The 57,671-nt window shown below is 42.7% G+C and carries 58 protein-coding genes and 7 pseudogenes (1 of these 65 running past the window's edge); 58 read left to right on the top strand and 7 right to left on the bottom strand.

Annotation, left to right across the window (positions count from 1 at the left end; translation table 11 throughout):
- Window positions 1-395 precede the first annotated feature (395 nt).
- Both M44_RS16975 and M44_RS16980 read right to left on the bottom strand, forming a co-directional pair.
- On the bottom strand, window positions 396-1,013 hold the full coding sequence (locus M44_RS16975; RefSeq protein ID WP_237705328.1) for a DUF2812 domain-containing protein: 618 nt from the start codon (window positions 1,011-1,013) through the stop codon (window positions 396-398).
- 8 nt (window positions 1,014-1,021) lie between these two features.
- Window positions 1,022-1,336, bottom strand: a complete 315-nt coding sequence (locus M44_RS16980; protein WP_010175552.1) for a PadR family transcriptional regulator — start codon at window positions 1,334-1,336, stop codon at window positions 1,022-1,024.
- Window positions 1,337-1,635: 299 nt separating this feature from the next.
- On the opposite strand from M44_RS16980, the pseudogene M44_RS23980 reads away from it, so the two are divergent.
- The 8 genes and pseudogenes from M44_RS23980 (at window position 1,636) to M44_RS17030 (ending at window position 13,526) form a co-directional block, all read left to right on the top strand.
- Window positions 1,636-2,822: pseudogene (locus M44_RS23980) on the top strand (acetyl-CoA C-acetyltransferase).
- Between the two features lie 24 nt (window positions 2,823-2,846).
- Window positions 2,847-3,699 (top strand): annotated as a pseudogene (locus M44_RS23985) (3-hydroxybutyryl-CoA dehydrogenase).
- A 13-nt stretch (window positions 3,700-3,712) separates the two neighbouring features.
- Window positions 3,713-4,849, top strand: coding sequence for an acyl-CoA dehydrogenase (locus M44_RS16995; RefSeq protein ID WP_010175557.1), 1,137 nt, complete (start codon window positions 3,713-3,715; stop codon window positions 4,847-4,849).
- Between the two features lie 20 nt (window positions 4,850-4,869).
- On the top strand, window positions 4,870-6,012 hold the full coding sequence (locus tag M44_RS17000) for an acyl-CoA dehydrogenase (RefSeq protein WP_010175558.1): 1,143 nt from the start codon (window positions 4,870-4,872) through the stop codon (window positions 6,010-6,012).
- A 771-nt stretch (window positions 6,013-6,783) separates the two neighbouring features.
- Complete coding sequence (locus tag M44_RS17010; protein WP_010175560.1) at window positions 6,784-7,440, top strand: TetR/AcrR family transcriptional regulator; 657 nt, start codon at window positions 6,784-6,786, stop codon at window positions 7,438-7,440.
- Window positions 7,415-10,654 (top strand): fused isobutyryl-CoA mutase/GTPase IcmF, encoded by a 3,240-nt coding sequence (gene icmF, locus M44_RS17015; RefSeq protein ID WP_010175561.1) that lies wholly within the window; start codon window positions 7,415-7,417, stop codon window positions 10,652-10,654. The genes M44_RS17010 and icmF overlap by 26 nt, the downstream gene beginning before the upstream one ends.
- Window positions 10,655-11,209: 555 nt before the next feature.
- Window positions 11,210-11,743 (top strand): DNA-directed RNA polymerase subunit delta, encoded by a 534-nt coding sequence (rpoE, locus tag M44_RS17025; protein ID WP_010175563.1) that lies wholly within the window; start codon window positions 11,210-11,212, stop codon window positions 11,741-11,743.
- Window positions 11,744-11,921: 178 nt separating this feature from the next.
- Window positions 11,922-13,526 (top strand): CTP synthase, encoded by a 1,605-nt coding sequence (locus M44_RS17030; protein WP_010175564.1) that lies wholly within the window; start codon window positions 11,922-11,924, stop codon window positions 13,524-13,526.
- A gap of 539 nt (window positions 13,527-14,065) precedes the next feature.
- Here M44_RS17030 and M44_RS17035 read toward each other — a convergent pair.
- The gene (locus tag M44_RS17035) at window positions 14,066-14,611 is read right to left on the bottom strand and encodes a DUF2529 family protein (RefSeq protein ID WP_010175565.1); all 546 of its coding nucleotides are present in this window, start codon (window positions 14,609-14,611) and stop codon (window positions 14,066-14,068) included.
- Between the two features lie 164 nt (window positions 14,612-14,775).
- Between M44_RS17035 and M44_RS17040 the strand changes: the two genes are divergently transcribed.
- The 15 genes and pseudogenes from M44_RS17040 (at window position 14,776) to spoIIR (ending at window position 27,999) form a co-directional block, all read left to right on the top strand.
- Window positions 14,776-15,144, top strand: a complete 369-nt coding sequence (locus M44_RS17040) for a response regulator (RefSeq protein WP_010175566.1) — start codon at window positions 14,776-14,778, stop codon at window positions 15,142-15,144.
- 192 nt (window positions 15,145-15,336) lie between these two features.
- Window positions 15,337-16,193, top strand: a pseudogene (locus tag M44_RS23990) (class II fructose-bisphosphate aldolase).
- 288 nt (window positions 16,194-16,481) lie between these two features.
- Window positions 16,482-17,127 (top strand): annotated as a pseudogene (gene fsa, locus M44_RS23995) (fructose-6-phosphate aldolase).
- 93 nt (window positions 17,128-17,220) lie between these two features.
- Entirely contained in the window at window positions 17,221-18,507 is a 1,287-nt protein-coding gene (locus M44_RS17055) for a UDP-N-acetylglucosamine 1-carboxyvinyltransferase (protein ID WP_010175567.1), read from the top strand.
- A 93-nt stretch (window positions 18,508-18,600) separates the two neighbouring features.
- Window positions 18,601-19,563: a class II fructose-bisphosphatase gene (gene glpX / locus M44_RS17060; RefSeq protein ID WP_010175568.1), complete on the top strand. Its 963-nt coding sequence runs from the start codon at window positions 18,601-18,603 to the stop codon at window positions 19,561-19,563.
- Window positions 19,564-19,807: 244 nt separating this feature from the next.
- Window positions 19,808-21,082 (top strand): transcription termination factor Rho, encoded by a 1,275-nt coding sequence (gene rho / locus M44_RS17065; RefSeq protein WP_010175569.1) that lies wholly within the window; start codon window positions 19,808-19,810, stop codon window positions 21,080-21,082.
- Between the two features lie 163 nt (window positions 21,083-21,245).
- Window positions 21,246-21,446 carry a 50S ribosomal protein L31 gene (rpmE, locus tag M44_RS17070; RefSeq protein ID WP_010175570.1) on the top strand — a complete coding sequence of 67 codons (201 nt, stop codon included), beginning with the start codon at window positions 21,246-21,248 and terminating at the stop codon, window positions 21,444-21,446.
- A gap of 246 nt (window positions 21,447-21,692) precedes the next feature.
- The gene (locus M44_RS17075) at window positions 21,693-22,313 is read left to right on the top strand and encodes a thymidine kinase (RefSeq protein WP_010175571.1); all 621 of its coding nucleotides are present in this window, start codon (window positions 21,693-21,695) and stop codon (window positions 22,311-22,313) included.
- A 493-nt stretch (window positions 22,314-22,806) separates the two neighbouring features.
- Complete coding sequence (locus tag M44_RS24000; protein ID WP_010175573.1) at window positions 22,807-23,241, top strand: hypothetical protein; 435 nt, start codon at window positions 22,807-22,809, stop codon at window positions 23,239-23,241.
- A gap of 179 nt (window positions 23,242-23,420) precedes the next feature.
- A complete protein-coding gene (locus tag M44_RS17090; RefSeq protein ID WP_010175574.1) occupies window positions 23,421-24,314 on the top strand; it encodes a DMT family transporter in 894 nt (297 codons plus the stop codon).
- 72 nt (window positions 24,315-24,386) lie between these two features.
- Complete coding sequence (gene prfA / locus M44_RS17095) at window positions 24,387-25,457, top strand: peptide chain release factor 1 (RefSeq protein ID WP_010175575.1); 1,071 nt, start codon at window positions 24,387-24,389, stop codon at window positions 25,455-25,457.
- 2 nt (window positions 25,458-25,459) lie between these two features.
- Window positions 25,460-26,317, top strand: a complete 858-nt coding sequence (prmC, locus tag M44_RS17100) for a peptide chain release factor N(5)-glutamine methyltransferase (RefSeq protein ID WP_010175576.1) — start codon at window positions 25,460-25,462, stop codon at window positions 26,315-26,317.
- Between the two features lie 85 nt (window positions 26,318-26,402).
- Entirely contained in the window at window positions 26,403-27,077 is a 675-nt protein-coding gene (locus tag M44_RS17105) for a hypothetical protein (RefSeq protein ID WP_010175577.1), read from the top strand.
- Between the two features lie 13 nt (window positions 27,078-27,090).
- Window positions 27,091-27,282 carry a hypothetical protein gene (locus M44_RS17110; protein ID WP_010175578.1) on the top strand — a complete coding sequence of 64 codons (192 nt, stop codon included), beginning with the start codon at window positions 27,091-27,093 and terminating at the stop codon, window positions 27,280-27,282.
- 120 nt (window positions 27,283-27,402) lie between these two features.
- On the top strand, window positions 27,403-27,999 hold the full coding sequence (gene spoIIR, locus M44_RS17115; protein ID WP_010175579.1) for a stage II sporulation protein R: 597 nt from the start codon (window positions 27,403-27,405) through the stop codon (window positions 27,997-27,999).
- Window positions 28,000-28,226: 227 nt separating this feature from the next.
- On the opposite strand, the gene M44_RS27170 is transcribed toward spoIIR, so the two are convergent.
- The 3 genes from M44_RS27170 to M44_RS17135 all read right to left on the bottom strand — a co-directional run bounded on the left by M44_RS27170 (window position 28,227) and on the right by M44_RS17135 (window position 29,874).
- Entirely contained in the window at window positions 28,227-28,403 is a 177-nt protein-coding gene (locus M44_RS27170) for a hypothetical protein (protein ID WP_010175581.1), read from the bottom strand.
- Window positions 28,404-28,536: 133 nt separating this feature from the next.
- A complete protein-coding gene (locus M44_RS17130; RefSeq protein WP_010175582.1) occupies window positions 28,537-29,304 on the bottom strand; it encodes a MerR family transcriptional regulator in 768 nt (255 codons plus the stop codon).
- Between the two features lie 105 nt (window positions 29,305-29,409).
- Entirely contained in the window at window positions 29,410-29,874 is a 465-nt protein-coding gene (locus M44_RS17135; protein WP_010175583.1) for a GNAT family N-acetyltransferase, read from the bottom strand.
- A 124-nt stretch (window positions 29,875-29,998) separates the two neighbouring features.
- Here M44_RS17135 and M44_RS17140 point away from each other — a divergent pair, with 124 nt between their 5' ends.
- The 28 genes and pseudogenes from M44_RS17140 to M44_RS17275 all read left to right on the top strand — a co-directional run bounded on the left by M44_RS17140 (window position 29,999) and on the right by M44_RS17275 (window position 51,685).
- On the top strand, window positions 29,999-30,430 hold the full coding sequence (locus M44_RS17140) for a hypothetical protein (protein WP_010175584.1): 432 nt from the start codon (window positions 29,999-30,001) through the stop codon (window positions 30,428-30,430).
- Between the two features lie 209 nt (window positions 30,431-30,639).
- A pseudogene (locus tag M44_RS24005) lies at window positions 30,640-31,678 on the top strand (L-threonylcarbamoyladenylate synthase).
- Between the two features lie 383 nt (window positions 31,679-32,061).
- Entirely contained in the window at window positions 32,062-32,613 is a 552-nt protein-coding gene (locus M44_RS17155; protein ID WP_010175587.1) for a manganese efflux pump MntP, read from the top strand.
- Between the two features lie 326 nt (window positions 32,614-32,939).
- Window positions 32,940-33,071: a hypothetical protein gene (locus M44_RS29110; RefSeq protein WP_272941203.1), complete on the top strand. Its 132-nt coding sequence runs from the start codon at window positions 32,940-32,942 to the stop codon at window positions 33,069-33,071.
- Window positions 33,072-33,205: 134 nt separating this feature from the next.
- Window positions 33,206-33,649, top strand: a complete 444-nt coding sequence (locus M44_RS17160) for a low molecular weight protein arginine phosphatase (protein WP_010175588.1) — start codon at window positions 33,206-33,208, stop codon at window positions 33,647-33,649.
- 154 nt (window positions 33,650-33,803) lie between these two features.
- Window positions 33,804-34,001 (top strand): annotated as a pseudogene (locus M44_RS30100) (HAMP domain-containing protein); the annotation flags it as partial.
- A gap of 123 nt (window positions 34,002-34,124) precedes the next feature.
- Window positions 34,125-34,943 (top strand): methyl-accepting chemotaxis protein, encoded by an 819-nt coding sequence (locus M44_RS30105; RefSeq protein ID WP_420167125.1) that lies wholly within the window; start codon window positions 34,125-34,127, stop codon window positions 34,941-34,943.
- A gap of 375 nt (window positions 34,944-35,318) precedes the next feature.
- The gene (gene rpiB, locus M44_RS17170) at window positions 35,319-35,759 is read left to right on the top strand and encodes a ribose 5-phosphate isomerase B (RefSeq protein WP_010175590.1); all 441 of its coding nucleotides are present in this window, start codon (window positions 35,319-35,321) and stop codon (window positions 35,757-35,759) included.
- A gap of 9 nt (window positions 35,760-35,768) precedes the next feature.
- A complete protein-coding gene (locus M44_RS17175; protein WP_010175591.1) occupies window positions 35,769-36,344 on the top strand; it encodes a TIGR01440 family protein in 576 nt (191 codons plus the stop codon).
- Between the two features lie 7 nt (window positions 36,345-36,351).
- A complete protein-coding gene (locus M44_RS17180) occupies window positions 36,352-36,873 on the top strand; it encodes a GNAT family N-acetyltransferase (RefSeq protein WP_153007741.1) in 522 nt (173 codons plus the stop codon).
- Between the two features lie 116 nt (window positions 36,874-36,989).
- Window positions 36,990-38,231: a serine hydroxymethyltransferase gene (gene glyA / locus M44_RS17185; RefSeq protein ID WP_010175593.1), complete on the top strand. Its 1,242-nt coding sequence runs from the start codon at window positions 36,990-36,992 to the stop codon at window positions 38,229-38,231.
- 182 nt (window positions 38,232-38,413) lie between these two features.
- A complete protein-coding gene (gene upp / locus M44_RS17190; RefSeq protein ID WP_010175594.1) occupies window positions 38,414-39,043 on the top strand; it encodes a uracil phosphoribosyltransferase in 630 nt (209 codons plus the stop codon).
- Between the two features lie 131 nt (window positions 39,044-39,174).
- On the top strand, window positions 39,175-39,426 hold the full coding sequence (locus M44_RS24010; protein WP_010175595.1) for a hypothetical protein: 252 nt from the start codon (window positions 39,175-39,177) through the stop codon (window positions 39,424-39,426).
- The gene (locus M44_RS17200; protein WP_010175596.1) at window positions 39,407-39,652 is read left to right on the top strand and encodes a hypothetical protein; all 246 of its coding nucleotides are present in this window, start codon (window positions 39,407-39,409) and stop codon (window positions 39,650-39,652) included. Before M44_RS24010 ends, M44_RS17200 begins: the two co-directional genes overlap by 20 nt.
- 310 nt (window positions 39,653-39,962) lie before the next feature.
- Window positions 39,963-42,170 (top strand): S8 family serine peptidase, encoded by a 2,208-nt coding sequence (locus M44_RS29115; RefSeq protein WP_010175597.1) that lies wholly within the window; start codon window positions 39,963-39,965, stop codon window positions 42,168-42,170.
- Window positions 42,171-42,488: 318 nt separating this feature from the next.
- Window positions 42,489-42,680 carry an AtpZ/AtpI family protein gene (locus M44_RS17210; RefSeq protein ID WP_010175598.1) on the top strand — a complete coding sequence of 64 codons (192 nt, stop codon included), beginning with the start codon at window positions 42,489-42,491 and terminating at the stop codon, window positions 42,678-42,680.
- Window positions 42,681-42,813: 133 nt separating this feature from the next.
- Window positions 42,814-43,065 (top strand): ATP synthase subunit I, encoded by a 252-nt coding sequence (locus M44_RS24015; RefSeq protein ID WP_420167126.1) that lies wholly within the window; start codon window positions 42,814-42,816, stop codon window positions 43,063-43,065.
- Between the two features lie 21 nt (window positions 43,066-43,086).
- A pseudogene (gene atpB, locus M44_RS24020) lies at window positions 43,087-43,820 on the top strand (F0F1 ATP synthase subunit A).
- Between the two features lie 70 nt (window positions 43,821-43,890).
- Window positions 43,891-44,106 (top strand): F0F1 ATP synthase subunit C, encoded by a 216-nt coding sequence (atpE, locus tag M44_RS17225; RefSeq protein ID WP_010175602.1) that lies wholly within the window; start codon window positions 43,891-43,893, stop codon window positions 44,104-44,106.
- Window positions 44,107-44,245: 139 nt separating this feature from the next.
- Window positions 44,246-44,770, top strand: a complete 525-nt coding sequence (gene atpF, locus M44_RS17230; protein WP_010175603.1) for a F0F1 ATP synthase subunit B — start codon at window positions 44,246-44,248, stop codon at window positions 44,768-44,770.
- Window positions 44,767-45,312, top strand: coding sequence for a F0F1 ATP synthase subunit delta (locus M44_RS17235; RefSeq protein WP_010175604.1), 546 nt, complete (start codon window positions 44,767-44,769; stop codon window positions 45,310-45,312). Before atpF ends, M44_RS17235 begins: the two co-directional genes overlap by 4 nt.
- Before the next feature lie 18 nt (window positions 45,313-45,330).
- Window positions 45,331-46,839 carry a F0F1 ATP synthase subunit alpha gene (gene atpA / locus M44_RS17240; RefSeq protein ID WP_010175605.1) on the top strand — a complete coding sequence of 503 codons (1,509 nt, stop codon included), beginning with the start codon at window positions 45,331-45,333 and terminating at the stop codon, window positions 46,837-46,839.
- Window positions 46,840-46,930: 91 nt separating this feature from the next.
- A complete protein-coding gene (locus tag M44_RS17245; RefSeq protein ID WP_010175606.1) occupies window positions 46,931-47,791 on the top strand; it encodes a F0F1 ATP synthase subunit gamma in 861 nt (286 codons plus the stop codon).
- Window positions 47,792-47,865: 74 nt separating this feature from the next.
- The gene (atpD, locus tag M44_RS17250; RefSeq protein ID WP_010175607.1) at window positions 47,866-49,278 is read left to right on the top strand and encodes a F0F1 ATP synthase subunit beta; all 1,413 of its coding nucleotides are present in this window, start codon (window positions 47,866-47,868) and stop codon (window positions 49,276-49,278) included.
- A gap of 22 nt (window positions 49,279-49,300) precedes the next feature.
- Window positions 49,301-49,705: a F0F1 ATP synthase subunit epsilon gene (locus tag M44_RS17255; RefSeq protein WP_010175608.1), complete on the top strand. Its 405-nt coding sequence runs from the start codon at window positions 49,301-49,303 to the stop codon at window positions 49,703-49,705.
- Between the two features lie 684 nt (window positions 49,706-50,389).
- Complete coding sequence (locus M44_RS17265) at window positions 50,390-50,959, top strand: RNA polymerase sigma factor (RefSeq protein ID WP_010175610.1); 570 nt, start codon at window positions 50,390-50,392, stop codon at window positions 50,957-50,959.
- Window positions 50,946-51,155, top strand: a complete 210-nt coding sequence (locus M44_RS17270) for a zf-HC2 domain-containing protein (RefSeq protein ID WP_029326955.1) — start codon at window positions 50,946-50,948, stop codon at window positions 51,153-51,155. Before M44_RS17265 ends, M44_RS17270 begins: the two co-directional genes overlap by 14 nt.
- 32 nt (window positions 51,156-51,187) lie before the next feature.
- Window positions 51,188-51,685 carry an anti-sigma factor gene (locus M44_RS17275; protein ID WP_081447569.1) on the top strand — a complete coding sequence of 166 codons (498 nt, stop codon included), beginning with the start codon at window positions 51,188-51,190 and terminating at the stop codon, window positions 51,683-51,685.
- A gap of 154 nt (window positions 51,686-51,839) precedes the next feature.
- Here the strand turns inward: M44_RS17275 and M44_RS17280 are convergent, their stop codons facing one another.
- The gene (locus M44_RS17280) at window positions 51,840-52,184 is read right to left on the bottom strand and encodes a DoxX family protein (protein WP_010175611.1); all 345 of its coding nucleotides are present in this window, start codon (window positions 52,182-52,184) and stop codon (window positions 51,840-51,842) included.
- 323 nt (window positions 52,185-52,507) lie between these two features.
- Here M44_RS17280 and M44_RS17285 point away from each other — a divergent pair, with 323 nt between their 5' ends.
- The 7 genes from M44_RS17285 to M44_RS17320 all read left to right on the top strand — a co-directional run.
- Window positions 52,508-52,747 carry a DUF1146 family protein gene (locus tag M44_RS17285; RefSeq protein WP_010175612.1) on the top strand — a complete coding sequence of 80 codons (240 nt, stop codon included), beginning with the start codon at window positions 52,508-52,510 and terminating at the stop codon, window positions 52,745-52,747.
- Window positions 52,748-52,902: 155 nt separating this feature from the next.
- Window positions 52,903-53,244 (top strand): hypothetical protein, encoded by a 342-nt coding sequence (locus M44_RS28495; RefSeq protein ID WP_010175613.1) that lies wholly within the window; start codon window positions 52,903-52,905, stop codon window positions 53,242-53,244.
- Window positions 53,138-53,641: a YwmB family TATA-box binding protein gene (locus tag M44_RS26485; RefSeq protein WP_237705329.1), complete on the top strand. Its 504-nt coding sequence runs from the start codon at window positions 53,138-53,140 to the stop codon at window positions 53,639-53,641. Before M44_RS28495 ends, M44_RS26485 begins: the two co-directional genes overlap by 107 nt.
- A gap of 32 nt (window positions 53,642-53,673) precedes the next feature.
- Window positions 53,674-54,984 (top strand): UDP-N-acetylglucosamine 1-carboxyvinyltransferase, encoded by a 1,311-nt coding sequence (murA, locus tag M44_RS17300; RefSeq protein ID WP_010175615.1) that lies wholly within the window; start codon window positions 53,674-53,676, stop codon window positions 54,982-54,984.
- A gap of 345 nt (window positions 54,985-55,329) precedes the next feature.
- The gene (gene spoIID / locus M44_RS17310) at window positions 55,330-56,340 is read left to right on the top strand and encodes a stage II sporulation protein D (RefSeq protein WP_010175617.1); all 1,011 of its coding nucleotides are present in this window, start codon (window positions 55,330-55,332) and stop codon (window positions 56,338-56,340) included.
- A gap of 175 nt (window positions 56,341-56,515) precedes the next feature.
- Window positions 56,516-57,490 (top strand): arsenic resistance protein, encoded by a 975-nt coding sequence (locus M44_RS17315; protein ID WP_010175618.1) that lies wholly within the window; start codon window positions 56,516-56,518, stop codon window positions 57,488-57,490.
- A gap of 30 nt (window positions 57,491-57,520) precedes the next feature.
- Window positions 57,521-57,671: the 5' end (the start) of an OsmC family protein gene (locus M44_RS17320; protein ID WP_010175619.1), read on the top strand. 287 nt of this gene lie beyond the right edge of the window; the window shows 151 of its 438 coding nt (coding positions 1-151); it begins with the start codon at window positions 57,521-57,523; its stop codon lies off the right edge, out of view.

Below are 57,671 nucleotides of genomic sequence, written 5' to 3' on the forward strand. Positions count from 1 at the left end.
TCCCGCCTTATGATTAAAACCTAATCCATCATTAAATAAAGGTAAAGAACACACATTTTCCAAGGAGTTAAATATGTTTAGATAGCCAAATAATTAACATTGAGCGACCGTAGCAGTCGAGCCCCTTGCTAAATCCAACGTGGTCAAAACATTTAAAGCCAAATCAATTAAGGGTGTTAAGGCTAAAAAGATTAATCCGAGCGATTTCTTACCCAAAGAATACCGAATATAAAATCCGAGCAAAATGACAATCTAGAAACTAAATTCACAGGTAACAATGAACCAGGCAATCGTATTCAAATAATCACCCATCTTCATAATATTACCATCCATTTAACTGGAAGAGGATTATTTTAGGGAGAGGCTCATCGTAAACATACTAAAAAATTATATTACTACTGATTTACTAATTTTTCATATTTTATATAAGAAATCGTAGCGGACAAGAAAAAGATCACAATGGCAATAGGGAAGAGCAACCAAGCGAAACCTCTGAAAAATGCGTATGGCGTTTCAAATAAAAATGCTCTCCAAAAATCAGCACCCTCCTTCTCCCACAATCCAGGTGTATAATACAATGACTTTGGCTGGAGCATTTCTTGCAGATGAAGGACGTCTGCGCTCATTAACCCAATTAATAAAATAAAATATGTGAATAGTAAACTTGCGGACGTTTGCGCATACCTCTTATAGCGTTCAGCCTTTGAATGAGAGTCGGAGAAAATATCCCCTGTTGCCTCGTTAGAAACACGCTGAAAATATTGGACTCCAGAACGTTTACTCCCTGCTATGTGCTTCCAACCAGAATCTTCAAAAAGGGCTATATAGTCTTCGAAATCTTCTCTATGCTTGAACGTTCGGTAATCGAGTTTCACAGTGGGATCTTTCTCTGTCGTGGCCTTAAAGTGATAGAAGAATGATTTTTGATAGAGTACATTGCCTTCTTTTGCCTTTTCATTCAACCACTCTTCTTCTTTATCTAAATCCATAAAATAACGTAACCGTTGCATCATGATCACTCCTATTGTTTTAATGCGTTCTCTGCCAATAAAACCATGTGTGACATTCTTTGTTGATCTGCTTTTAAAACCTCTAAACCTAAATGGGTAATAACATACACCTTTCTTCTCTTGTCTCCTGATTCAACCGGCTCGATGAACCCTAACTTTACTAAATTCTCAATAGCACCATAAAGCGTGCCAGCTGCCATCCGTACGCTGCCTTCGCTTAACTCTTCTACTTTCTGAAGAATAAGATAGCCATGACTTGGTTCAAGTAGGGACAATAAAACGTAGAACACCGTCTCGGTTAATGGTAAATGCTTAGTTCTTTTCATATTAATCTCCTTTATACAGTTGAACTATATAGTTGAAGTTTATACAGTTCAACTGAGTAAGTCAATCCTAAATTAAGAAAAAAGTAGTAAAAAGAAAATAGGATTCCACAACGTGTGATCCAAAGAGTGAAATAGTATTATAAAATAATTTCTTAAAATTCTGTAAAAACCCAAGAACTTTCCTTATAATGGAGGTGGGAAGGTTTTTTCTTTTTTTTATTTTGCTACAAAAATGAGCGAGCGTTCAGTCAACGTCATTTTTGAAAGCGTTTACGAACAAAAGAGAGGGGAGAAACAGTATGACAAAAACTGTGATTATTGCGGGGGCAAGAACTCCATTTGGGAAGCTTGGAGGAGCTCTTAGTAGCTTTACTGCATCCGAATTAGGGGTAAAGCAATTAGCGCAGCACTCGAAAGAGCAGGGGTTGCAAAAGATCAAATTGACGAAGTAATAATGGGGAATGTGTTACAAAGTGGTCAAGGCCAAATACCTTCTCGCCAAGCAGCAAGACATGCAGGTATTCCGTGGGAAGTAAAGACAGAAACCATTAATAAAGTATGTGCTTCGGGCATGCGAAGTATATCTCTAGGAGACCAGATCATTCGTGCTGGAGATGAGAGCATCATTGTAGCCGGTGGAATGGAGAGTATGTCAAATGCTCCGTATGCTATTCCGAAAGCAAGATGGGGTCTAAAGATGGGCGATCATCAAGTAAAGGATTTGATGCTTCACGATGGATTAATGTGTTGCTTTAACGATGTGCACATGGGGACATACGGAAACAGAACAGCAACCAAATTTGAAATCACACGAGAAGAGCAGGATCGCTGGTCCTTCAGAAGCCATGAGCGTGCTGTCATCGCCATGGACAACGGAACATTTGCTGAGGAAATTGTTTCAGTCGAAGTGCCACAGCGAAGAGGCGAGCCGGTGGTCGTGGATCATGATGAAGCTCCTCGAAAAGATACGTCGTATGAAAAGCTATCAGCCCTTCGCCCAGTGTTCGATCACGATGGCACCATTACGGCAGGTAACGCACCTGGAGTGAACGACGGAGCGTGTGCCCTTGTTTTAATGAGTGATGAAAAGGCAGAAGAGTTAGGAAAGACACCGCTTGCGACCATTTTAGCTCATGCAGAGATTGGGGTGCCAGCAGAAGAGTTTCCAGAAACGCCTGGTTTAGTGATCAATAAACTTTTACAAAAAACAGGAAAGTCCTTAGACGACATTGACCTGTTTGAGATAAATGAAGCCTTTGCAGCTGTGGCGTTAACGAGCGGGAGAATTGCAGAGTTGGATCATGACAAAGTGAACGTGAACGGCGGAGCAGTAGCACTTGGTCATCCCATCGGAGCAAGTGGGGCGAGAATTGTCTTAACTCTCGCGCTAGAACTGAAGCGTCGAGGTGGAGGAATAGGAGTGGCAGCGATCTGTAGTGGTACCGGTCAAGGGGATGCCATTATGATTGAGGTTCCAAAAGCGTAAGAGAAAAGCAAAGGGGGAGAAGGTATGGCAATCAAACGTGTAATGGTCATAGGAGCAGGACAAATGGGCTCGGGGATAGCCCAGGTTTGTGCTCGAGGGGGATATGACGTCGTTTTAAACGACGTTAAACAAGAGTTTGCGGAAAAAGGGTTAGCAAGTATTACAAAGAACATAGCGCGCTCAGTGGATAAAAGGAAAAATGACAGAGGAGGAGAAAGAAGGGGTTCTCTCCCGTCTCACGTTATCAACAAATCTTGAGGACGCGAAAAACGTAGATATCGTCATTGAAGCAGCTGTAGAAAATATGACGATTAAAAAAGATATATTTTCAAAGCTTGATAGCATTGCGCCAGAGCACACGATTTTAGCGACCAACACCTCTTCACTCCCCATCACGGAGATTGCGGCTGTGACAAAGCGTCCTGAAAAGGTAATTGGGATGCATTTTATGAATCCCGTGCCAGTGATGAAGCTAGTTGAGATTATTCGTGGATTAGCGACGGCAGATGAGGTGTATCAAGCCGTTGAAGATATGAGTAAGTCTCTTTCAAAAGTGCCAGTTGAAGTGAATGACTTCCCTGGGTTCGTGTCAAATCGTGTGCTTATGCCCATGATTAACGAGGCGATTTACACCTTATACGAAGGGGTGGCATCAAAAGAAGCGATTGATGACGTCATGAAGCTTGGGATGAATCATCCGATGGGACCACTTACGCTTGCGGATTTTATTGGACTTGATACATGTCTCTATATTATGGAAACGCTGCATGAGGGCTTTGGTGACGATAAGTACCGCCCATGTCCTCTACTTAGAAAATATGTGAAGGCAGGCTGGTTGGGAAAGAAAACGGGCCGTGGTTTTTACGAATACAGCTAAGGGGGATTAGGGGATGAACTTTTTATTCACTGAAGAGCAAGAAATGGTCCGTAATATGGTGCGAGACTTCGCACGCGAAGAAGTAGCACCGTTTGTAGAAAGGATGGAAGCAGGAGAGTTTCCACGCCTTATTTTATCGAAAATGGCGGAGCTTGGCTTAATGGGAATGACCATTCCAGAAGAATACGGCGGGGCAGGAATGGACTTCACGTCCTATATTATCGCAATTCACGAGCTATCAAAGGTCAGTGCAACCCTTGGTGTCGTCCTATCGGTTCATACATCGGTTGGCACCAACCCGATCCTTTATTTCGGTTCAGAGGAGCAAAAGCAAAAGTACGTGACGAAGCTTGCGAGTGGACAGTACTTAGGGGCGTTCTGTTTAACGGAACCAAGCTCAGGATCTGACGCAGGAAGTCTACGAACTCGTGCCGTGCTAGAAGGAGATCAGTACCGACTGAATGGTAGTAAAATCTTTATCACTAACGGCGGAGAAGCTGATACGTATGTGGTCTTTGCTTCAACGGACCCTGAAAAGGGAACACGCGGCATTTCAGCGTTTATCGTGGAAAAGGATACGCCTGGCCTTGTCATTGGGAAAGACGAAGAAAAAATGGGTCTTCACGGCTCTCGCACCGTTCAATTAACCTTTGAGGATATGTTGGTTCCAGCTTCCAATCTTTTAGGTGCGGAAGGGGAAGGGTTTAAAATAGCGATGGCAAACCTTGATGTAGGACGAATCGGAATCGCTGCCCAAGCTCTAGGGATAGCAGAAGCAGCATTTGATGAGGCGGTTGAGTATGCGAAGGAGCGCGTTCAGTTTGGAAAGCCAATCGCTGCCCAACAAGGCCTAGCCTTCAAGTTAGCCGATATGGGAACTGCTATTGAAGCATCGAAGCTACTAGTCTATCAAGGAGCAAACCTCCGTACAGAAGGGCGCCCATGTGGAAAAGAAGCCTCCATGGCGAAGCTGTTTGCGTCTAAAACAGCCGTTCATGTCACAACAGAAGCCATCCAAGTATTCGGAGGCTATGGCTACACAGAAGACTATCCAGTAGAACGCTACTTCCGCGATGCGAAGGTAACCGAAATCTACGAAGGCACAAGCGAAATTCAACGCGTCGTATTAGGAAAGCATTTATTAAAATAGAGGAAAAAGAGGGATGGGACATGAATTTCAAATTAAGTGAAGAGCATGAAATGATTCGTAAAATGGTCCGCGATTTTGCGGTCAACGAAGTAGCGCCAACCGCTGCAGAGCGAGATGAAGAAGAACGCTTCGACCGAGACATTTTCGATAAAATGGCAGAGTTAGGCTTAACAGGAATTCCGTGGCCAGAGGAGTACGGTGGAATTGGCAGCGACTACTTAGCCTACTGTATCGCAGTGGAGGAGCTATCACGCGTGTGTGCCTCAACTGGGGTAACGCTATCTGCCCATACGTCACTTGCGGGCTGGCCAGTCTATAAATTTGGTACAGAAGAGCAAAAGCAAAAATACCTTCGTCCAATGGCACAAGGAGAGAAAATCGGTGCTTACGGGTTAACGGAGCCAGGCTCTGGTTCTGATGCAGGGGGAATGCGAACAACGGCTCGCCTCGAGGGAGATCATTATATTTTAAATGGAAGTAAAATCTTTATCACAAACGGTGGCATTGCAGACATCTATGTAGTATTTGCGTTAACAGATTCAGAAAAGAAACAACGTGGTGGCACAACTGCTTTTATCGTAGAGAGCGGATTTGAAGGCTTCTCGGTTGGAAAGAAAGAGAAAAAACTAGGCATTCGTTCCTCTCCAACCACGGAAATTATTTTTGAAGAGTGTAAAGTACCAAAAGAAAATATGCTAGGAAACCTTGGAGAAGGATTCAAAATCGCCATGATGACGCTAGACGGCGGACGAAACGGAATCGCTGCGCAAGCAGTGGGAATCGCCCAAGGTGCACTGGATGAAAGTATTCGCTATGCAAAAGAACGGGAACAATTCGGGAAGCCGATTGCGAGCCAGCAAGGCATTTCGTTTAAAATCGCCGATATGGCAACAAGCATCGAAGCGTCAAGACTATTAACCTATCAAGCAGCTTGGTTAGAATCTGAAGGACTGCCATACGGCAAAGAGTCCGCGATGTCGAAGCTCATGGCAGGAGACACAGCCATGAACGTCACAACGGATGCCGTCCAAATCTTTGGTGGATATGGTTACACAAAAGACTATCCAGTCGAACGCTTTATGCGTGATGCAAAGATTACTCAAATCTACGAAGGAACGCAGGAAATCCAACGTTTAGTTATTTCTAGGATGTTGACGAAGTAAGACTATTTGGTAGGGGTGGATTGGGAGGAAGTTAGGGTAATGGATGGAATGGATGGGGAGTTGGTGAGGGCGTGTTAAATAGCAGCCGCGGAAAAAGAGCGGGTGCACGCAAAAGGCTTAAACCTGCACGCAAGCGGCGGAAATCCGCACGCAAGTGGCAGAAAAGTGCACGCAAAGAGCCGTAGCCGCACGGAAAAAGAGCAGGTGCACGCAAAAGTCCGAAATCCGCACGCAAGCGGCGGAAAAGTGCACGCAAAAGGGTAAAAAGCGCACGCAAAGAGCTCGTAGCCGCACGGAAAAAGAGCAGGTGCACGCAAAAGTCCGAAATCCGCACGCAAGCGGGGAAAGTGCACGCAACGGGGTGAAAAGCGCACGCAAAGAGCCCGTAGCCGCACGGAAAAGGAGCAGGTGCACGCAAAAGTCCGAAATCCGCACGCAAGTGGCAGAAAAGTGCACGCAACGGGGTAAAAGCGCACGCAAAGAGCCCGTAGCCGCACGGAAAAAGAGCAGGTGCACGCAAAAGTCCGCAATCCGCACGCAAGTGGCAGAAAAGTGCACGCAACAGGGAGAAAAGCGCACGAAAAAAGCCCACAGCCGCACGGAAAAAGAGCAGACGCACGCAAAAAAGGACCAACTCACCAAAGCCATGCCACCCAACCCACCAAAAGCGCCAACCCGCCAAAAATCTCATCCAATCCTTCAACCTCCTCGCACCTTACGAACAAAGGGAATAGGAGAAAAACCAAATTCCACTTAGGGGAGTGGAAGTGTATGAAAAGACCTGTTAAGGCATCAGTTAAAGATGAAAAATTAATTGAAATTAGGCGGAACCAGATCATTAGGGGAGCGGTGACGCTGTTTAAAGAAAAGGGGTTTCACCGAACGACAACGCGGGAGATTGCAAAGGCTGCGGGGTTTAGTATTGGGACGCTTTATGAATATATCAGGACAAAGGAAGATGTCCTCTATTTAGTTTGTGACAATATTTACGACGGAGTGAAGGAGAAGCTGTCCGAAATGGATGTGAACGGGGGAACCATTTCGCAGCTAAAGCAAGCAATAGCGTACTATTTTCATCTAATGGATGAGCTGCAGGAGGAGGTACTAGTTATGTACCAGGAAGCAAAGTCCTTATCGAAGGACGCCATCCCCTACGTGCTCCAAAAAGAAATGGAAATGGTCGACATGTTTCAGGTACTCCTTCGCAACTGCGTGAGATCGGGAGAAATTGAGCTTGATGAACAACAAATCTATGTAACAGCGAACGATATCTTCGTTCAAGGGCAGATGTGGGCATTTAGACGTTGGGCCTTTCAGCGGCGGTACACCATAGAGGAGTATATTGAGCTTCAAACAGAGCTTGTTTGTCACGGTATTGAGTGTAAAAGGGGGAAGGTTAAGCATGGAAATCTATCAACCAAAGCATAGTATTAGGTTTGTAACAGCAAGTAGTTTGTTTGATGGTCACGATGCGTCAATTAATATTATGCGACGTATTTTACAAAGCAGCGGGGCGGAAGTGATTCATTTAGGTCACAATCGTTCTGTTGAAGAAGTAGTGAATGCGGCAATTCAAGAGGATGTTCAAGGGATAGCGATATCTTCGTACCAAGGTGGGCACGTTGAATACTTTAAATATATGTATGATCTCCTGCAGGAAAGAGGCGCTGGGCATATCCGAATTTACGGTGGAGGCGGCGGGGTGATTATCCCTCGTGAGATAAAAGAGCTTCATGAGTACGGAATTGCGCGCATATTCTCACCTGAAGACGGGAGAACACAGGGCTTACAGGGCATGATCAATCGAATGCTGAAGGAATGTGATTTCCTGACAGTAGGGGGAGAGATTGCCGAGCAGGTAAACGACGTTTCTCCAAACAATGTGAATGCTGTTAGTAAGCTGATTACCCTTGCAGAGCTTCATGTAAGGGAGGCTACTGACGTGGCGGCAACGGCCGAGAGCATTCTGACATCTGTGAAGAAACAAGAGAAGGATGTTCCAGTTCTTGGGATCACGGGTACAGGAGGTGCAGGTAAAAGCTCGTTAACCGACGAGTTAATCCGACGCTTTTTACATGAAGTGCCTGAAAAGCGAGTGGCCATACTATCCATTGACCCGACAAAGCAGAAGACCGGGGGTGCCCTACTTGGAGACCGAATTCGGATGAATGCCATCTTCCATTCTCGTGTGTATATGCGAAGCTTGGCCACTCGTGGCTCGAAGTCAGAGTTATCTCTTGCGATTCGTGATGCTGTGAGTATCGTAAAAGCAGCCGGATTCGATTGGATTATTGTTGAAACAAGCGGGATTGGGCAAGGCGACGCGGAAATCACGGAGATTGCGGACCTCTCAATGTACGTGATGACGAGTGAATTCGGGGCACCGAGTCAGCTAGAAAAGATTGATATGATTGACTTTGCAGATTTTATTGTGATCAATAAATTTGACCGGAAAGGGTCAGAAGACGCGAGAAGTCAGGTACAGAAGCAATATCAGCGCAGTCGTATGCTGTTTGATCAGGAGCTTTCTGAGATGCCTGTCTACGGAACCATCGCGAGTCAGTTTAATGATCCGGGGACGAACGCCTTGTTCGCAGCCATTACAGAGAAGATGAATGAGCGTTTTCGTTCAGGATGGACGACTGCGTTTAGTAAACACGAAGTAGTGGAGAAACAGAATGTGATCATTCCGCCCAATCGTCGCTACTATCTGCGAGATATTTCAGAAGCGGTAAGAGGGTATCACCGTAAGGTAGCCGAGCAAGAGAAGGTAGCGCGACAACTCTTCCAGCTGCAGGGTACCGAAGACCTTTTACAAGAAGTCCCTGAATCTTTCAACCGTGTAAAAGAAAGCGTGCAAGAATCCTTGAATGCTGAAAGTAAAGAGATCCTTTCCAAATGGGAAGAGACAAAGAGATTATATGAACAGGATCAGTTCGTTACCAACATTCGAGGGAAAGAAATCGTCACCGAGTTAGAGACAAAAAGTTTATCTGGGCTTTCTATTCCGAAGGTTGTGCTACCGAAATACAAGGACTACGGTGAAATTATAAAATGGGTGTATAAAGAAAACGTACCAGGTGCCTTTCCTTATACAGCAGGTGTGTTTCCATTTAAACGAAAAGGGGAGGATCCGAAGCGTCAGTTCGCAGGTGAAGGGACTCCAGAGAGAACGAACCGCCGCTTCCATTACTTATCAAAGGATGACGATGCAAAGCGACTGAGTACGGCATTTGATTCCGTGACTCTTTACGGAGAAGATCCAGCACACCGTCCCGACATCTACGGAAAAGTCGGAGAGAGCGGTGTGAGCATTTGTACTCTTCAGGATATGAAAAAGCTTTATGATGGCTTTGACTTATGTGCACCGTCAACGTCAGTATCCATGACGATTAATGGACCTGCACCGATTATTCTTGCGATGTTTATGAACACGGCAATTGACCAGCAAGTGAAAAAGCGTGAAGAAGAAGTCGGCCGACCGTTAACGCTTGAAGAGTTTATGGAAACGAAGGAAGCCACGCTAAAGGTTGTTCGAGGAACCGTTCAAGCAGACATTTTAAAAGAAGACCAAGGACAGAACACGTGTATATTCTCGACCGAATTTGCGCTTCGCATGATGGGAGATATTCAGCAATATTTTATCGACCACGAGGTGCGTAATTATTATTCTGTTTCGATCTCCGGCTACCATATTGCAGAAGCGGGTGCGAACCCAATATCTCAATTGGCGTTTACCCTTGCCAATGGATTTACGTATGTGGAGTATTATTTAAGTAGAGGAATGAATATTGATAGTTTTGCGCCAAATCTATCCTTCTTCTTCTCCAATGGGCTAGATCCAGAGTATTCGGTTATAGGACGCGTGGCGCGAAGAATATGGGCGATTGTGATGAAAGACAAATATGGTGCGAATGAAAGAAGTCAAAAATTGAAATACCATATCCAAACATCAGGTCGAAGTCTTCATGCACAAGAGATCGACTTTAATGATATTCGTACCACTCTACAAGCACTTATGGCTCTTCATGATAACTGCAATTCTCTCCACACGAATGCGTATGATGAGGCCATTACAACACCAACAGAGGAATCCGTTCGACGAGCTATGGCCATTCAAATGATTATCTCAAAGGAACATGGCTTAACGAAGAATGAAAACCCTCTTCAAGGCTCGTTTATAATTGAAGAACTAACGGATTTAGTAGAGGAAGCTGTACTACAAGAATTTGAAAGAATTAATGACCGCGGCGGAGTACTCGGCGCGATGGAAACGCAGTATCAGCGAGGGAAGATTCAAGAAGAATCCATGCATTATGAGATGAAGAAGCACTCAGGTGAACTACCGATTATTGGGGTGAATACGTATCTAAATCCAAACCCTCCTTCTGAGGAAGAAATGGATAATATGGAGCTAGCACGTGCCTCCAAAGAAGAAAAGGATGCTCAAATACGTCATCTTCGTGAATTCCAACAGGAGCATGAAGACAAGACGGGGGCAGCCTTAAGAAAGCTACAGGAAACAGCCATGAATGGCGGAAATATCTTCGCTGAACTCATGGAATGTGTCAAAGTAGCGAGCCTTGGACAAATCACGCATGCCTTATACGAAGTCGGTGGTCAATATAGAAGAAATATGTAGGGCATACTTAAGCGGGGAAAGATTGGCCTCCCCGTTTTTTTGTTTAATTGTGGTGAATAGTGATAAAAAAATTCAGATGGTGAAGGGTATCAGGTACTAGAGGAATGGTAGGAACGGCCATTCAATTCAATCAAACAAACTCATGTTTCATCCTCAACATAAAAAAAGAAATATTTTACACTAGGTTAATACAACAATTTTCGAAAATTCGTTATACTTAGGGGTGGCAAGCCATTCGTGTCTAGGAAGTGAACCTATGTTTTATATAAAAGGATTAATTATTATCATCGTAGTTTTTATCGGAATTTTTCTATATCAAAAGCAATTAGGCGCTATTACCTTCTTTCTGCTTTCCTTTTACTTTTTATATCTAGCAATACGACAGTACCAAAAGAATAAAAGAAATAAAAACAAAAAAAAGACTAAGAAACATAGATATATCTAGCATAAAGTATTGTAGATTGTTTATAATGAAGTATATGTTTCTAATTAAAATGGAAATTTTATGCGCTTAAACTCGTGGAGAGTGTGAAATAGAGAAAGGAAGTGCGAAGGGTGAACATAAGAGAATTATCACAAGACGAATTAAAAGAAGTGTCTTTTATCGAAATAACGAATGCCATTTTACTAGAGAAAAAAGAGGCAATTCCGTTTAATGAAATCGTAAAAGATATTCAAAAAATCCTAGAAATTTCAGATCAAGAAATGAAGCGAAAAATTGCACAATTCTACACAGATATGAACATCGATGGCCGTTTCCTTGCAATCGGTGATAACAAATGGGGTCTTCGTGAATGGTACCCAGTAGATCAAATCGAAGAAGAGACAGCTCCAACGATCAAAGTTCGCAAGAAAAAGAAAAAATCAGAGGATGATGAAGATCTATTCGATGATATCGATGAGGAAGAACTGGATCTTGACGAACTAGATGATTTTGAAGAAGATGAAGATCTTGCTGAAGATGAAGACTTAGAAGATTTCGACGACACAGACGATGAAGAAATTATCGAGGATGACGATGATTTAGAAATCGTAGAGGATGACGAGGAAGAGGAAGAGGAAGAGGAAGATGAGGAAGAAGAATTTTAATTTTTCTTTTTCTTGACTTCACGTTATCACGTATGTAGAATCTTATTTGGGCTCTTTAAAAGAGGACGGATATAAATCTGAACGCTCCCTACACTTTTTGTAGGGAGCGTTTTTTATTTTTTCATCCCTTGGATACACTAACAAAATACAATTACGAGACGAAAGTAGGGGAATAGTCATGACAAAATATATTTTTGTAACAGGTGGGGTTGTCTCCTCTCTTGGAAAAGGAATCACAGCAGCATCCTTAGGAAGACTACTTAAAAATCGCGGGTTAAAGGTTACCATCCAAAAATTTGACCCATATTTAAATGTGGACCCAGGAACCATGAGTCCTTATCAGCACGGGGAAGTATTCGTTACGAGTGATGGTGCTGAAACGGATCTTGACCTTGGTCACTATGAGCGTTTTATCGACATTAACTTAAACCAGTATAGCAACGTGACAACTGGTAAAGTATATTCTTCTGTTATTCGTAAAGAGCGTCGTGGAGATTACCTTGGTGGCACGGTTCAAGTCATTCCACATATCACAAATGAAATTAAAGAGCGTGTCTTCCGAGCAGGACACGAAACAAATGCAGACGTCGTGATCACGGAAATCGGTGGAACTGTAGGGGATATCGAATCTCTACCATTCCTAGAAGCCATCCGCCAAATTAAGAGTGATATCGGCCGCGATAACGTGATGTATATTCACTGTACACTAGTTCCTTACATCAAAGCAGCAGGCGAAATGAAAACAAAGCCAACTCAACATAGTGTAAAAGAGCTGCGCAGCCTTGGTATTCAACCAAACATCATCGTCGTTCGAACAGAGCAACCTATCTCTCAAGACATGAAAGATAAGATTGCCCTATTCTGTGACATCGATTCTCAATCCGTGATTGAGGCTCTTGATGCCGATACATTATACGCCGTACCACTAGCTCTACAAGCTCAACACATGGACCAAATTGTGTGTGACCACTTAAAATTGGATTCAAAAGAAGCGGACATGACAGAGTGGAATGCTCTTTTAGAAAGAGTACGTAACCTGTCTCGTAAAACAACGATTGCTCTTGTCGGTAAATACGTAGAACTACAAGATGCGTACATTTCTGTAGTAGAAGCTCTAAAACACGCAGGCTATAACTATGACGCAGATGTAAAAGTAAAATGGTTAAACTCTGAGCTTTTAACAACTGAAAATGTGGAAGAAAGCCTAAGTGACGTAGACGGAATTCTTGTACCAGGTGGCTTCGGTGACCGCGGTGTAGAAGGTAAAATTGTCGCAACCCAATTTGCTCGCGAACGCGGCATCCCGTTCTTTGGAATCTGCTTAGGTATGCAGCTGGCATCCGTTGAATTTGCCCGTAACGTGTTAAACATGGAAGGTGCACATTCTTCTGAGTTAATCCCAGAAACAGCTTATCCGATCATTGATCTACTTCCAGAACAAAAGGATGTAGAAGATCTTGGTGGGACGCTACGTCTTGGTGTGTACCCTTGTAAAATTTCACAAGGAACAAAGGCGCTTGAAGCATACGGCGAAGAAGTGGTATACGAGCGTCATCGTCATCGCTACGAGTTCAACAACCACTACCGTGAGAAAATGGAAGAAGCAGGCTTTGTATTCTCAGGCACAAGCCCAGATGGCCGCCTAGTAGAAATCATCGAGCTAACCGATCACCCATGGTTCGTGGCCTGTCAGTTCCACCCAGAATTCACATCTCGCCCAACTCGCCCACAACCACTATTCCGTGAGTTCGTGAACGCGTCTTTACTATTTGGTGAGAAGTAATTTGAATAGTTAGGGCAAACACCGCTACGCTGTAGCGGTGTTTGTTTTAATTTATTGGGAGGATCGGGGAGGGTGTGAAGGTCAGGGGGAATTGGAGATCGTAAGGCCAGGTGTAAGGGGGAGAAGGTGAGTTGGGGGAGAATTGGAAGAACGGGGAGACCGGGAAGACCAGTAAGACTAGCAAATCGGTCCCGCACAGCATTTGTGGCTACCCGCACCATTTGGGAATGTAGCCGCACAGGATTGGAGATTAGCCGCACGAGATCTAGGCTTTGCCGCACGAGAGTAATAGTATCCGCACAAGATTGGTCATTTGCCGCACAAAATGACTGGCGAACCGCACAATAGTGACGAGCAACTGCACAGGATGGGGCTGTACCCGCACGAAAAATCTGGAAAAGTGCACGCAACGGACCAAATCCGCACGCAAAAACCCGGTGTCCACGCAAACACCCAAAGCCGCACGCAACCACCCGAACCGCTCCCAAGCGGCGGTATCCCCTCCAACAAAAAAAGCCACCGCAACGGCAGCTCATCCACTACAACTCTTCTTCCTCAAAATACTCTGTCAAAATTTCATCAAATACGAACTTCATTCCGTGATACGCAAAGAGTGCAGCCATGCTTCCAGGGAAACCAAAGCGGGCGCCGAGCTCTCCTGGGAGCATGCCTTTTAATAGCTTGGTGTCGACGTGAACGTCTGCTAAGTCTCTAAGGTCTTCTTCTCCTTCTACTCTTTGTTTTACTCCACCAGAAATAGCGACAAAGCTTATTCCCCGTCTAACTAATTTTTTTGCTAGGATGATCGCGCCGGCATCGTTTGAAAAGCGAGACACTACTAACACTCGGTCCGCTTCTGTGATCTCTTCATACATATCGATTGTATAAGCCCCTCTCATGGGTTCTTGGCCTTTGGTGGCTTCGAGTTCGACAGATTCCATTTCGGCGAATCCTTTTATATAAATTTTACCTTCACCAGCAACAGCTTGGGCAAGGAGACGAGCGGCGTCTTCCATTGCGAATTCTTCGTTTGCTTGAACTCTTCCGAAAAGGCCTGTAAGCTGAGTTGAGAACATTTTTAACATGGTATAAAACCCTACCTTCTTCCATAGAAAATATGGTTATATTATAGAGTTTTAAAAAAAGAAGAGCAAAAAATAGGATTTTAGGAGGAAATTAGGACATTTTAGAGAAATAATAAGTTGGGGACAAAGTGTAGATACAAATTTATCGGGGTAGAGGTGTAAAGATGAAAGAAAAAATATTAATCGTAGATGACCAATTTGGGATTCGCATTCTGCTAAATGAAGTACTGCAAAAAGAGGGATATCAAACGTTTCAAGCAGCAAACGGAGTACAGGCGTTAGAAATAGTCGATAAACACACACCTGACCTAGTTTTATTAGATATGAAAATTCCAGGTATGGACGGGATTGAGATTTTAAAAAGAATGAAGCAGAAGATTGAAGATATCCGTGTCATTATCATGACGGCATACGGAGAGTTAGATATGATTCAAGAAGCGAAGCAATTAGGAGCGATTACCCATTTTGCTAAGCCTTTTGACATTGATGAAATCAGGCAAGCTGTTAAGCAATATGTGAAAGAATCTGTTTAATTCACGAAAAACACATAAAAATGTAGATAATTTATGAATATGGGAAGAAGTCATTGGTAAAAACTTTGTGAATTTGGTATCATACTGTTGTATTCCAATCAATAAAGCTCATCTCAAGGAACATGAATACATATTTCCCTTGTGATAACAAAAACTATCTTGAGCTTTATTGACATTTAAGGAGGAAAAACAATGCCTTTAGTTTCCATGACAGAAATGCTGAACAAAGCAAAAGCAGAAGGATATGCTGTAGGTCAATTTAACCTAAACAACCTTGAGTTCACTCAAGCGATTTTACAAGCAGCGGAAGAAGAGAAATCTCCAGTCATTCTTGGAGTTTCTGAAGGAGCTGCACGTTACATGAGCGGTTTTAAAACCGTTGTAAAATGGTTGAAGGTCTTATGGAAGATCTTAACATCACAGTTCCAGTGGCAATTCACCTTGACCACGGTTCAAGCTTTGAAAAATGTAAAGAAGCGATTGATGCAGGTTTCACATCTGTAATGATCGATGCTTCTCACCATCCATTTGAAGAGAACATTGAAACAACTTCTAAAGTTGTAGAATATGCTCATTCTAAAGGGGTTTCTGTTGAAGCAGAACTTGGAACAGTTGGTGGACAAGAAGATGACGTGATCGCAGAAGGCGTTATCTATGCAGATCCTAAAGAGTGTCAAGAGCTTGTTGAACGTACAGGTATCGACACACTTGCTCCAGCTCTTGGTTCCGTTCACGGTCCTTACAAAGGTGAACCAAACCTAGGATTCAAAGAAATGGAAGAAATCGGTGCAGCTACTGGACTTCCACTAGTACTACACGGTGGTACTGGAATTCCAACTGCAGATATTCAAAAATCCATTTCATTTGGTACAGCGAAAATTAACGTGAACACTGAAAACCAAATTGCTTCTGCTAGAACAGTTCGTGAAGTTCTTGCAGCAAAGCCTGAAGAGTACGATCCACGTAAATACCTTGGACCAGCTCGCGACGCTATTCGTGAAACAGTTAAAGGTAAAATGCGCGAATTTGGTTCTAGCAACCAAGCATAAGACTCTCCTTGAGTATTTTATACATCGATTAGAACCGCCTCCTTTATTGAGGCGGTTTCTTTATTATCTAGACGTGTATCAAAAATCTTCTACCCTCCTATGAAAATCCCTTAAAGAAAAAAGGATTTCACTCATCTTTCTTGAATGTAATCTAAGTAGGTAGTGGCGAAGTATGCCAAACGGATTAGGGAGAAGGAACTGAAATGATAGGGGCCAAGTGAATACATTTTCTTTTTTAGACAAGCTACAGTAAAATAATAAGATATTCAAACAAAGGGGAATTAGAACATGAAAATTTTTATAGACACGGCAAATATGGAAGAAATTCGAGAGGCGTATGAGTGGGGGATTCTATCAGGGGTAACGACAAACCCATCTCTAGTAGCTAAAGAAAAAAATGTTACATTTGAAGATCGTTTAAGAGAAATTACCGATCTTGTACCGGGATCTGTCTCTGCAGAAGTGATTGCAACGGATGCAGAAGGCATGATTGAAGAAGGTCTAGAGCTTGCGAAAATTGCAGATAACATTACGATTAAAGTGCCTATGACACCCGATGGATTAAAAGCTGTTTCGGTCTTTGCTAAAAAAAGGAATAAAGACGAATGTAACCCTTATTTTTAGTGCGAACCAAGCATTAATGGCAGCCCGTGCAGGTGCTACGTACGTGTCACCGTTTATTGGCCGCCTGGATGATATTGGATTTAACGGCGCAACCTTAATTCGTACGATCTCAGATATTTTTGCCATTCACGGAGTGGAAACGGAAATTATTGCCGCATCCATCCGTCATCCGCAGCATGTGACCGACGCGGCCCTTCAAGGTGCCGATATTTCGACAATTCCGTTTAAGGTTTTAAAACAATTATTCCACCATCCCCTTACAGATAAAGGGATTGAAGCGTTTTTGAAAGATTGGGAAAATAGAGGATAATAGTCTGTTAATTTCTTCTAGGTATATTGAAGAAGAATGATGTCTATATAAAAGACAAGATGTATTATTCAACACAGAGGAAGGGAGTCTCAAATGGAAAAGCTTAAAATTGCAGGGGGCTATCCCCTAAAAGGTTCTGTCAAGATTAGTGGGGCCAAAAATAGTGCAGTTGCCCTAATTCCCGCGACAATCTTAGCCGACTCTCCAGTAACAATTGATGGTTTACCAGATATATCAGACGTTCATATGCTTCAAGATCTTTTAGAAGAAATTGGAGGGACGGTATCATTTGAAGAAGGAACAATGGAGGTCGATCCTTCGAAGATGATTTCCATGCCACTTCCTAGTGGTAAAGTAAAAAAATTACGTGCATCCTATTATTTAATGGGTGCCATGCTAGGTCGCTTTAAGAAGGCGGTCATTGGCTTACCTGGTGGCTGCCACCTTGGTCCGCGACCGATTGACCAGCATATAAAAGGCTTTGAAGCACTTGGTACAGAAGTAACAAATGAGCAAGGAGCAATTTATCTGCGAGCGGATGAGCTTCGTGGTGCTAGAATTTACTTAGATGTTGTCAGTGTTGGTGCAACCATTAATATTATGCTTGCTGCTGTTCGGGCAACAGGGAAAACCATTATTGAAAATGCGGCAAAAGAACCGGAAATCATTGATGTGGCCACCCTTCTAACCAATATGGGCGCTAAAATCAAAGGGGCCGGCACGGATGTTATCCGTATTGAAGGGGTAGACGCGCTTCGCGGCTGTCGCCATACCATCATCCCAGACCGTATTGAAGCGGGAACCTATATGATCATGGCGGCAGCTGTCGGAGAAGGGATTCTAATTGATAACGTCATTCCTCTTCACTTAGAATCTCTCATTGCGAAGCTCCGTGAAATGGGAGTTCCAGTTGAGCCAGGTGACGATCAAATATTTATCGGCAAATCGGATGCTCTTAAAACGGTAGATATTAAGACACTTGTTTACCCTGGATTCCCGACCGATTTGCAGCAGCCTTTTACGAGCCTTTTAACTCGAGCGGAAGGCTCTGGGGTTGTTACGGATACGATTTACTCTGCTCGCTTTAAGCATATTGATGAGCTTCGCCGTATGAACGCCAATATTAAAGTTGAAGGTCGCTCTGCGATTGTGGCTGGACCTGTTCAATTACAAGGGGCAAAAGTAAAGGCGTCAGACCTACGAGCAGGTGCAGCGTTAGTCATTGCGGGTCTAATGGCTGAAGGTGTAACGGAAATTACAGGTTTAGAACATATTGACAGAGGATATAGTGACTTAGAACAAAAGTTATTTGGTTTAGGTGCGACCATCTGGCGCGAAAAAATGACCACGGAAGAAATAGAACAGCTAGAAAATTCATGATTTTTCAGACAACCCCTATTTAATGTGTTACAATATTGTTGTTATTGTGTTATACCAATTAAAATGATACTTGTAACACAGGGGGCGGAGAATATGGAAAGAAGTTTATCCATGGAATTAGTTCGTGTAACAGAAGCGGCTGCACTTGCATCGGCAAGATGGATGGGTCGCGGAAAGAAAATGGAAGCAGACGATGCAGCCACTTCTGCTATGCGTGATGTGTTTGATACAGTTCCGATGAAAGGAACCGTTGTCATTGGCGAAGGGGAAATGGACGAGGCGCCCATGCTATATATTGGAGAGAAGCTTGGTACAGGCTACGGGCCACGTGTAGATGTGGCCGTGGATCCACTAGAAGGTACAAACATTGTTGCTTCTGGTGGCTGGAATGCTCTCGCTGTTTTAGCGGTCGCTGATCATGGGAACCTTTTAAATGCACCGGATATGTACATGGATAAGATTGCAGTAGGACCCGAAGCAGTTGGTCAAATTGACATCAATGCTTCAGTCCTAGACAATCTACAAGCAGTAGCGCGTGCTAAGAACAAAGACGTTGAAGATGTAGTGGCAACGATTCTTTATCGTGAACGTCATGAACATATCATCGCACAAATTCGTGAAGCAGGAGCTCGGATTAAGCTTATTAACGACGGTGACGTAGCAGGTGCGATTAACACTGCGTTTGATCACACAGGTGTTGATATCTTATTTGGATCCGGTGGTGCTCCAGAAGGGGTCATTGCTGCCGTTGCACTTAAAAGCTTAGGTGGAGAAATCCAAGGAAGACTTTTACCACAAAACGAGCAAGAGCTAGCACGCTGTGAATCTATGGGCTTAGATTGCAACAAAATCCTACGAATGGATGACCTTGTAACTGGCGACGATGCCATCTTTGCAGCAACAGGTGTCACAGACGGCGAACTATTGCGAGGAGTTCAATTCAAAAGTAATTTTGGACTAACTCACTCGGTTGTTATGCGTGCGAAATCAGGTACCGTCCGCTTCATCGACGGCCGCCACAGCTTAAAGAAGAAACCTAATTTAGTCATGAGATAGATAAAAAGAGAAAGAGAAGGGCTGACTCCTTCTCCTTCTTTACAATTTTTAACACAAATGATAAATAAGCATTGATTATCACTGTCCCCTATGGGTACAATAGAAAGTGCTTTTGAATACCTACCAAACTACTTCAAATACGTTCTTCAACATTACTTCTTCACCTTCCGTGTAAACCATTTCAACTACTGAAGTTACATATGGAGGATCATTCAAGTTTAAAACTAATAAGTGTGGTGTCAACATGAAAGAATTAACGATTGCAGGCTTAGAAGGCATGAAGCTAAAGGAGCTTTATGAACTAGCCAAGGATTTCAAAGTATCCTATTACAGTAAATTAACAAAACGAGAACTAGTTTTTGCGATTTTAAAAGCGCAGGCAGAACGAGAAGGCTTCTTCTTTATGGAAGGTGTTCTTGAAATTATCCAATCAGAAGGCTTCGGTTTCCTTCGACCAATTAACTACTCTCCAAGCTCAGAAGATATTTATATCTCAGCTTCACAAATTCGTCGCTTCGACCTTCGTAATGGCGACAAAGTATCTGGAAAAGTTCGTCCACCTAAAGAAAACGAACGATACTTTGGTCTTTTACATGTAGAAGCTGTAAACGGAGATGACCCAGAAGCAGCAAAGGAACGTGTTCACTTTCCAGGATTAACTCCTCTATACCCAGATCGACAAATCATGCTAGAAACAACGCCAAACAGAGTGTCTACTCGTATTATGGATATCCTAGCACCAGTAGGTTTTGGTCAACGTGGATTAATTGTAGCTCCGCCTAAAGCAGGTAAAACGATGCTACTAAAAGAAATTGCGAACGCGATTACGACGAACAATCCAGAAGCAGAGCTCATCGTCCTACTGATCGACGAGCGTCCAGAAGAGGTGACGGATATCGAACGTTCTGTTGATGCTGATGTCGTAAGCTCAACGTTTGACGCGGTTCCAGAAAACCACATTAAAGTGGCAGAGCTTGTACTAGAACGTGCCATGCGACTAGTTGAACACAAGCGTGACGTGGTTATCCTAATGGATAGCATTACGCGTCTTGCACGTGCCTACAACTTAGTCATCCCGCCAAGTGGACGTACTCTTTCTGGTGGTATTGACCCAGCGGCATTCCACCGTCCTAAACGATTCTTCGGGGCTGCCCGTAATATCGAAGAAGGCGGAAGCTTAACCATTTTAGCAACGGCACTTGTAGACACAGGATCTCGTATGGATGACGTGATATATGAAGAGTTCAAAGGAACAGGTAACATGGAATTACACCTAGACCGTGCTCTAGCAGAACGTCGTATCTTCCCAGCGATTGACATCCGTCGCTCTGGTACTCGTAAAGAAGAGCTATTAATGGAAAAAGACAAGTTAGACAAGCTGTGGGCTATCCGTAAAACCATGTCAGATTCCCCAGACTTCTCTGAACGCTTCCTTCGTAAGCTTCGCCAATCGAAGACGAACAGCGATTTCTTTGACGTATTAGGAGAAGAAATGAAGGCAGGAACAGGTCGCAAATAAGGAGTAACCTCTTTTTTCCAGTCTAGTAAAATGAGAAAAGATTGGTTGCATTTCAAATATCACCTTGTTATAATATTGTCAGTGTGTTTTTAATACAATACAGCTATGACTGTACGAATATAACTCTGTTTCGAATGATTCAGGGCGAGAGGAGATGAAAAGAATGAAACCAGGAATTCATCCAACTTACACTAAAGTTACGATCAAATGTGCTTGCGGTAACGAAATCGAAACTGGATCTGTAAAAGAAAACGTGTCAACAGACGTATGTTCTGAGTGCCACCCATTCTACACAGGTCGTCAAAAGTTCGCGTCTGCTGACGGACGTGTTGACCGCTTCAATAAAAAATACGGCCTTAAATAATGTAGGTACAAAACAGGCAAGTCACCATGTTTCTTGCCTGTTTTTTATTCGAAGGAAGGACCATCCTTCTTTTTCGACTACCTTCATCAATAGGTTGCCTAAAGAAAAAGAGGCAGTTTGAACAAACTGTTCCTTTTTTTTTCTGTTATTTTTCAAAAAATCATAGATTCTACTCTACATAGATGGTGTCTAGAACGAGAAAAATACACAACTAGAGACTGACAATTAGGAAGGAGAGGCCGAGTCATGTATCTCATGAAGCATACTGGTTGGGTGGAAGTTATTTGCGGAAGCATGTTCTCAGGAAAATCCGAAGAACTGATTCGCCGAGTAAGACGCACTCAATTCGCAAAACAATCTTTAATGGTTTTCAAGCCCAAGGTGGATAACCGATACAGTGAGGAATCCGTTGTGTCTCATAACGGCACGTCTGTTATGGCAAAACCGGTTGAGCATTCTTCTATTATTTTAGATACCGTAACAGCTGATATCGATGTCGTAGCCATTGACGAAGTCCAATTTTTTGACGAAAACATCGTAAACGTCGTTGAAAAACTTGCGAATACAGGACACCGTGTCATCTTGGCCGGACTAGACCAAGATTTCAGAGGAGAACCATTTGGCCCAATGCCCGCCCTGATGGCCATAGCGGAGCAAGTAACCAAACTACAAGCTGTATGCGCAGTTTGCGGCTCTCCTGCAAGTCGCACTCAGCGCCTCATCAATGGCGATCCTGCGTGCTACGATGATCCAATCATCCTAGTTGGCGCATCAGAAGCATATGAGCCGCGATGCCGTCATCATCACGAAGTTCCAACAGGTGTTAGCGCCGGACTCGAGAACGTACGCTCACTAAACGGAGAATAATACTTTCTTTTATAGTCACTGGTAAACCGTCATCCTTAGGATGGCGGTTTTTTCGATTGGGATGGGAGTATTAGATGGAGAAGGTATATGTAAAGTAAAGGAGTGCACGCAAGAGGCTTGGGGCCGCACGCAAAAGGCGGAAAAGTGCACGCAAACAGTCGAAAAGTGAACGCAAACGAGCTAGAGCCGCACGCAAAAAAGGGAAGTGAACGCAAGCGACCTGAAACCGCACGCAAAAGGCGGAAAAGTGCACGCAAACAGTCGAAAAGTGAACGCAAACGGGCTAGAGCCGCACGCAACTCGTCGCCCATAGTACTTCACCAAAAAATCAAATCTAATACCCCACCTCCTGTCAACCCTTCCTTAAAAATTCCATCACTCTCTACACCTACTATTCCAAGTAGTTAACCCCACCCTCTCCCACCACCAAACCCACTCCTGACCGCATACTCCCAACACTTCCGGGCACCCTATACAAAGGAGGGATCGACCCATGAAAAAAACATATTGGATGAGTTTAACTGTGATCTTACTTCTACTCGGAGCATGTGGAGCTGAGGAAGACTCTATGTTTTCCAGAAACGATCAGGAAGGAACTCAGTTTGTAGACAATGATGTAGTTGGCCATAATGAAGAAGATTGGCCAACGGCACGGACACAGACGAATCAAAATCCGAATTTTATTGATTTGTCCGAGAATCAGCCGACTCTTGGGACTGATGTGGATAAGGCGAGGGAGACGATTGCAGAGCTAACGCCTTATGAAGCCGATGAGGTTTGGATAAATGGCGGACAGATGTGGGTAACCGTTCATACGAATAAAAATCTTACTTCGGTGACGCGCGATAATGAGGAAGCGGAACTACATGATACGCTAACCAGAGCACTGCCTCGCTATAAAATTCATGTAGAGTTAAAAGAAAAATAAGGGTCAGATCCCAAGTGGTCTGGCTTTTTTTGTCATCTTTCTTCTCCATATTTCACGATCTTGTAAGCTGAAAATCTCTTCCATTTTTCTCTAGTATTTTTACATGGGAGGGCGTATGATGGATGTATTGATTTATTTCGGTGTTCGGAATTCAGGAATTGGAATGGGGGAGTAGAGGCATGGGAAAGAGAGAGATGACTGCACTATTTGTATTGGCTTCCCTGTGGGGAACTTCTTTTTTGTTTATTCGGATTGCATCTCCTGCAGTAGGGCCTTTCTTAACGATGGAGATCCGGGTGTTTATTGGATTTTTAGTAATGTTTCTACTCGCAAAGGGAATGAACAAGACCCTGCAGATCAAAAAATACTGGAAGCACTTTCTTATAATCGGAACGGTGAATGCAGCCATCCCCTTTACCCTTATTGCCATAGCAGCACTTGAGCTGAATGCGAGTATGACGAGTATATTAAATTCGACCACTCCTCTTTTTGGAGCTCTCGTTGCCTGGGTGTTTCTTGGTGAGCGGTTTACTGTACAAAAGGGCATAGGAATGGCGCTTGGAATGGGTGGTGTGATTGCGCTTGTTGGGTGGAATAGTATTCCTGTGACGTGGATTGTCATATTATCTGCATCCTGTAGTATTTTAGCGGCGTTATCGTATGCGATTGCGGGAGTTTACATAAAGAAGCATTTACAAGGTGTGGATTCTTTTTCGATGTCTGTTGGTCAGCAATTGGCGGCAAGTTTACTATTGTTCCCCTTTATTTTTATCCCTACTGGTGAGAAGACGTGGTCCCCTGAAGTGGTGTTCAGTCTCCTGTCCCTTGGGGTGTTGGCCACGGCCATTGCGTATTTATTTTACTTTTATTTGATTGAGCATGCGGGACCGACGAATACGCTGACGGTCACGTTCCTTGTTCCGTTATTCGGTGTGTTCTGGGGAGCGATTTTCCTAAATGAACCCATCACAGTAGGCACCATAGTAGGATTAGCGCTTATATTAAGTAGTATCGGGTTTATTACAGGGGCAAAGCTTGTCAAAGTCAGCAGAAGCGAGGAAAGTCGAGTGTAGGACATATATTGAGTTTGCTGAGCGTATATACTATACTTATACTGTTATGGACTAAAATTGAGGTGAAGTTCTATGTTTGATCGTTTACAAGCCGTAGAAGATCGATATGATAAATTAAATGAACTCTTGAGTGATCCTGAGGTTGTGAGTGACCCGAAGAAGCTTCGTGAGTACTCAAAAGAGCAATCTGGCCATCAGGCAACGGTGGAAGCGTACCGTGAATATAAGGATGCGAAAGAGCAATACAATGATGCAAAACAAATGCTAGAAGATAAGCTAGATCCTGAAATGCGTGAAATGGTTAAAGAAGAGATTTCAGAGCTTGAAGAGCAGATTGAATCCCTAGAAGAGCGTATGAAGATTCTTTTAATTCCAAAAGATCCGAACGATGATAAGAACGTAATCATGGAGGTTCGAGGTGCTGCCGGTGGGGAAGAAGCGGCCTTATTTGCTGGAACTCTCTACCGTATGTATTCTCGCTTTGCGGAGATGCAAGGCTGGAAGACAGAGGTTATTGAGTCTTCTCCAACAGGTTTAGGTGGATACAAAGAGATTATCTTTATGATTAACGGGAATGGTGCGTTTTCTAAAATGAAATACGAAAACGGAGCGCACCGTGTACAGCGCGTACCAGAAACAGAATCTGGTGGACGTATTCATACATCGACTGCGACAGTGGCTTGTCTTCCAGAAGCAGAAGAAGTAGAAATTGAAATTCATGATAAGGATATCCGCGTGGACACATTCGCTTCAAGTGGACCGGGAGGACAAAGTGTTAACACGACGATGTCAGCTGTTCGTTTAACGCATCTTCCGACTGGAACCGTTGTATCGTGTCAGGACGAGAAATCTCAAATCAAAAACAAAGAAAAAGCGATGAAGGTTTTACGTGCTCGTGTATACGATAAATTCCAGCAGGAAGCACAAGCGGAGTACGATGCTCAGCGTAAATCTGCCGTTGGTTCTGGGGACCGTTCTGAGCGTATCCGTACGTATAACTTCCCGCAAAACCGTGTAACGGATCACCGTATTGGTTTAACGATTCAAAAGCTTGATCAAATTCTTGAAGGAAAAATGGATGAAGTGATCGATGCACTAATCCTAGAGGATCAATCAAGCAAGCTTGAAAGTATGGAAGATTAAGGATGAAGATTTTTGAGGCCCTCCGCTGGGCTTCTTCTTTTTTAGAGGAGAACAGCCGAGACAAGAATGTGGGCGAGCTATATTTGCAGCATCTTTTAGACTGGAGTCGTTCAAAACTTCTCGCAGAGCAGCAGCTTCTACTCGATGAATCCATCCGAGAGCTTTTTGTAAAAGGGGTTAAAGACCACGTGTCAGGCATTCCTATTCAGCACATCATAGGTTACGAGGAATTTTACGGAAGGTGCTACAAGGTGAATCGCCATGTATTGATTCCACGACCGGAAACAGAAGAATTGGTGTATCATACGCTAGAAAAAATCTCGGATTTGTTTAAAGCTACTGGAACTGCATTAACCTTAGCGGATATTGGAACAGGTAGTGGGGCCATCGCTATTTCTATGAAGCTTGAGCGTCCTACCCTTCAAGTGTATGCGAGTGACCTTCATGAGGAGGCTCTTCAGGTTGCAAAGGAAAATGCGGACCGATTAGGTGCTGAGGTTCATTTTACCCAAGGCAACTTGCTTCATCCCATAATGGAAAGAGGAGTCAAGCTAGATGTGATGCTTTCTAATCCTCCATATATTCCTGAAGGGGATAAAGAGTGGATGAGTGAAGTAGTAACAGAGCATGAGCCTCATTCGGCTTTGTTTGCTGGTGCTGACGGAATGGTGCTGTATCGGCAGTTTATGGAGGAGCTTCCCCTTGTGATGAACTCTCCTGGACTCATTGGTTTTGAAGTCGGAACGGGGCAAGGAGAAGCTGTCCGTGACCTCCTGCAACAAACCTTTCCTTCTGCTAGGTCTAAAGTGGTGTTTGATATAAACGGCAAAGACCGCATGGTTTTTTGTGAGATCCTGTAAAAGAGAGCTTGAAGTTTTTCAAGCTCTCTTCTTTAGTATGTGGTAACATAAATGGAGAAAAGCACCAAAAGAGTCGGAGGAGAATATGAAACATAGAATCATGTTAATTCTGATTGGAGGCTCCCTTCTTACGGGATGCCTGGAAGAAAAAGTAGATCAGATGACGACTACCGCAGAAGAAGAAAACCTTCTGAATGAAAATGAAATAGTAGAACAAGTTCCTGCTGGTGAGCTCCCTCAATATGAGCAAGAGGACGAGCAGCTGATGGGAGATGAACCGGGAGAATCTGATGAGGAGAAGGCCGAGAGCTTTTATCTTCCCTCTAAAACGAGTGTCGCGTATTTCGGTGCTTGCACAGAGGATGTAGAAGACAGAAGAGAATATAGTGTGGAATACAAGGACATTCAAGATGGCTATGTATCTGGTTTGATCCGAACCATTGATACAGCAGCGGTCCCGTTTGTTTTTTATGAAGATTCAACTGGGCTTTATGAGGTGGATGCTCATCATGATAAAAAGCATCTTGTCTCCTATCCTGCAAAAAAGGGAAGCATCATGACCTATGAAATGCTTCAAAAAGACTCTGAAAATGAAGCAGAATACTGGCTTACACGTAACATTGAAGTCCTTGAAGTGAAGGAAGGAAGTGTTGAGCTCCTTCATACGACAGAAGTGGAAGGCGTCATACTTGAACAAACGTGGGTGTTAGAGAAGCAAACGGGCTTTATTCAATTTAATGAGTATTGTATTCACAGGTAGGGGAGGCACACAAATGAAAACATGGATCTACAATCAACTTCACTGGATTATCGTCATCGCAATTGGATTAGGCTTTTTCGCTGGATATGACTTTTCACATTCCAAAGAGGATTTGGTTGCGTTGGTGTTTGGGGGAATAGGGCTGATTGGTTCTTTCGTTCTTGCGTTCATCGTTGAAAAGAAAAAACGTAGTGAGAATCAATAGAGTTTAAGATTAATAGCGATGTTATATGGCTTAAAATCTAGTAAAAAAAATGTATTCTCCTAGTTTAAGACGGGAACATTTTGTCCACACTGTTCTACTGAAGGGGACGGTGAGGAGAAAATGAAACATCGAAAACAAATTGCTTGGTTGTACTTATTCCTTTTATCAGTTAGTACAGTCGTGAGTTTATATATACCACAAACGGAAAAAGCCGCTGAAGAGGTTGTGACCATACCAGATGAAGCTATTCGCTTACGAATTTTGGCAAACAGCGATCGTGATGCTGATCAAGAGCTGAAACATCTAATTCGCGATGAAGTAAATGCGAGCATTACGGAGTGGGTAGCAGAAATTGATAACTTAAATGAAGCACGAGCGCTACTCCAAACCAATCTCCCTAAAATTGAAGAGATTGCTGAAGAGAAAATGAATGAACTTGGTTTAAATCAAACCATTCATGTAGAATACGCAACGAACGTACAATTCCCAACAAAGCTCTACGGACAGTATTTATATCCGGCTGGAGAATATGAAGCTATACTGATCACCCTCGGAGAAGGGGACGGTTCAAATTGGTGGTGTGTACTATTCCCGCCGCTATGCTTCCTAGACTTTTCAAGTGGTACCGCAGTAAGTGAAGGGTTTGAAGAAGAGAAAAGGAGCCCCAATCTGATAAAGAAGCAGCTGAACAAGATTCCGAGCTTGAAGAAGATGTAGAACAATTAACAGAAGAAGAGCAAGCGGAAGAAATGGTAGCCTATTTACAACAAGAAGCAGGCGTCTTTGTAGAAGAGAAAGAACCAAAAACAGAAGTGAAATTCTTCTTGGTTGAATTTTTTGAGAAATTATTTGGGTAAGTGAAAAGGCTAACTTCATAAGTAATAGAGTAGAAAAGGACATCTAATCCTTGTTAGAAGTCCTTTTACCATTTTGAATGAAATTTCTTACTCCGCCTCATGAATAACAGTCCAGTCGTCTTGGAAATCAACAGGTCGATGTGCCTGTATCATTCTAGATGTTTTAAAGTCTTCAATAATACACTTATTGCCCACAACCTTTAATCTTCCTACTCGACCATCCACTTTATGCCTTACAATATCACCGTGTTTCATTTGTTTCACCTGCCATTTCTTCTGTACATTGTAAGAGTTTATGCAGGCAGTAAACGAAGAGGCACCGTATTTTATAAAATAAAACAAAAGTCTTACAATACTAAACAAAAGGACCTGTGGCAAATGCCTCAAGTCCTGAAGATTACTCGGATTTCACTCCTGTATACATGTGAATCGCGTCACGCAAAAACACTGCTAAACCAGGCTTTCGCTTATCATAATACGCTGTAAATCGCTCATCATCTACATACATCTGAGCTACTCCCGCATGGGCCTCTTTCGAATACGTGGCCCAGTAAAAGCTTAGCCACTCACGGTGAAGCGCAGCTACCTTCTGAGCCTTGTCGCTCGTTGGGTCACCCGTTTCAAATGCCTCCTCTAAGCGGTCTAGAATTTCCTCACCAAGCTTTTCTGCTCGGGTAAACTCTTCTTGTGATAGCTTCTTCATCTTTACATTCGAAGCATCAACGGTTTCATCTCCATACTTCTCCCGTATTTCCTTCCCGTATTGCTTTTCGTTTTCTTCTATTAACTGTTCCTTCAAGCCTTCAAACTTTTCTTGATCACTCATCGTTCGTCTCCCTTCCTTACTCTCAATGGTTTTATCCACATTGTTGATCAACTGATTGAGCTTAGCGCGCTTTGAGAGAAGCTGTTCGCGGTGGTCCTTTAGCGCCTCTACTTCATCAAATGTTGTGGAGGAAAGAATCTTTTTAATGCTCTCTAAATCCACCTCAAGTGCTCGGTAAAATAGAATTTGCTGGAGCCGGTCAACCTCCTCTTTGCCGTACACTCGGTATCCCGATTCATTCATCCTAGCCGGCTTTAACAGATCAATTTCATCGTAATACCGAAGCGTTCGGCTCGTCACCCCGGCAAGAACCGCTAACTTGTTTATGGTATATTCCATCTCTTTCCCTCCTCGCATGTTCATCATATACCTTTACGTTGCGTAAAGGTAAAGAGGGGGATGCGAAAAAAATGAGATTTTTTTTCTAAGGGAGAATCGTGGAATCTATTCTTCCGTCAGTACCAGCTGCCTGCTGAGTCCACAAAACCCTTCTCGTTCATAAAATATACGTGCTGCCTCATTAAATTCATACACAACAAGCTCAATTCGGAAGACGCCCTGATCCTTCGCCCACGCTTTCATAATAGTGAGAAGTGACCGTCCAACCCCTCGTCCCTGGAATTCTGAGAGAACCGCAATATTATCAATATGAAGCCACGTTATCTCCCTCTGTACCCCAGCTGCTGGTTTAGATAAAATAAAGCCCTCAGCTACCCCAATGAGTCTGCCTTCTTCCTCTGCTACAAGAAATAATTTCTTAGGATCCAGGATCAAATCTAAAAAGTACCCCAAATCTCTAGGTTCACCTTCAGTAAACAATTCAGGATGCTTTAATCTGTGCAACTCATCCAGTTCTCTATAAATTACTAGCAACTCTTTCATATCCTCTATCGTACCTTCCCGGATCATCTCACCTTCACCTCATCATTCTGCTATCTTCTCTAAGAATCTATGAATCAAAAGGGAAAAATAGTTCTTTTCTCTATAAAAAATCATAGAAATAATGATAGATAACCTTTAGGAGGGAAATAGGATGAACATTATTTTAGAAGCCAATGAGCATACTCTAGTAAATGTAGAAGAATTTTTACAAAAAGCAGGACTTGGAACGGAAGGATTAGGGGAAAGCGGAGCCGCGGTCCTTTATATAGAAAACGAACAAAGTGAAATTCAAGGAACACTTGCCATGGAAAAGCACGGAAACAAAGGGTTACTCAGATCCCTAGCCATTACCCAACAAATTTTTCCGGAGGACGTACTGACTTTATTTAAAACGATGTTTCTAACTGCGCAGAAGATGTCGGTTCATACCCTCTTCTTAACAAGCAATCGACAAGAATCTCTCCCATTCTTTGAGATGCTCGGCTTTGAACTAAGCGGAATAGACGAAGACATCGAAGAATTTGAGCATTTTGAACAATTATCCACTGTGGATAACTACTACATTTTAAAGAAATTCTTATAAAAATAGCTATTTTCTGACTTTTCATCAACATTGTCCACAAACTTATACACAAATTGCTGCTTTTTACACACAAACTGTGGATATTCCTTGTATTACGTGTTCACCTCTTTTATACTGTTTTAGGATTATTTTATAGAGAATAGGGTAAAATACAGTTTTAGACGGAATCCGACAATTCCCATTTGCCCGATTAGAAAAGGTGAAAAGTTATGAACACTTATACATGGAATGTGGATAAAAATGTGGATAGCCAAAAAAAGTTACCCACAGATTCGACAGGCAGCCGAACTTTTACAAAGAAATGAAGTCGTAGCCTTCCCAACCGAAACCGTATATGGACTAGGTGCTAATGCCACCAGCTCAGAAGCCGTACGAAAAATATATGAAGCAAAGGGCCGCCCAAGTGACAATCCACTCATTGTCCACATAGACGACAAAAGGCAGCTAGGAGACCTCGTCGCCGAGATTCCAGCCTCTGCCTATCTGTTAATGGACGAGTTTTGGCCAGGACCCTTAACCATCATCTTTGCGAAAAAACCAGGCGTATTTTCAGATATCGTCACAGCAGGGTTAGATACAGTAGCCATACGCGTACCAGATCACCCAGTAGCCCGAGCGATTTTACATGAAACGAATCTACCGATTGCAGCACCTAGTGCGAACAGATCCGGACGCCCAAGCCCGACTACGGCTCACCACGTAGCAACCGACTTAACTGGTCGAATTGCTGGGATCGTTGACGGCGGACCGACGGGTGTCGGAGTCGAATCAACGGTCATAGATTGCACCGTGACCCCCCCAATGATCCTGCGACCAGGTGGGGTCACAGCTGAACAAATACGAGAGGTTATCGGCGATGTTTCTATTGATCCTTCTTTAAAAGAAGGAGAAGGGGCGCCAAAATCTCCTGGCATGAAGTATACACACTATGCACCAGAGGCACCGGTATACTTGGTCGAAGGAAATGTGCAGCGCCTTCAACAGCTAATAGATAGGAAGCAAGCGGAAGGGATGAAAGTAGGCGTCATGTCAACCAGAGAGGCTGCGAGTGATCTAAAAGCAGATGTAGTCGTCACATGTGGATCTCGCGAGAACTTATCCACCGTCGCCCGTGACCTATATGAAGCCTTACGCCACTTTAACGAAACGGATGTGGATATCATCCTATCTGAAACCTTCTCCAAAGAAGGAATCGGATCAGCCATCATGAACCGCCTGGAAAAAGCGGCAGGCTACAACTATTTATAATGAGAGAACCGACTCCGCCATGCGGGTCGGTTTTTGGTGGTTTGGGAGAGGGCGAACGTAGGGGAAGCGGTGGAGGGCACAAAAATGAGTGGAACCTGGACGTGAGCTTGGGGGGAGTGCATGCGGAAGGCGGAGAGTCCGCACGCAAAAAAGGCCGAGGTGCACGCAAAAGGGAAAACCCGCACGCAAGCCAGGAAAAGTGCACGCAAGAGGAGGAATACCGCACGCAAACGACGGAGAGCCGCACGCAATAACCAAAGTGCAACCATAAGAGAAAACCCTCTTGCCCCCCTATTCCTATACTCTTCCTCCAAAAAATTCCCCTTCTACTTCACAAAAGACAAGCATAAATTGTACAAGGAAGTGGGTTGGGGGGAATGAGGATGATGCATATTATGGGGGAGATTTTAACCCTTTTTATTATGGCGTTTGCACTGGGAATGGACGCTTTTTCTATAGGGCTTGGCATGGGAATGTACAAGCTCAGGTTGCGACAAGTGATGTTAATTGGGTTGACGGTAGGGGCTTTTCATGTGGTCATGCCCCTTTTTGGTATGATGGCTGGGAGCTTTTTATCAGAAAGACTGGGTGCGATTGCGGGCTATGCTGGAGGTGGCCTATTAGTAGTCCTAGGAATCCAAATGATTTTTTCCTCATTTCAAGAAGAGGATTCCTTGGTGACGCCTGCAGGATTTGGGGTGATCGTGTTTGCCCTAAGCGTTAGTCTGGATAGTTTTTCAGTGGGGTTGACTCTTGGGATTTACGGAGCGAAAACGGTGCTGACTATCCTTATGTTTGGTGGAGTCGCGACGGTGCTTACATGGGCAGGCCTTTTAGTTGGGAAAAAAATTGGAAGTTGGCTAGGATCGTATAGTGAAGCGCTCGGAGGTTTAATTTTATTATTTTTGGGAATACAATTAATTTGGCCATTCTAACCTCTATTTTTCTATGGTAAAATAAAAGAAAAAATAAGAAAATTGAGGGATTTTGTCATGAATTGGTTAGGAAAATACGTTGTAGTAGGACCGGCCCTTGCTCTAGGTAGTTTTATACAAGTCATGTATTTATTTTTTTTGTCAGCAGTATCCTGTTAAACCATCCATGATTGCCATTATAGTGTATATATTATTAAGCCTGTTGTTGATGGGGTTATTTGTCCTTGTCTTTCAAGTGTATCGCCAAGACACCCTGTTTATTTTCATTCAAGTGGTGCTACTAGGAGTTTTAGTCGTGATTTCTGGGTGGCAGCTGTTTTTCTTTTTTGTCTCAGTTTGAGATGAGCTTATCGAGTGTGGTTCAGTTCTTAACGGTCGTGACGTTACTTGTTTCGTTTTTAGTTGGACTTGCTTCCTATTTTTCAGAAAAGCAACGGAAGGTCGGTTTGTTTTACTAAAAAATTTTTACAAAAGTGGCACTAGAATTCAGATGAAAAGAGACTGCCAACGTATAGTTCACATGAATCGTTTCCTGTTTTGCGGGGGCGATTTTATTTTTTTACGGTGATATAATGGACCTAGGAGGGATCTTATGCGAAATATTTTATTTATCTGTACAGGAAATACGTGTCGAAGCCCAATGGCAGAGGCGTTACTTAGAAAACATCAACCGGATTGGAATGTAAGATCTGCTGGAATTTTTGCGATGGAAGGAAATTCTGCTTCTGAAGGTACTAAACAAGTCCTAAAAGAGAACGATATAATACATGACCACCAATCTAGTATGCTGACAAAAGACTCATTAGATTGGGCGGACTATATATTCACGATGACGACTAGTCACAAAGAAACGATTCGAAATCAATATCCACATGTAGCAGACAAGCTTTTTACGTTAAAAGAATATGTGAACGGCAAGTCAAATGACCATGATGTAGCGGATCCTTTCGGTGGGCCTGTGCCGATTTATCGTGAAACGTTTTTAGAACTACATGAGTTGGTTCGTGGGTTAATTAAAAAAGTAGAAAATGAGTAAAAGATTGTAGGGGGAGAACAAGGTGAACAAGAGTTTGAGGGGGAAATTTGTAGGATTTACAACACTTCTTGCGGTGATTACGTATTCATTTACGGCATTGTTTTTATTTTATGTGAAGCCGACGTTTTTTAACGCTGTAAGTGACGGAGCTTTTATGCTGATTACACTAGTACTTGGTATTTTTTGGTCAGGTGTACTAGCATTTTTTGCTGCGCAGTACATTATAAGCCCGCTTAAAAAGTTGGAAAAAGCGGCAAACTTAGCATCAGAAGGGCATATTGAATCCGATGTCCCTCTACCAAAAGGGAAAGATGAGATCTATTCTCTTACAAATTCGTTTAATAAAATGCTAGAAAACTTACGGTTAATGGTCGGTAGAATTGAAGAAAACTCTAGTTCTACAGCTAACAAAGTCGAGTACATCACAAAAGCGTCGACTGGAGCTAAAGAATCTGCATCAACGGTTGCTCGTGCGATGAATGAAATCTCTAATGGCGCAGTGCAGTCGGCTTCCGCTGTACAACAAACGGCAGAATCAGTTGAAATGGTCACAAAGATTGCAGAACAAGTACAAGAAAAAGCCAAATCAAGCCAAGCTGTATCCAATGAAATGCTTCAATCATTAGAAGAAACGAAAACCATCGTTCATTCTCTGGTCAAAGGGATGGAAAACGTGGCGAGTGACAACGAAGATTCCTTACAAGCGGTCAAGCGCTTAGAGGAAAATGCGAAAAAAGTGGAGCAAATTATCCAACTTGTCGGTGATATTTCCGGACAAACCAACCTGCTTGCCTTAAACGCAAGCATTGAAGCGGCACGTGCAGGAGAACACGGAAAAGGCTTTGCTGTCGTGGCAGAAGAAGTTCGAAAACTAGCAGACGAAAGCTCCTCTGCGGTGAACGGCATTTCAGATTTAATTAAAACGATTCAACAAGACGTATACCAAGTCGTTGAAAAAATCTCCAACCAAGTTACAATGGTCCAGCAAGAAGCTGGAAAAGGAACAAAAACAAACGATTCCTTTGCCCACATGACAACGACCATTACCCAAGTCGTTCAGGAAGTGGACGGAATCTCAACATTAATTGAAAAACAAATGGACGCGATTCACCATACCTCTCACCAATCACAAGAAGTAGCAGCCATCTCAGAAGAAACCTCTGCAGCCGCTGCGGAAGTAGCAGTCAGCACAGAAGAACAAGCAAAAGCCATCTTCGAAGTAAACGAATTGGTGAAAGAGCTTTACCTTGAAAGCGAAAAGATGAAAAAGACAGTCGAGAAGTTTCATTTATAAAATATACCCTTCGTGCAGGCACCTCGTTGAAATGGACAAACGAGATGCCTGCACTTTTTTGTGTGAACGAACGAAGGATAGGTGTAAGAATTGAGAGTGAGTGGGCTTAAAATGAGAGTGAGTGGGCTTATAATGAGAGGGAGTGCTGGAAAGAAGTGGGGAAGTGCTCGGAAAAAGTAAGAGTGCTCGAAAAGACCGAGAGAGCGCTCAGAAAAGAAGAGCGCTAAATAAAGTTAACAGAAGCTCTAAAATAAAGAGGAGAAGATCAACATAACTCTCCATGCTGACCTTTTCATTTCACCTAACCTCTTTCTTTATAAAATCAACAGAATGTGAGAGAATAACTTCTATAAAAGGGTTCAAGGAGGGATACTGTTGAAAGTTGCATTAGCGTCTGATCATGGTGGGGTGAACCTACTGAAGGAAATGAAGAATTTATTAGAAGAATTGAACATAGAATACGAAGATTTCGGTTGTAACTGTGAGGGGTCTGTGGATTATCCGGATTATGCTGTTCCGGTGGCAGAGAAGGTGGCAAACGGTGAGTTTGATAAGGGGATCTTAATTTGTGGAACTGGAATTGGAATGAGCATTGCTGCGAATAAAGTCAAAGGCATTCGTTGTGCGCTTGTACATGATGTGTTTACGGCGAAAGTAACGCGTCAGCATAATGATACAAATGTTTTAGCGATGGGTGAGCGTGTGATTGGTCCTGGTCTTGCTCGTGAAATTGCAATGGCTTGGTTACAAGGGGAGTTTGAAGGTGGCCGTCATGCTCGTCGTGTGGAGAAGATTTCAGAATACGAAAACAAATAAGGTGATGCTGTGAATATAATCGTAAAAGAAATTCAGCAGGAATTACGCACTATTTTACAGGAATATCAAGAGCAAGCGGAATTACAGCCTGGACAGGTGTTTGTTGTAGGCTGTTCGACTTCGGAAGTTATGGGCAAGCGAATTGGCACATCTGGGACGGATGAAGTAGCAGAGAAGATCTATGGTGAGCTTCAAGCATTTGCAGACGATTTCAACTTACAGCTTGCCTTCCAGTGTTGTGAGCATTTAAACCGCGCACTGGTGGTAGAGCAAACATCATTAGAGACATATGGATGGGATGAAGTGTCTGTGGTACCCGTGAAGGAAGCGGGTGGGGCAATGGCGACGTATGCATTTCACAGGTTTCACGATCCTGCTGTGATCGAACACATTGTCGCTCACGGTGGAATTGATATAGGGGACACATTTATAGGGATGCACATCAAGCATGTGGCCGTCCCCGTTCGAGTAACGAACAATTCACTGGGGAGTGCGCATGTCACGTTAGCGCGTTCTCGTCCAAAGTTAATAGGCGGGGCAAGAGCTGTGTATGAGAGACAGTTTGGTACAGATTCCTGTCGTTAAGGAGTAGGTGTGTTTGAATATTCGTCAGGCAAGGGAACAAGATTTATCTCAAATTGTAGCAGTCCATGACCAAGCTTTTAACAATAAGGGGGAGGGAAAGCTTGTGGTAGGCATTCATGAGTCAGATGCTTATATTCCCAAGCTTTCCTTAGTGGCTGAAGATGAACATAGGGATATTGTTGGTCATCTCCTTTTATCCAAAGCGGTTATTGTAGGCGACACGGGAGAAGTCGAAACATTAGCACTTGCACCTGTTTCGGTGTTACCCGCTCTCCAAAAGAAAGGAATTGGCTCTCAGCTGATAAACGTTAGCATTGCTCGTGCACGTGAGTTAGGCTTTCAGCATATCGTTGTTCTTGGACATTCAGACTATTATCCAACGTTTGGATTTAAGCTGGCAAGCAAGTATGGAATTCAATGTCCGTTTCCTGTTCCAGACGAAGCGTATATGGTGCTTGAGCTCATTCCTGGCTCATTAAAAGGGGTAAAGGGAACGGTAAAATATGCGAAAGCCTTCCAAGAGGTCTAACAACCAAACATGATTTCTCGCTTTTTTACCTATGAGACACATGATAGAATGATAGGTATTAACATCGCGTTACATAGTAATAGTATAGAAAAAAGGTCCAGTGGAGGGGAAAACTCATGAAACATTTACAAGAACAAGATCAAGAGTTGTTTGCTTCGATTCAAGATGAGCTAGCGCGTCAGCGTACCAAGATTGAACTAATCGCTTCAGAAAACTTCGTTAGCGAAGCCGTTATGGAAGCGCAGGGGTCTGTTTTAACCAATAAATATGCGGAAGGCTATCCGGGTCGTCGTTACTACGGTGGCTGTGAACATGTAGACGTGGCCGAGGATTTAGCGCGTGACCGTGCGAAAAAGTTATTCCATGCAGAACACGTAAACGTTCAGCCACACTCTGGTGCTCAAGCGAATATGGCGGTTTATTTTACCGTGCTTGAACAAGGAGACACGGTACTTGGAATGAACCTATCTCATGGTGGACATTTAACTCACGGAAGTCCAGTGAACTTCAGTGGTGTTCAATATAATTTCGTAGAATATGGTGTGTCAGAGAAAGACCACAAAATAGACTATGAAGATGTACGTCAAAAAGCGTTAGAAAATAAGCCAAAGCTAATCGTCGCAGGGGCTAGTGCGTATCCTCGTGAAATCGACTTCGCAAAATTCCGTGAGATTGCGGATGAAGTCGGCGCGTACTTAATGGTAGACATGGCGCATATCGCAGGGTTAGTTGCCGCTGGAAAGCACCCTTCACCAATTCCTTACGCAGACTTTGTAACGACAACGACGCATAAAACACTTCGTGGACCTCGTGGTGGAATGATTTTAACAAAAGAAGAATGGGCAAAGAAAATTGATAAAAGTATTTTCCCTGGTATTCAAGGTGGTCCGTTAATGCACGTGATTGCGGCAAAAGCGGTAGCATTCGGTGAAGCCCTGCAAGACTCTTTCGTGGACTATGCAGAGAATATTATTGCGAATGCCAAGCGTCTAAGTGATGCTCTTCAAAAAGAAGGATTAGACATCATCTCTGGTGGAACAGATAATCACCTTCTACTGATCGACCTACGTTCACAAGGCCTTACGGGGAAAGTAGCCGAAAAGGTACTAGATGAAGTGGGGATTACCGTGAACAAAAACACCATCCCATTTGATCCAGAAAGCCCGTTCGTGACAAGTGGTATTCGTATTGGAACAGCTGCTGTGACAACACGTGGATTCGGACTAGAAGATATGGATGAAATTGCGTCCATTATGGCGTTCACCTTAAAGAACCATGAGGATGAAGACAAACTTGCAGAAGCAGCGAAGAGAGTAGAAGCGTTGACGAGTAAGTTTGAGTTGTATCCGGAGAGATAGAAGAAAAGTAGTGAAAAGCCTACCCATTAGGGTGGGCTTTTTATAGTTTGTTGATCTCCGCTTTGGCCGCTATAAAATTATATAAAATGTCAAAAACTCATTTGTCACTCCCTCCCCCTTTTGGTACAATAGTACAGATATAAAAAGAGACGTACCCACACGTTCTAAAGGAGAGATGTCTAGTGGCAAAAGTATATGTATTTGATCACCCACTTATCCAGCATAAATTAACTCATATTCGCGACGTACAAACAGGTACGAAGGAATTTCGAGAACTAGTAGACGAAGTGGCTACATTAATGGCATTCGAAATCACACGAGACATGCCTTTAGAAGAAATTGAAGTGCAAACACCAGTCAGTAAAGCAAAAGCAAAAGTGCTTTCGGGTAAAAAGTTAGGCATCGTTCCAATCTTACGTGCCGGTATTGGAATGGTAGATGGCATTCTTAAACTAATTCCAACAGCCAAAGTTGGACACGTTGGACTTTACCGTGACCCAGAAACGTTACAACCGGTAGAATATTACGTAAAACTTCCTTCTGATATTGAAGAGCGTGAATTAATCGTTGTAGACCCAATGCTTGCAACAGGTGGTTCAGCTGTAGAAGCCATCCACTCTCTTAAAAAGCGCGGAGCTCGCAACATTAAATTTATGTGCTTAATCGCTGCACCAGAAGGCGTGGAGATTCTAAAAGAAGCTCACCCTGATGTGGATATCTACATCGCTTCTCTTGATGAAAAGTTAAACGAAAAAGGCTATATCGTACCAGGACTTGGGGATGCAGGCGATCGACTGTTTGGTACAAAATAAATCATGCAAAAAGACTCTGCCCATCAAGGCAGAGTCTTTTTAATGGGAAAAATAGTCATTCCATTTCCTTACAATAAAAGAGCGTTAAAAGGAGTTTTATATTATACTTAAGATAGAAAAGAGGTGAAAACATGGACGGAAAAATTATTGACCTACTAACAGACTTAACCAAAGAATTTAAGGGGTTAAAATCGAATGTAGAGATCATAACAACAGACGTTAAAGAATTAAAAACAGAAATGCAAGAGGTAAAAACGGACATACGTGGACTAAAAACAGAAATGCAAGAGGTAAAAACGGATATACGTGGATTAAAAACAGAAATGCAAGAGGTAAAAACGGATACGTGGATTAAAAACAGAAATGCAAGAAGTAAAAAATGATGTACAAGGATTAAAAACAGATGTACAAGCGATAACATCCGATATGGAAGAATTGAAAAGCGAAATGCATGACAGATTTGATAAGGTAGACGCAAAGCTTGTAGGAGTGGGTAACCAGTTTGAGTTTACTAATGAATCAAGAATAGTTGAAGATGGCTTTATATCAGATAAAGTGAATAAGTTAGAAAAAGAAATTTACTTGATTAAGAATAAAATCAACAGCTAAGAAAAGAAACCTAGTAATTTAGTTAGAGTCCACCTTACTGTTAGGAGCAAATAATAATGAAAAAAAGCTCCAAAGAAAAAAGAAGAAAAAAGAAAACTGGTTTCAAGAGCTGTTTCATGAGGCTTGGTATACTGCGGTTTTAGAAGTATTCGTCCATGCCATTTGGAACACCATTGTAGGGATCTTCCGACTCATCCTCTGGCTCCCGCGACTTATCCTTGGCTTTTTGAAAGAATGGAATTAAAGGTAATAAGATTCGCACTAGTTGGAATGATAAAGGTATCATGTACCGAAAGGGGCCAATCAGCTAGTGAAAAATCTACTTTGTTTACTTGTAATCTTCTTTTACACACTCTCTCCTGTAGCGAATGCAGCCCCCGCTTTCACCATTCCCCCACTCCCGAGTCTTGAAGATGACATGGTCCGGGTCATCGTTGAAACAGATTCAACCCCTACATATCAAGAATTACAAGAACAACTCACCCCATTTCCTTCTATTAAAATAGGGTATCTCTATCATGAAGTATTTAACGGGTATTCCTTAATCGGTAAACGAAACGAAATCTATGAATTCACGAAAGGCTTAAAAGGTGTCATCAGAGTAACAGAAGCGATTCAATATGAAGCTCATAACGAATCGAGTATCGATTTTATCGGAACGGAACGAGCGAGAGGCTATTTTGACAGGGAAGGTAACCGCTTAACAGGTCAAGGCATTAAGGTAGGTGTTATCGATACGGGTCTCGATTATGAGCATCCGGATATACGCCGAAATTATAAAGGTGGCAGAGATTTAGTCGACGGAGACCGTTTTCCTATGGAAACGAAGGCTAAGCACGGAATGCCAACCTTTCATGGCACTCATGTCGCGGGAGTAATCGCGGCCAATGGAAGAATGAACGGTGTTGCTCCTGGTGCTGAACTCTATGCTTACAGAGCATTAGGTCCAGGAGGTTACGGAACGTCAGACCAAGTGTTAGCTGCTATTGAAGGAGCAGTTAAGGACGGAATGGATGTTATTAACCTCTCCCTCGGCAGTAATGTGAATGGTCCAGATCTGCCAATCAGTGTGGCCCTTGACCGAGCCGTGGAAAGAGGAGTAGTCGCAGTGACCTCAAGCGGCAATTCGGGTCCCAAACAATGGACAGTAGGAACCCCAGGGACTTCTCTGCTGTCCATATCAGTTGGAGCCTCGACGCCGCCAATGAATCGTCCGTTTTTACATGTAGTAGGTCTCGATGCAATCGAACTGATTCCACTTCTTGGATCAACGCCGTGGAACTTGAAACGGTCGTATGAAGTGGTATACGGAGGTATTGGCAAAAAGGAGGAACTTTCAAAGGTTCGGGGTAGAATAGCTCTAATAAAAAGGGGAGAACTCTACTTTTTTGAGAAAGTCGTACATGCGAAAGAAGCAGGGGCAGTAGCGGTGATAATTTTTAATAATACAGAAGGACCTTTTATGGGAACGATGGAAGGAGGTTACGACATTCCGTCTTCCACTATTTCCAAGGAAGAGGGAGAACGTCTAGTAACAAGAATAGATGAGAATAAGACCTTTGTCCAAACGCTTTATAAAAGTCAGGAAGACCAAATGGCCATTTTTTCATCAAGAGGACCGGTCACCTACAATTGGCTAATCAAGCCAGATCTCGTTGCACCAGGGGTAGAAATTAGAAGCACAGTCCCAGGTGGATATATGAACCTACAAGGAACCAGTATGGCAGCACCTCATGTGGCAGGAGCTGCGGCTATTTTACTTCAAGCTCATCCAGAATGGTCTCCGTCTGATGTAAAAAGCGCTCTTCAGCTGAGCTCTGTTCCCTTAACAAAAGAAGACGGAAGCTATTATTCTGTTGTCGACCAAGGAGCAGGACGCATCGATATAACGAAGGCACTTCAAACGGAAACAATCATCACTCCGGCTACCTTATCTTTTGGTCAATTGAAAGAGGATGCCTTTAGCTATCAAGAAAAAGAAATCACCATACAAAACGTGAGTAGAGAGACGAAAACCTATACGTTTAAAGAAAGCGGCGAGCACGATTTCATCCGCTTCGAGCTGCCTATGACATTTTCATTACCACCAGGTAAAAGAAAGACCGTGACGCTTCGTCTTATAAAAAAACGAGAACCAGAAGAAAAACAGGAGCTAGTTGAAGGAAGGGTCATCGTACTTGAAGACGGCAAATCCTACAGCCTTCCTTATTTATTTGTCATAAAAGAACCAGATTATCCAAGGATCATGGGCTTCACCATCGTTCCGGGTGACAATGTGGATTCCCTTCGGTATGAAGTGTACCTCCCTGGGGGTGCTGAAGAATTTGGAATTGCACTCTTTGATCAAAAAACCTTGGAATTCAGAGGGTTCATTGAAAGTAAAAAACAAATAAGTCACGGACTAATGGAAGGTGAGATAAAAATACCATTCCAAAAGCAAGGGAAAACGTACTACGCGGTTGGATTTGTTCGGTATAAAGGGCAAGAGGACCAGGCACAGGTGATGGTGGATTGGTGAGGGGAGGGAGCTATCCCTTGTCTGAAAATGTGAAACTAGTAAAATGGAAGAAAACTATTCTACTACAACTATTTGTGAACAATTTGTGAACTCATAGAATACACGAAATTGACACATCTACTTTTTCTTGTCAATCAATTGACATCCATTTGTGCCTATTGTATGCTTACAAAGGGTACTTGAGGAATCGTTTTTCTGCGATATAAAAGCAATGAAAACGCTTTTTCCTATTTACATAGTGTAAACAGTTTTTACACCCTTCTAAAGTAAGGAATGATAGTTTTGGCCCAAACACCTAATCGTCATCCTTTTAAAGCAATGGCGCTTTACTCAGCCATTCTATCACAGCTCGTCGGCTCCATTTTAATCGGCATTTTCTTCGGAAGATGGCTTGATCAAGCTTGGTCCACGACACCACTTTTTTTAATAATCGGACTACTAGTAGGTTTAACGAGCGGAATACTCGCTATGCTGGCCTCAGTTCGACACTTCACTTCGGGAGATAAGTGACTTATGCCGGATTTATCACACATGTTTAAAAGGCACCAAAAGTACATATTCTACTTATTGTCTCTCGCCGTCCTCGGTTGGGGATTTACCCCTTATAAAACTCTTTTTTTAGGTCTTTATCCTTGGTTTTTCCATCGGTTCCTATAATCACTGGCTACTTGTCAGGAGAGTAAAGAAATTCGGGGAAGCAGTAGCGGAGAATAAAAAAATGTACTCACTTGGTACACTAACTAGAATGGCGGGTGCCGTACTAGCCACAGTCATCGCTGTAAGATATCCGGAATACTTCCATCTTCCAAGCGTAATTTTTGGACTAGTGACAATGTATGTTGTCATTATGATAGATTATGCCTACCTTCAAGTTTTTAAAAAATCTCAACCATAATGGGAAAAGAGGTGAAACAAAATGAATCACGAAGCTCCATTAGTTACTCTCGACGTACTTGGGTTTCCAATCACTTTTAACCTATCCAACATTTTGATGATATCCGTTACTGTTCTAATCGTTTCCTATTGGCTTTTTTCTCAACGCGTAATCTATCTGTCAAAAATCCAACAGGGCTCCAAAACTTTATGGAATGGGTTATGGACTTTGTAAAGAACATCATCAAGAGTAATATGGACTGGAAAGACGGCGGGAAATTTCACATCTTAGGAATCTCTCTTATCATGTATGTTTTCGTAGGAAACATGCTAGGTCTTCCATTCGCAATTGTTAACAAAGGAACCCATGAACTATGGTGGAAATCACCGACGGCCGATCCTGTTGTTACACTAACCTTAGCGGTAATGGTCGTATCACTATCTCACTACTATGGGATTAAACAACGAGGCTTCGGAGCATACTCGAAAGATTATGTTCAGCCATATTGGTTCATGTTACCAATTAAGTTAATTGAGGAACTTGCGAATACATTAACACTTGGTCTCCGTCTTTACGGAAACATCTTCGCAGGGGAAGTACTCTTAACACTTCTTGTAGGTGGCCTTGCAGCAACCTCATTCTTAGGAGCAGTAGCCGCATTCATTCCAACAATGATCTGGCAAGGGTTCTCAATCTTTATCGGTGCGATTCAAGCATTCGTATTTGTCATGTTAACGATGGTTTATATGGCTCACAAAGTAAGTCATGACCATTAATATATAATTGTTCATCAAATGAACAGGATTTTATACTAAATTCTTTTAAAATAAGAGGAGGAAATTAATAATGGGTCTTTTAGCAGCAGCAATCGCAGCAGGTTTAGCAGCATTTGGAGCATCAATCGGTAATGGTATGATCGTATCTAAAACAGTTGAAGGTATGGCTCGTCAACCAGAAGCACGCGGAATCCTACAAACTACTATGTTCATCGGGGTAGCTCTAGTAGAAGCGCTTCCAATCATTGCAATCGTTATCGCGTTCCTTGTAATGGGCGGAGAATAATTAAAACTTTACGGTCTTAAAATGGCGAAGATCACTCCTTTAGAGAACCTTCGCCATTCCTTTATGTCTATACTGACTAGAAATGAAAATATCGCCTTTTTCTCAGGCATATCGACTCTTCGAAGGGAGTGAAACGAGCGTGTTAACAAATTTTGTACTAGGAGTTTCTGAAGGCTCCTCCGGAATAAACCTTGGCGATATCGCATTCCAATTACTTGCGTTTGCCGTATTACTATTCCTTTTAAAGAAATTTGCTTGGGGTCCTTTGATGAACATCATGAAAGAACGTGAACAATTGATCGCAGGTGAAATTAAAGAAGCAGAAGAAAGCCGTGCACAAGCAGCAGCACAGCTTGAAGAACACCGTAAGTTACTAGCGGAAGCTCGTACTGAGGCTCAAGGTCTAGTAGAAAGCGCGAAGAAGCAAGCAGAACAACAACGTGAAGAAATCATCGTTGCTGCTAGAGAAGAATCTGAGCGTCTACGCGAAGCGGCAAAGCTTGAAATTGAAACTCAAAAAGAACAAGCAGTAACTGCACTACGTGAGCAAGTGGCATCATTATCTGTCCTAGTTGCTTCTAAAGTGATTGAAAAAGAACTAACAGCAGCAGACCAAGACAAATATATCCAACAGCTCATTAAAGAGGCAGGAGAAGAGCGATGAGTAACTCAGCAGTAGCTAAACGTTATGCACAAGCTCTTTTCGAATTAGCTCAAAAAAATCAACAATTAGACGCTGTAGAAGAAGAAATGAGAACGGTTAAAGCCGTGTTTACCCAAACACCTGAGCTATTCGCGGTCCTATCTTCTCCAAGAGTACCGACTGAGAACAAAAAGAAAGTAGTTTCTGATGCGTTCAAAGCGGTTAGTCCACTTGTTTTAAATACGCTTATGCTATTAATCGACCGCCGCCGCATTGACGCAGTGGAAGAGATTGCAGAGCAGTTGATTCAATTAGTAAATGAAGCAAAAGGAATCGCAGCAGCAGTCGTGTACTCTGCTCGTCCATTAACGAAAGAGGAAGAAGCAGGTCTATCTGCTGCCCTTGCTCCGAAAGTTGGCAAACAATCACTTAAAATCGAAAACCGTGTCGATCAAGATCTTTTAGGTGGAGTAAAAGTTCAAATTGGAAACACCATTTTTGACGGAAGCCTTAAAGGAAAACTTACTCGTTTAGAGCGACAATTAATCGGTTCAAATCTGTAACCATAAGGGGTGAATTTCATGAGCATCAAAGCTGAAGAAATCAGCGCGCTGATAAAAACGCAAATCGAGAACTATCAGTCAGAAATGAAAGTAAGCGATGTTGGTACAGTTATCCAAATTGGTGACGGTATCGCTCGTGCTCATGGCCTCGACAATGTCATGGCTGGAGAGCTTGTAGAATTTTCTAACGGCGTTATGGGTATGGCCCTTAACCTTGAAGAAAACAACGTAGGTATTATCATTCTTGGACCATTCAGTGGAATCCGTGAAGGTGACGAAGTTCGTCGTACTGGAAAAATCATGGAAGTACCTGTAGGGAAAGAACTAATTGGACGCGTTGTAAACTCTCTTGGACAACCAGTTGACGGTCTTGGCCCAATCAACACAACAAAAACTCGTCCAATCGAAAGTAAAGCATCTGGTGTTATGGATCGTAAATCCGTACACGAGCCGCTTCAAACAGGTATCAAAGCGATTGACGCTCTTGTTCCTATCGGTCGTGGTCAACGTGAGTTAATCATCGGTGACCGTCAAACAGGAAAAACATCTGTTGCTATCGATACAATCTTAAACCAAAGAGATCAAGACATGATCTGTGTATACGTGGCGATTGGTCAAAAAGAATCAACGGTTCGTAACACAGTTGAAACTCTTCGTAAGCACGGTGCCCTAGATTACACAATCGTTGTAACAGCATCTGCCTCTTCACCAGCTCCAATGCTATACTTAGCACCATACACTGGTGTATCAATGGCTGAAGAGTTCATGTTTGATGGCAAGCACTGTCTTGTTGTATACGATGATCTTTCTAAGCAAGCAGCTGCTTACCGTGAGCTGTCTCTATTACTTCGTCGTCCTCCAGGTCGTGAAGCATACCCTGGTGATGTATTCTACTTACATAGCCGCCTTCTTGAGCGTGCTGCGAAGCTTAGTGACGCAAAGGGTGCAGGATCTATCACAGCGTTACCTTTCGTAGAAACACAAGCTGGTGATATCTCTGCTTATATCCCAACAAACGTAATCTCCATCACAGATGGACAAATCTTCTTACAATCAGACCTATTCTTCTCTGGAGTTCGTCCAGCGATCAACGCAGGTCTTTCCGTATCACGTGTAGGTGGTTCTGCACAAATTAAAGCGATGAAGAAGGTTGCTGGTACGCTACGTCTTGACTTAGCTGCATACCGTGAGCTAGAAGCATTCGCTCAGTTCGGATCAGACTTAGATGCTGCTACACAAGCAAAGCTTAACCGCGGTGCTCGTACAGTAGAAGTTCTGAAGCAAGATCTAAACAAACCACTTAAAGTAGAGAAGCAAGTTATGATTCTTTATGCTCTAACTCGTGGCTTCCTAGATGACATTCCAGTAGCAGACATCCGTCGCTTCGAGAATGAATTCTTAAGCTGGTTAGATCACAACCATACAGAAGTGTTAGATACAATTCGTACAACAAAAGGTCTTCCAGAAGACGAGAAGATGGCAGATGCCATCAACACGTTCAAGAAGACATTCGCAATCACTGAATAAGGATTCGTTGTAGCTTTGTAAAATAAAGGGCGGCGCTAGCCTCCCTCCCTGAATAGGGGTCTAAACATTTCAAAAAGGGTGGTGAGAACCAGTGGCATCGTTACGTGACATAAAAGGTCGTATCACGTCTACCAAAAAAACAAGTCAGATTACAAAGGCAATGGAAATGGTATCAGCTGCTAAATTTAGCCGTGCAGAAGCAAATGCGAGATCATTTGTTCCTTACATGGACAAAATTCAAGAAGTTGTTGCCTCTATCGCTCTTTCTAGTACTGACGTAACGCATCCGATGCTAGTCTCCCGCCCCGTTAAGAAAACCGGTTACTTGGTCATTACCTCTGACCGCGGTTTGGCGGGGGCTTATAACAGTAACGTGATTCGTCACGTGAACAATAGGATCAAAGAACGTCACACATCAAACGATGAGTTTGTGATTATCGCGATAGGTCGTGTGGGACGTGACTTCTTCGTGAAGCGTGGATTCAATGTTGTTGAAGCCATCATAGGTCTACCAGATCAACCAAACTTTGCAGATATCAAGGATATCGCAAACAAAGCTGTTGGAATGTTCTCTGACGAAGCATTCGATGAGCTTTATATGACGTATAACCACTTCGTAAGTGCCATCCAGCAGGATGTTATCGAGAAGAAGGTTCTACCTCTTACTGATCTGGATCAAACAGATAAAAAGCTTACTTCTTATGAATTCGAACCGAGTGCGGAAGCAATTCTAGAAGTGTTACTTCCTCAATACGCTGAAAGCTTGATTTACGGTGCACTACTTGACGGTAAAGCAAGTGAGCACTCCGCTCGTATGACAGCGATGAAGAATGCAACCGACAACGCAAAAGAATTAATTGACAGTTTAACTCTTTCATATAACCGTGCGCGTCAAGCAGCGATTACGCAAGAAATTACCGAAATCGTTGGTGGAGCTGCCGCATTAGAATAGAGAACCGTGGTTTGAAGACGACAAGCCTTCAAACCCTCTCTATGTTCGTTAAAGATAAGTTAGGAGGGAAAATCATGAACAAAGGACACGTTATTCAAGTAACGGGACCGGTTGTTGACGTTAAATTTCCAAGTGGTCAACTTCCTGAGCTATACAATGCGATTCGCGTTGTGTCCCAAGCAAATGGTGTCACGACCGACCTTACGTTAGAAGTTGCCCTTCACTTAGGTGACGACACTGTTCGTACCATTGCCATGGATTCAACTGACGGTTTAACTCGTGGAATGGACGTAATAGATACAGGAGCTCCAATCACGGTTCCTGTAGGTGACGTAACATTAGGACGTGTATTTAACGTTTTAGGAGAAACAATTGACTTAGATGCGCCAATCGAAGCAGGGGCTCGTCGTGATCCAATTCACCGCACAGCGCCTAAATTCGATCAGCTTTCTACTGAAACTGAAATCCTTGAAACAGGAATTAAAGTAGTAGACTTACTAGCTCCTTACATCAAGGGTGGCAAAATCGGTCTATTCGGTGGTGCCGGTGTAGGTAAAACGGTATTAATCCAAGAACTGATCAACAACATCGCACAAGAGCACGGTGGTCTATCCGTATTCGCAGGTGTAGGAGAACGTACTCGTGAGGGTAACGACTTATTCCACGAAATGACAGACTCTGGTGTTATCAAGAAAACAGCGATGGTATTCGGTCAAATGAACGAGCCACCTGGAGCACGTATGCGTGTTGCCCTAACTGGTCTTACTATGGCTGAGTACTTCCGTGATGAGCAAGGACAAGACGTTCTTCTATTCATCGACAACATCTTCCGTTTCACGCAAGCAGGTTCTGAGGTTTCTGCCCTACTTGGACGTATGCCTTCTGCCGTTGGTTACCAACCAACACTTGCAACGGATATGGGTCAATTACAAGAGCGTATCACGTCTACGAATGTTGGTTCTGTTACATCGATCCAAGCGATCTATGTACCTGCCGATGACTACACGGATCCAGCTCCAGCAACAACTTTCGCTCACTTAGATGCAACAACTAACCTTGAGCGTAAGCTATCTGAGATGGGTATCTACCCAGCGGTAGATCCATTAGCATCTACTTCTCGTGCCCTTTCTCCTGAGATCGTTGGAGAAGAGCACTACTCAATCGCACGTCAAGTTCAATCAACGTTACAACGTTACAAAGAACTTCAAGATATTATTGCCATCCTTGGTATGGATGAGTTATCTGATGATGATAAGCTAGTTGTACACCGCGCACGTCGTGTTCAATTCTTCTTATCTCAAAACTTCCACGTAGCCGAGCAGTTCACAGGACAACCAGGTTCTTACGTTCCTGTAAAAGAAACGGTTCAAGGCTTCAAGGATATCCTGGATGGTAAATATGACCACATCCCTGAAGATGCTTTCCGTCTAGTAGGTCGCATGGATGACGTATTAGCAAAAGCAAAAGAAATGGGCGTAGAGGTCTAATTCTCGACCAGGAGGGGAAAAAATGAAGACACTACAAGTCAATATTGTTACTCCCGATGGCCCAGTGTATGACGCACAGGTAGAAATGGTAAGCACCAAAGCTCAAAGTGGTGAGCTTGGTATCTTACCAGGACATATCCCAATGGTAGCTCCACTACAAATCGGTGCAGTTCGCCTAAAAAATGGTGCGAAACAAGAGCTAGTTGCAGTTACTGGAGGCTTCATCGAAGTTCGACCTGACCAAGTGACGATCCTAGCACAAGCCGCAGAAACAGCAGAAAGCATCGACGTAGCTCGTGCAAACGAAGCCCTTCGCCGTGCACAAGAACGTCTACAAGCCAAGCAAGATAACGTAGACTTCAGCCGTGCTGAGCTTGCGCTTAAGCGTGCCATGAACCGAATCGATGTTGGATCTGGGCAATTTTAAGATTGTATTTTTTTAGGAACCCCACTCTTTTGAGAGTGGGGTTTTTGTGTGTGTGGGGAAAGTAGGAAGTGCTTGTGATGGGAGGAGAGCGCGCATAAAAGGAGAAGTGCACGCAAAGGGCGAGGTACGTATGCAAAGGTCCGAGAGCAGCATGCAAAAAAGGCCGGTGCACGCAAAGGCCGAGAGCCGCACGCAAGAGGCGAAAAGTGCACGCAAAGCTGCAAGAGCCGCACGCAAAAAAGGCCGGTGCACGCAAAAGGCCGAGAACCGCACGCAAGAGGGCGAAAAGTGCACGCAAGACGGAGAAAAGTGCACGCAAAGGCCCGAGAACCACACGCAAGTTATTACTCCCCTAAACCACAGCCTAAACCACAGCCAACTACACAAAAATATCTTCATAGATAGTTCTTCTCCTCCTACTTCTCACTCAATCGGGCTCACAAGTCTTTAAAATATCCCCATTAGATCCAAAAATCTATTTTAAACAATGTATTTTATTAGGAAATTAAGGGGGAAATGTGAGACGATCAGTAAACTTACTGTTGAATAAGCTTAAAAAAATTTAAAAAATATTTAATACTGATCCAAAAAACAGGTTTAAACGTATACTTATTAGTTTAATTATTTATGATGGACTACTTTAAAGGACGTTTTATCCAAAATCCATTGTAAAAGGAGAAGTTTATGAATGAATTAAGGGATGAAGAGTTGTACGATAGAATGAGAGAAAAGGACAAAGAGGCGCTTTCCCAATTGTATTCTCGGTATGAACGGATTTTGTACTCATTTATTTATAGGTTAACAGGGGATCGAACAGTGACCGAGGAAACGATGCAGGAGCTTTTTATTAAATTATGGAGGGATCATGCTCCTTATGAAACGCATAAGGGGAAGTTTTCGTCATGGCTTTTAACATTAGCAAGGAATCAAGCGCTTGATGCAGTGCGGAAGAAGTCGAGGGAATCTACGTATGAATATCATGAGCGGGATGATGTGCGTAATGTTGAGGAGACTCCAGAGGATCATGTGGAGTGGAAGGAAAAGTGTGCGGCTATCAGATCTGCACTGTCCATATTGAACCAAGAGCAGAAGCAGATTGTGGAGCTGTTTTATTTTAAAGGACAGTCTCAAAGCACCATCGCAAAGGAAACAGGTCTTCCTCTTGGTACGGTAAAAGGTAGGATTCGACTGGCTCTACAGCATATTAAAAAGCATCTTGAAAGGGAAGGGGGCGTAATGAGTGAGCGAACATGATTTGGTGATTGACTATATAAACCATCAGCTTTCAGAAGAAGAGAGAAAGAAATTTGAAGAGCATTTAGAAAATTGTTCTGAATGTAGAAGGGAAGTGGAGGAGCTTCAAATGCTAATGAGTGATCTTCCATATTCCGCAGATCCGGTTGAACCTCCCGCTGATCTAAAGGATCGCGTTTTGTCAGCTACCTTTTAGAGGAAGAACCGGAACTAGTTTCAGGTTCAGATTTGAATCAGACCGTTCAACCTGTCACTATGAAACAAAAAAGGCAGAGGTCACGATTTCTAGTGCCGTCATTAGCTGCCGTATTGTTTCTTTCCTTACTAGGTAATGCCGTTTGGTTGATCAGTGAGGTAGAGCCAGATGATACGTCTAACCAAGATGTAGTCCAGGTACAACAAGCTGTAGCCTTAAAGCCATTAAAAGAAAACTACGAGGCACAAGCGACGTTACTAGAAGTAGGTAAGGGAAAGCAATTACTCCTACAAGCTAGTGAACTCTCTACATTAGAGGAGGGGGAAGTGTATCAGATTTGGTTGATTGAAGGAGAAACTCCTTATCCAACGGGTTCACTTGTTCCGAACAGTCAAGGAAGCGGGGCAGTGGTCTATTCCCTGCCTATAGATCTAGAGGAGATGGATTGGGATCAAGTGGCGATTTCAATCGAGCCAGATCATACTAGTACGGTGCCGAGAGGCGAGGTTGTTTTAGCAGGAGCATTTTAAACACAGGCTCTGTTAAACGACAGTTGATATCTCCAAAATGCTTTCGCTTTTAGAGACGGATGTATATAGACCACCTCTATGAGAGATCATTAAAAAAGCGAATGACAGTAGTATTAAAAAAGGAACAATGGGTGCAGCCCATTGTTCTGCTCTTTTATAGTTGTAAAAAAACGAGTGCAAACGCAATCAACCCCAACAAAACAATCATCCACATGCTCTTAAACGAGTCCTTAATCCGTATATGTGCTAAAGTCCCACCGATGGCCGTTACACTTAAGACTAGGGCTCCTGCTAAAGCATAATCAGCAAGCCAAAATCCTACAAACAGTAACAATGCGCCAACGACTTCAACAAATCCAGTGACATACATGAACCATTTTGGAAGGTTTAAATAAGTGAAAATGCCTTGACTTTTCTTTGAACCAATCAACTTTAGAAAACCTGCGGATAAAAAGAAGTAAATTAAAATTGCCTGCAAAACCCATATTACGTAAGTCATTGATGTGCCCCCTTTGATGATGATAGGTTAACACTACATACTTATGAAGAATGATGAGGTTTTAGGCATAGTTAAAATATTTTCATGAAACCTTTTTATCCTCAAGCTGCTAAGTAAAGGAGGTAATTACTTATTTAAGTTGGCCCCAACTCTTCCCATTTTGTAATACAAGATATATTCTCGTTACAATTGTCATAAACTAAGTAACATCAAGGGTTTAAAACGTCTGTAGGAAGCTTAAAAATTTTGTAAACTCATTCTTTCGACAAGATTATTGTGATACAATACACATGTTATCGTATTTTAGCGAATGGGGGAATGATATGGACACTACCTACTTTGCTCAGCAAGCGATCGTCAGCATGATGGTACATTTAGTTTTTTTTGCTGTGACGTTTTGGGCATTACTGGCGTTAAACTTAGAGAAACTCTTGAAGAAAAATCGCGTGGTTCAAGCACGCTTATTATATGTATTGTTAACGATCAGTATCGGTAGTCTGGTTAGTTCTTTTTTTCTTGACTATTTATCATGGTCCCAAAGCTTAGTTCACCTATTACCATAATTTTCATTTGGTTTGTTATAAAATATTTGTAGGCAATTGTTACATTTTTTTGTATGATATAAAACGTATGAAAAATATGTTAGATTCTGCCGACTTTTCCCTAGTATGAACATTTTCCGAGTGGAAACAATGTGAATATGGGGAGGAGATTTATTATGAAAAAATATATATTCTTGACTTTTGTTAGTCTGGTATGTTTTACCTCATGGGTATTTGGGAAAACAACCAATGCAGATGATAAACAAACAGATTTACTCGTACTTGAAGAAGCTGTTCAACAAACAGATGCAAGCATCACTGAATGGTCTCTATATGCAAGAGAGAGACTTTCTATCTCTACAGAAAAAGGATTTACTGAACTTGTGGAAAATATGCAACAAAAATATCAACATGCAAAATGGTCTAGTAAAAAAAAAGAAAGACCAAATGAAGTATTCAGCAATCATACCATCATCTTTTGGTACCGAAAAGGTGACTTGGATTTTATACACACATGACCCAAGTGCTTCGTATGCTATTTATGAGTTGCATGGAGATTTTGAATCGACACAACAGATGAAAAAGGCTTCAGACTATTTTCACAGAAAAATTACCACACTATTCAACAAAAATCCTCAAATTTTCTCTTGTATCAAAGGCGTATTCAATGATAAGCTTGACAATGTTTTACAAAAACAGGTGAACCATTTAGTGGTAAATCTCGAGGCAGAGAAGATAGAAGAAGTTTCTGAAAATGAATTTTACTCATTATCTTCATATAGTACTCATTTCAATGAAGCAATTTCATTAAACAAACAACAAAAAATGAACATGCAACTTGGCTTAAGAGAAACAGGATTGGGCTTAACTACTACCTTTGTAATAGGAACGCCAATCCTAACGACTGAATATTAATATAGAGAATTTGGACGCGGAGGGGAATACTCTTGGATAAAATTATCGTCCGCGGCGGACAGAAACTGAACGGTACAGTTAAAGTAGAAGGCGCAAAAAATGCTGTTCTTCCTGTCATCGCTGCCACATTATTAGCTAGCGAAGGAAAGAGTGTCATTAAGGATGTACCAACTCTTTCCGATGTATATACGATCAACGAAGTACTACGTCACCTAAATGCAGATGTGTCATTTGAGAATGGTGAAATTACAGTAGATGCAACACGTGAATTATTGGTAGAAGCACCATTTGAATATGTGCGCAAAATGCGTGCATCCGTTCTTGTAATGGGTTCACTTCTTGGGCGACTAGGTAAAGCTCGTGTGGCATTACCTGGTGGATGTGCAATTGGTTCAAGACCAATTGATCAACACTTAAAAGGCTTTGAAGCCATGGGTGCGAAAGTCAAAGTGGGTAATGGTTTTATTGAAGCTGAGGTTGCTGGAAAATTACAAGGCGCGAAAGTATACCTTGACTTCCCAAGCGTTGGCGCAACGGAAAACATCATGATGGCGGCTGTTCTTGCAGAAGGCATAACAATCCTAGATAATGTTGCAAAGGAACCTGAAATCATAGACCTTGCAAACCTTTTAAACAAAATGGGTGCAAACGTGAAAGGTGCAGGAACTGGAACCATCCGTATCGAAGGTGTCGACAAACTTCACGGAGTAGAACACCACGTTATTCCAGACCGTATTGAAGCAGGAACATTCATGGTAGCAGCGGCCATCACGGAAGGTAACGTACTTGTTCGCGGTGCCGTACCTGAACATCTTAGCTCATTAATCGCAAAGATGAAAGAAATGGGAGTAGAAATCCAAGAAGAGGGAGATGGCCTACGTGTCATCGGACCAAAGGAATTAAAAGCGGTTGACATCAAAACAATGCCTCACCCAGGATTCCCAACTGACATGCAAGCACAAATGATGAGCTTACTGTTAAAAGCAGATGGCACGAGCATGATCACAGAAACTGTATTCGAAAACCGCTTCATGCACGTAGAAGAATTCCGTCGTATGAACGCAGATGTAAAAATCGAAGGACGCTCTGTTATCATTAACGGCCTTAACGATTTACAAGGCGCAGAAGTAGCAGCAACCGACCTTCGCGCAGCAGCAGCCCTAATCATCACAGGATTAGTATCAGAAGGCTACACGCGCGTAACAGAACTAAAACACTTAGACCGTGGCTACGTAGATTTTCACTTAAAACTAAAAAGTCTAGGAGCAGACATCGAACGTGTATCTGAAGAAGTAGTAGAGCACGACAATGTCGTAGAATTACCTATCAAGAAAAACGCATAATGGCTAAAGAACCCAACTCTTGAAATGAGTTGGGTTTTTATATTGTTTATTGGAGGGATTTGTTGCGTAGAGAGTTTAGTCTTGTGCGGCGGGAAGGAGAAATGGTGCGGCAACCAAAGGAAATGGTGCGGGAGACGGAAACCGTGCGACAGGAAAAAGCTCCTGCATCAAAGCCCCTTAAAATACTTACACTCCCCCAGAAAATCCTATCTCCCCTCCCCAAAATAAGATAAAATAAAACCAATCCTCAAACCGTTTCTACTAGCACATTTCTATACATATTCCCCCATGACAGCTCATACATTGTAATGTAACCAAGAAAAATCAAATCTGGAGGCATTATGCATGAATCAAATGAAGCTTATTCTCGGTATTATATCTGCCATGCTCGTCGTAACGTTTATCATTCCAACCGTACTCGTATTGCCCTTTTCAGAGAAATCGGACTCTGAACAACTGGATGAAACACAGCAGACAGAGAAGACGACCTGGTCTGGACTCGAAGGACCAGTTGATGTCGCCGTATTTCGAACCGCTTCTAACACCATTGAAAAGCTACCTTTAGAGCAATATATCATCGGTGTGGTAGCAGCTGAGATGCCAGCAGATTTTGAAAAAGAAGCCTTAAAAGCTCAGGCCCTTGCAGCAAGAACGTACATTGTGAACATGCTAGCTATTGGAGCGAAAGATGTCCCAGAAGGAGCAGACGTCAAAGACACAATCGATTACCAGGTCTATAAAAATGTCGTAGAACTCAAAACCATATGGGGATCAGATTACCAGTGGAAGCTTGATAAAATAACAGAAGCAGTAGTTGAAACAAAAGGTCAAATTATTACTTACGAAGGGAACCCAATTACAGCTACCTTCTTCTCCACAAGCAACGGCCAAACCGAAAATTCAGAAGCCTATTGGAGTAAAGAGGTCCCGTACTTACGAAGTGTTGAAAGCCCTTGGGACGAAGCCTCTCCAAAGTTTGAAGAACAGAAAATTATTACCCTAAAAGAATTTCAAGATAAGCTAGGGATTACTCTTCCAACTGACGGGTCTGTGGGTAAAATAACGTCAAGGACGCCAGGAAACCAAGTAGCTGAACTTCAAATCGGTGACAAATCGTTCACGGGTAAGCAAGTTCGAGATCTACTGGAGCTTAATTCAGCGGATTTTACATGGGTGCAAAAGGAAAACCATATCGTCATCAACACGAAAGGCTACGGTCACGGGGTAGGAATGAGTCAATACGGAGCGAACGGAATGGCGAAAGAAGGCAAGTCGTATAAAGAAATAATACTTCATTATTATCAAGGTGTTGAAATCGTTTCCTCCGAAAACATTCTTACAGCGTTGAACCGATAACATAGATTCGGGGCCACCCGTCCAATCTGGATAACCGATTGGACGGGTGGCCTCTTTCATTAATCTTAATACTTTTAAAAAAATGTAAGCAACTGACTATACAAATAATACCCATTAGGGTATTATAATCTACGTAGCGAATACACAAAGTATGTACGAAAGGATTGATGTGAAGTTGAAAAAGCTTTATACGTTTCCGCAACGCTATTTGTTGCTAAGCGTCCCACTAACGCTCCTCTTAGGATTTCTAATTGGTACCGTTATGGATACAAGTTTCTTACAACCAACCATTCTCATTGCAACAATTATTATGATTTATGCTACGATGATTGGTTTAAAGCTGAAAGAACTTACTTCGGTAAAAGGATCTAAAGTTTTAGGGTTATCACTCCTAATTAACTTTTTAATTATACCCCTAGTAGCATTTGTGTTGGGTAAAACACTATTAAGTGAGCACCCCATCATGTTTGCAGGGTTAGCACTGTCAGCATTACTGCCAACAAGTGGCATGACCATATCCTGGACGGCCATACAAAAAGGCAATGTTCCTGCAGCGGTAAGGCTAACGGTATTTGGGTTAATTTTAGGGTCTTTGTTAACACCTTGGTATTTACTCTTGATGGTAGGAGAATACGTGGACATCGACATCGTAGAAACATTTCAAACGATTGCATTAGTTGTGTTTGTTCCTTTAATTTTAGGACAAGTCACGTTCTACATGTTGATGAAAAAGTATACGATGGAGCAATTCCAGAAGCGTGTAAAACCGAACTTTGCGCCTTTAAGTATTTGGGCCATGTTATATGTCGTATTTGTAAGTATTAGTATGAAGGCATCCATGATAATAGAAAACCTACAATTAATTGTATTAGCGTTTATCGTATTATTGGCATTCTATTTCCTAAATTACATTATCAGTACATTTTTCGCTAAAAGTTTTTTATCAAGAGAAGATGGAATTGCATTGGTAAACGGCACTGTCCTGAGAAACCTCTCCATTGCGATTGGACTTGCTGCCACTTCATTTGGAGCAGAAGCCGCACTAATTGTAACCATTGCCTTTATCGTTCAACAACAAACCATTGCTTTTTATGGAAGGCTATCAACAAAGCACTGGTTTAAACCAACAGCAAACGTACAAACAAACTAATCGATATTACATCAAAGGAGAAATCATAAAATGAACAAAATGACATTAAAAGTAAACGCAACAACAGAAGGAATCACAGTAAAAGCTAACACAGGCAAACATGAATTCTTTATTGACGAAGGAAAACAAATGGGTGGACAAGACAAGGGTCCAAACCCACTTCAAGCAGTACTTGGAGCAT

Source organism: Bacillus coahuilensis m4-4 (genome assembly GCF_000171615.1).
Lineage (GTDB): Bacteria > Bacillota > Bacilli > Bacillales > Bacillaceae_K > Bacillus_T > Bacillus_T coahuilensis.

Coding starts and splice junctions, on each gene's coding strand:
- M44_RS17130 (WP_010175582.1), bottom strand. CDS start 29,304: ATGGAATATACCATAAACAAGTTAGCGGTTCTTGCCGGGGTGACGAGC.
- M44_RS17090 (WP_010175574.1), top strand. CDS start 23,421: ATGGGAAAGAGAGAGATGACTGCACTATTTGTATTGGCTTCCCTGTGG.
- M44_RS17040 (WP_010175566.1), top strand. CDS start 14,776: ATGAAAGAAAAAATATTAATCGTAGATGACCAATTTGGGATTCGCATT.
- M44_RS17155 (WP_010175587.1), top strand. CDS start 32,062: ATGATGCATATTATGGGGGAGATTTTAACCCTTTTTATTATGGCGTTT.
- M44_RS17160 (WP_010175588.1), top strand. CDS start 33,206: ATGCGAAATATTTTATTTATCTGTACAGGAAATACGTGTCGAAGCCCA.
- M44_RS17235 (WP_010175604.1), top strand. CDS start 44,767: ATGAGTAACTCAGCAGTAGCTAAACGTTATGCACAAGCTCTTTTCGAA.
- M44_RS17255 (WP_010175608.1), top strand. CDS start 49,301: ATGAAGACACTACAAGTCAATATTGTTACTCCCGATGGCCCAGTGTAT.
- prfA (WP_010175575.1), top strand. CDS start 24,387: ATGTTTGATCGTTTACAAGCCGTAGAAGATCGATATGATAAATTAAAT.
- M44_RS17285 (WP_010175612.1), top strand. CDS start 52,508: ATGGACACTACCTACTTTGCTCAGCAAGCGATCGTCAGCATGATGGTA.
- atpD (WP_010175607.1), top strand. CDS start 47,866: ATGAACAAAGGACACGTTATTCAAGTAACGGGACCGGTTGTTGACGTT.
- rho (WP_010175569.1), top strand. CDS start 19,808: ATGAAAGAATTAACGATTGCAGGCTTAGAAGGCATGAAGCTAAAGGAG.
- M44_RS17200 (WP_010175596.1), top strand. CDS start 39,407: ATGCAAGAAGTAAAAAATGATGTACAAGGATTAAAAACAGATGTACAA.
- spoIID (WP_010175617.1), top strand. CDS start 55,330: ATGAATCAAATGAAGCTTATTCTCGGTATTATATCTGCCATGCTCGTC.
- M44_RS17010 (WP_010175560.1), top strand. CDS start 6,784: ATGAAAAGACCTGTTAAGGCATCAGTTAAAGATGAAAAATTAATTGAA.
- M44_RS17265 (WP_010175610.1), top strand. CDS start 50,390: ATGAATGAATTAAGGGATGAAGAGTTGTACGATAGAATGAGAGAAAAG.
- rpmE (WP_010175570.1), top strand. CDS start 21,246: ATGAAACCAGGAATTCATCCAACTTACACTAAAGTTACGATCAAATGT.
- M44_RS17140 (WP_010175584.1), top strand. CDS start 29,999: ATGAACATTATTTTAGAAGCCAATGAGCATACTCTAGTAAATGTAGAA.
- M44_RS24000 (WP_010175573.1), top strand. CDS start 22,807: ATGAAAAAAACATATTGGATGAGTTTAACTGTGATCTTACTTCTACTC.
- spoIIR (WP_010175579.1), top strand. CDS start 27,403: ATGAAACATCGAAAACAAATTGCTTGGTTGTACTTATTCCTTTTATCA.
- M44_RS17280 (WP_010175611.1), bottom strand. CDS start 52,184: ATGACTTACGTAATATGGGTTTTGCAGGCAATTTTAATTTACTTCTTT.
- M44_RS17110 (WP_010175578.1), top strand. CDS start 27,091: ATGAAAACATGGATCTACAATCAACTTCACTGGATTATCGTCATCGCA.
- M44_RS24010 (WP_010175595.1), top strand. CDS start 39,175: ATGGACGGAAAAATTATTGACCTACTAACAGACTTAACCAAAGAATTT.
- M44_RS28495 (WP_010175613.1), top strand. CDS start 52,903: ATGAAAAAATATATATTCTTGACTTTTGTTAGTCTGGTATGTTTTACC.
- atpE (WP_010175602.1), top strand. CDS start 43,891: ATGGGTCTTTTAGCAGCAGCAATCGCAGCAGGTTTAGCAGCATTTGGA.
- M44_RS16980 (WP_010175552.1), bottom strand. CDS start 1,336: ATGAAAAGAACTAAGCATTTACCATTAACCGAGACGGTGTTCTACGTT.
- M44_RS17000 (WP_010175558.1), top strand. CDS start 4,870: ATGAATTTCAAATTAAGTGAAGAGCATGAAATGATTCGTAAAATGGTC.
- M44_RS17055 (WP_010175567.1), top strand. CDS start 17,221: ATGGAAAAGCTTAAAATTGCAGGGGGCTATCCCCTAAAAGGTTCTGTC.
- icmF (WP_010175561.1), top strand. CDS start 7,415: ATGGAAATCTATCAACCAAAGCATAGTATTAGGTTTGTAACAGCAAGT.
- M44_RS16995 (WP_010175557.1), top strand. CDS start 3,713: ATGAACTTTTTATTCACTGAAGAGCAAGAAATGGTCCGTAATATGGTG.
- M44_RS26485 (WP_237705329.1), top strand. CDS start 53,138: ATGCAAAATGGTCTAGTAAAAAAAAAGAAAGACCAAATGAAGTATTCA.
- glpX (WP_010175568.1), top strand. CDS start 18,601: ATGGAAAGAAGTTTATCCATGGAATTAGTTCGTGTAACAGAAGCGGCT.
- M44_RS17075 (WP_010175571.1), top strand. CDS start 21,693: ATGTATCTCATGAAGCATACTGGTTGGGTGGAAGTTATTTGCGGAAGC.
- M44_RS17030 (WP_010175564.1), top strand. CDS start 11,922: ATGACAAAATATATTTTTGTAACAGGTGGGGTTGTCTCCTCTCTTGGA.
- M44_RS17105 (WP_010175577.1), top strand. CDS start 26,403: ATGAAACATAGAATCATGTTAATTCTGATTGGAGGCTCCCTTCTTACG.
- prmC (WP_010175576.1), top strand. CDS start 25,460: ATGAAGATTTTTGAGGCCCTCCGCTGGGCTTCTTCTTTTTTAGAGGAG.
- M44_RS17135 (WP_010175583.1), bottom strand. CDS start 29,874: ATGATCCGGGAAGGTACGATAGAGGATATGAAAGAGTTGCTAGTAATT.
- glyA (WP_010175593.1), top strand. CDS start 36,990: ATGAAACATTTACAAGAACAAGATCAAGAGTTGTTTGCTTCGATTCAA.
- M44_RS16975 (WP_237705328.1), bottom strand. CDS start 1,013: ATGATGCAACGGTTACGTTATTTTATGGATTTAGATAAAGAAGAAGAG.
- M44_RS17035 (WP_010175565.1), bottom strand. CDS start 14,611: ATGTTAAAAATGTTCTCAACTCAGCTTACAGGCCTTTTCGGAAGAGTT.
- M44_RS17210 (WP_010175598.1), top strand. CDS start 42,489: ATGGCGCTTTACTCAGCCATTCTATCACAGCTCGTCGGCTCCATTTTA.
- M44_RS30105 (WP_420167125.1), top strand. CDS start 34,125: ATGAATGAAATCTCTAATGGCGCAGTGCAGTCGGCTTCCGCTGTACAA.
- atpA (WP_010175605.1), top strand. CDS start 45,331: ATGAGCATCAAAGCTGAAGAAATCAGCGCGCTGATAAAAACGCAAATC.